This is a genomic window from Trueperella sp. LYQ141 (assembly GCF_046599555.1).
Taxonomy (GTDB): Bacteria; Actinomycetota; Actinomycetes; order Actinomycetales; family Actinomycetaceae; genus Trueperella.
Map to the genome: position 1 here is coordinate 115,343 of NZ_JBKIWQ010000002.1, position 57,671 is coordinate 173,013.

Sequence of the window (57,671 nt, forward strand, 5' to 3'; positions counted from 1 at the left end):
ATGGTTGCTTCTGGCGGTCAACCGGCTTACACCTTGCCCTCGTATCCCAACGAGATAGGCAATCCAGAGCAGTATTTCTATACACTGCCGATGGATTACGAATATCCGACGATCACGTCCGATACGGAACTCACCGTTCCCCTCGAACTGACTCGGGTTATTGAGCCGCGTTTCTCCGCTAAAACGCTCGTCGATGGTGTATCGGCTGTTGCGGCAGAGTCAGGGTCACAGCCGCAGGCTGAAATATCCGTTGCCGGTGGAACGCATCAGATCGACGCTGACCTGAGCTACTACGATCTCGCTGCGGGTGAGAAGTATCGCGTTGTCACCCGTCTTGAACGGATTAATCCTGATGGCTCGACCACCGCAGCTACCCGAGTAGATACCGATGGTCAATCACGGGAAATCGTCATCACGGCCTGCTATATCGCCGGTACCGCCGACGCTACAGCCTCGACTCCAAACACCGCCGTCCCCTGCGATACTGATAACAGTGCCGGCTCTGGTAGTCGCGAGGATGATCCTGGAGTGATCGCCCATAACACGGTTGCCGGCTCCTGGAAAGTCACTCTTGGCAGCCTTAACATTGAACCAGGTCGCTACCTGTTAGCTCATCACATCATCACGGATATTGACGCTGACGTGACACCGCGTGAGCAGTGGATGAGCGTGGCAGATACGAAGAATCGCTGGCTGACGTTCAACGTCACTCCGGCAACGGCACCGGCAGTTATTCCGGCGACGCCGCAACCAGTTACACCGCCAGCTACTCCCGCTACTCTTCCAGCCGCGGTACATCGTGGGGCTGCTGCGTTGCCGTTAACCGGCGCTCAGCTACCGATCGGTTTAGCCGTAATGCTCACGCTCAGCGGCATTGCGCTGGCTATCCTTAGCCGCCGGCACCGTTCATAGCCGCATTTCCGCTAAGTGGGGTGTGAGGAACGGATTATCTGTTTCTCACACCCCACTCTTATCCTCACTGGAAAATACAACGGGTAGCAAACTCTTCTGATACCGCGTATCATGCGAGCATCCCCACGATTAAAGCTAATAAGTCAGTGCTGCTATAACAGAGCCGTTATAGGAGCTGTTATAGCAGCCGGACGATTCCCCTGTTAACGCAGGCAGCTCCCGCAAAAACTCCCGCAATTACGCAATGGCACGGCAGGTTGCCAAGCACCCGCGCCGTAGATCACTCAACAAAAGCATTCAGCAGTAAGCAAATAACGGGGAACCAATATTATTAACGCAGATCAACAAGGAGCGGAATCTCCATCTCCGCCGGAGTCAGTGAACCATGTACGCCAATCAAGGACATCGCCGACGGACTTTGCACCCGAGAATCCACAACCACGTAGTCCTCACGCGCAAAAACCAGGACGTCACCGATGACCTGCCGCAGTTGCGGCGTCACCTCGCCGAATAGACCGCATGAGATCGCTTCATCCGCAGTATAAATCCACGCTCGATCTTCTAATACATCTCGGTAGTGTTGCGCCACTTCGTCGGGGCACGCACTGTACAGATGCACCGCACGGGATTCCCCCGCCACCACATCCACGTCAGCTTTCAACTCACGGTATTGCGCAATATTGATTGCCTCACGCGCATCGATCATGCCGTGATCGGCTGTCACGATCAGTAACGTCTGCGCAGGCAACATGCGCCGCAACCGCCGTAATTCCGCGTCAAAATGTTCTAGCTGCGCAGTCCACGATTCGGATTGCCATCCATGCTTATGACCCGTGGAATCTAAATCTCCCCAATACAGATAGACGATATCTGCTCCCCCGCGTAACTGGGCGAGCGCGGCGTCAACTCGTTGCGATAAATCCTGCGCCACAACTGTCTGACCCCCGCGTAATGCCGCATTCGTCAAACCAGAGTTCACATACTTCTTCGGCTGGATCTTCACTAAACTAATTGGTTTGCCGTCATCAACCCGACGCAGATCCCCCGCCTCGCAGCGCTCAAAGAAACTTGGCACAGGCTGCCACGCCACCGGATCGACCTGCGGATGATTCCATGCAATCAGATTGAAAATATCATTCGTCTGTGGCACCCGTAAGGCATAGCCAGCCATGTGGGTACGCCCCGGCAGGCACCCCGTACCAAAGGCACTGATCCCCGCCACTGTCGTTGAGGGAACCACGGTGACGATAGGATCGCCTAAACCAATACTCCGAATCGTTGGCGCATGCCCTAACCGTTGCGCTAACTGGTGATACCCCAACCCGTCAACCAGAACAACGCAGGCCCGCCGCGCTTGTGGGAATTCAAAATGGCCAGAGCGGGATGGCTCCGTCGAAGTATCGTCAATACCAATCGCCCGGAAGATACTCGGAATAACCTCAGCTAGTTCACCGATTCGGCTGATCGTCAGCGGTCGTTTAGTCATTGCGGGCTATCGCCGCCTCTAACGCAGCGACAAAATGTAGGCCGCGGGCAAATTGTTCTTCATCTGCTTCACGATCAATAAATACGCCCATATCCTCGTTGGTCACCACTGCGACGTAACCGTGCTCATTGACGCACGCCGGATCATCACAGCTCGCTGGATGGATCTCTTGAGTCCACGTCAACCCCCAGCGCAGCCGCAAGAACACCGAATTCAGCTCCCCGATACCGCCATCGGTAAAACCACGCCGTCGGCAAATAATGTGTTCTTTAATCTGGGCAATACGGATGGTATGAATTGTTGTTGCCCATTCACCACGCTCATCCAGATCATGGATGGTGTCTGTGCTGATCGTCAGTAGGCGCGCGGGCGTCAGGATATACACCATGAGATGCTCATAGACGGAATCAATATCGAATACAGTTTCCGGGCGAATATAAAATGAGCAGATTGGCTCTGCTCCCACCGCCTGCTCGATATCCTCCCATAGCGGAGATTGACCCGCTGGATTTTGGATGATTACGGCTTTTAGTTCATCGTGCAAATCTTGATCCACGTCGCTATTGTCCCAAATCTCATCCTGTTACCGCACGACTCGTCAGCAACATCACGCCGACACAGCGCCCGATATCGCCAGGTCATAGCGCGAACCGCCCGATAATGGGCAAATGGCGAAGACTACAGAGCACATCGTCGATATTGACGTCTCCCAGGAGATGCGCACATCTTTCCTTGAGTATTCCTACTCGGTGATCTATGCGCGCGCTTTACCGGATGCACGCGACGGGCTGAAACCAGTTCAACGCCGAATTCTCTACCAGATGGACCGCATGGGATTGCGTCCCGATCGCGCACACGTCAAGTCCTCGCGCGTGGTCGGCGAGGTTATGGGGCGCCTCCACCCTCACGGCGATGTGGCAATCTATGACGCTATGGTTCGATTAGCTCAACCCTTCACGATGCGTCTTCCCTTGGTTGACGGGCATGGCAACTTCGGCTCACTTGATGATGGTCCGGCTGCACCCCGATACACCGAAGCTCGGCTCGCCCCCGCAGCCATCGCTATGACTGCCTCACTGGACGAAGACGTCGTCACTATGTTGCCAAACTATGACGGCTCCGATACCCAGCCGGAGGTTTTGCCAGCAGCGATCCCGAATCTGCTGGTCAATGGCACATCTGGCATCGCCGTTGGAATGGCGACGAATATGGCGCCACATAATCTCAATGAAGTAATCGCCGGCGCCCAACATCTGCTTATGCACCCAGAGGCGAGCTTAGATGAGTTAATGCGTTTCATTCCAGGGCCGGACCTGCCAGAAGGCGGAAAGATCGTCGGGCTAGATGGCGTGCGGCAAGCCTACGAGACTGGTCGCGGGATCTTCCGTACCCGAGCAACTGCCCATATTGAAAATATTTCTGCCCGCAAAAAGGGAATCATCTTCACCGAATTGCCCTACCTCGTCGGGGTAGAAAAGGTTATTGAAAAGATCAAAGACGGCGTCCAATCCAAGAAGCTGCAAGGTATCTCTGGGGTACAGAACCTCACTGATCGCAAGCATGGCACCCGCTTGGTCGTGGAAGTGAAGAATTCTTTTAATCCAGAAGCCGTTCTTGCCGCGCTGTATCAAAACACCCCCTTGGAAGAGTCTTTTGGAATTAACAACGTCGCCCTCGTTGACGGTCAGCCACGTACTCTAGGATTAAAACAACTCCTTGAAGTATTCCTTCACCACCGCGTTGACGTCACTCGCCGACGCACACAATTCCGCCTAGCGAAAGCCAAAGATCGACTCCACTTAGTCGATGGCTTGCTCATGATCTTGGTTGATATTGACGAAGCCATCGCGGTCATTCGCTCGTCGGATGATTCGGCCATGGCCTGCGATCGCCTGATGAAAGTCTTTGATCTGAGTGAGGTACAGGCCGAATATATCCTGCAGTTACGTTTGCGCCGGCTGACGAAGTTCTCTCAGCTAGAGCTAGAAGCAGAACGTGACCAACTGCGCGATACTATCGCTGAATTGACGGAAATCCTTGAATCTGAGCGGGCTTTACATCAGCTCGTCTCCGATGAACTTGGGCAGGTCGCACAAGAATTTGGCACTCCCCGTCGCACTGTCTTACTTGAAGCTGAAGCGGCTGCCCCAACTGGCGCAGAAAAGCCCCTTCGAGTCGCTGATGACCCGTGCTGGGTCATTCTCTCAGCCGATGGGCGTATCGCGCGAATCGTCGGAGAAAATCCTCCGAGCCGCAGCGGGCCACGCTCCACTCATGACACGGTTGCTGGGCTTGTTTACACCACTAATCGTTCCCATGTGGGTCTGCTGTGTTCTGATGGCTCGCTACAGCGGCTCTCTGTTTTGGATATTCCCGCTATTCCAGATACCGAGGCTGCCCCGAGTTTGAGCGCGGGGGCGCAGGCAAATGAGCTTATCCTCATGGGTAAGGGCACTCGCATTATTTCCCTCGTAGATTTAACCTCGGATGCCTCTCCCCTAGCCATTGCAACGGCACAGGGCAAGATCAAACGAGTCAAGCCCGATTATCCTGATAAGGGAAGCATAGATCTTATTACCCTGCTTGACGATGACGTCGTTATCGGCGCTCACCCTGCCACGGATAACGATCAGATTGTTCTGGTAACGTCCAATGCTCAGCTCTTACGTTTTGATGCCGACGCTGTTCGCCCCCAAGGGCGTAGCGGGCAGGGAATCGTCGGCATCCGCCTTTCCCCTGACGCACAGGTTATCGCAATGGGTGTTGTTCCTCGCGATGATCTTGCCGCGCACGGCGTTGTTACTATCGCCGGAACGTCTACGTCCTTGCCTGGCACAATGCCCGGATCAGCTAAAGTCACTCCCCTGGATCGCTACCCCGCAAAAGGGCGCGGCACCGGCGGGGTTCGCACGCAACGATTCGTGCGTGGCGAAGATATCCTGCAACGGGCCTGGGTTGGGCCGCTCCCGCCTCGGGCAAGTGGCCCACACGGTAAGCCGGTGCCACTGCCCGAGATTGACGAACGCCGCGATGCCTCCGGCAGTGTGCTGACGCATGTGGTTAGCGCTATCGGATAATCATCGTCGATAGCTTACGCGCAGAAAACCGAGCGAGCAGGGCGGCTATAGGCGTTTTGCTCGCTCGGTTTTCTGCGCGTTACCGCCGTCATCTACTACCCCTAAGCCATATCCTGTGCTATTCACCCTCGCTAGCTACTTACCGCTACCTTTCGCGAGCGCCGTATGCCTTGTAGCGACCAGCTCATTACGTCCTGCGTCCTCGCCATATCTCGATATGTATGCTAGCTAGTAAACATAAGCACGCCGATACCGCACAGTGGCACAAATCGCCGAATATTAACTATGACGTTGTGCCTTTCGGTTTCAGAACGTCTATGCGGCTACCTGGCGTATGCGTCACCCGCAGTCGAATCGTCACCCAGTCGCATTATCGCCACTCGAATTGCGTCGGAAAATCGGCTGCGTGTATTCCGTTTTCTCTGACCATCCCTGCGTTACGGCGATACCGTATTAACGCGCTATTTTGTTATCGCGCTCAGCTAGACGTCAATGGTGAGAATATTCGTCTGGGCTACCCGCTGGAAACCAAAATGCTCAAAGACCGTCACTAATTGTTCCCCGTTATTCCCTGAAACAATATCGACGTCAATCCCAATAAAAGATAATCCGGCTGAACGGAAACGATCCATTGCAGTCATAATGAGCGAGGTTGCCACATGCTTTCCCCGCCAATCAGGTAAGACGACAATCTCTTCAACGTAACCTTCATCAATGACGTCATGACCTTGCGGGCTTACCGCAGAAGCAAATCCAGAGGCGAGCAGATAACCTGCCAAACGTGGCCGATCACCAAACATATCCACAGCAGCGAGGCACCATTCGCCGCGCATTGAATCCAGCCGCGCCGACCACATCGCCTTATTATGCTTCGACCACGCTGGAGTTCGCGCCAATACGCGGTTATGAGCTTTGCGCGCGTCATTAACCCATTCGGAGGACAACGGCACAATATGCATATACGGCGAAAGCTCCACGACCTCATGCATCTGCGCTAAATCGCGCCGCATTTGCACGAATCTCGATTCCTCCTGGAAACCTAATTCTTGAGCGAGGGAAAGCAGCACCCGATGTTCGGCATCCACGTACATACGCGCACGTGCCGATTCAATCCCCGCGCGTTGTGCCACAATCCGGGCAGCTCCCAACTGGCGCTCAAGGAGCTGCGTCCCTAAGCCGTGTTCCCGCCAATAGGAAACGACTCCACCAGAAATGGTAATAGGTTGTTGCCCGTTATTGACCACTGGCGTACGAGCCAGACCGAAAGCAATGAGCTCAGAATTAACCCATGCGCCTTGTGCGCTCCACACGTGCGACGGGCGAAAGTAGGATTCCACCTCCGCTAGCGTCGTCCGAATTGGCGAGGAATCAGCAGTTTCAATATCAGTAATCAGCCTGAGAACATCGGTGACGTGCTCGGCGTGTAACGCAGTCCAATTCCACGGGGTATTAGCCATCAGATATCAATTGAATAGAGAATTTGTGACGATCCTTCGATAAATCCGTAGGTCGTCAAGAATTGGGTTGATGGCGTCGTCTCTGATACGACAGGAACATTAATCTGCATCAAACCCGCATCTATTGCCGGTTCAATAAGTGCCAAAATGAGATCGGTTCCGTTGCCTTGATGCCGATACCCACGGTCAATGCCATAGAAACCGACCCGTAGCTCGCCATCCGATTCCCGAGAACACAGGGAATATCCCACAAGCTGTGAATCATCAATTAGCAACAGTGAGAGATCGTGATCCATCGCCGAAATGCGCTCACACCAGTCTTTTTCTGATAGGGGCTGACGACGGTCCATCACCATTGATACGCGATTGTGCAAGCGGAGAACTTCTGTGCGGTGAACCTCATCAAAGGTGACGATATGTAAACCGCGCTCTTGTAACCGCTGACGTGCCTGTGCGCTCTGGCGACAATGTGAAGAGCTTAAAGGTAAGACCATGTACGTCCAACGAGACTGCGGAGAAAAACCACCCGCAGCAAGCAAGCGTCGGCGCTCCATATTCGCTAAACTCACCCGAGAGCGAATCGAGGCAGGCAGATCGTGACCTGCCTGCAACATCATTTGGCGGGCCCGACCATCTTGCCATTCCAGTAACGCCCGACCAATTCCTCGCCCTCGCCACTGTGGGCGAATAGCGCCAAATACATCGGCTTGTGCTTCCGTCAGCGGGTGAGGGTGGACGGATACTAAACCGACCGCTTGAACAACTCCGGCAAAATCACGGCCAATGATGGCGTCAACATGGGAATGTTTTGTGATGTCATCAAGCCACCAGGTTAACGTCATCACCAGGCGCGTCTCATCAAAGATCTCAGGATCAATCGACTCATCTAGCATCTGCCGCAACTCTGGCAGATCTGCCGAATCAAGCTGCGACCACGTCAATCCCAGATGGCGTGACGGGAGAGGAAGCTCCTCCGGCGCAGCCAGACGCTGCGCTAATGATCGTCCTGTGAGTATTCCCGTCATATAGCCCAGTGTACCGAAAGTCCCGGATGAACACTGCCTAACGCAAAGATGTGGGCACTGTTGTGGGAATACCCGCAGTTTATATTTCCGCATTAGCCGACGGACGTATCGCCGCGGTATATGCGGATATGCCAGTTTTTACTCGACGCTGGCACCGTTTTCTTGCCGGCATCGTTTTGACGCGCGAGCTGACACTATCGGGGACGGTAAAAGAAACGGGGAGATCATCTCTGTACAGGTAGTGCCATTTAGTGAGCGTGTTGTAGACGATCCTGGACTTCCTGCCGGTATCTCAGTTGACGTATCCCCTGGTATAAACGGGAGTCTCAGCACATATAGGGAAACGTTAGAAACACGCACCGGCGAGGTGGCTATCATATCCTCAGAAGTTACCTCTTTGTCTGTTGATAAAGTGATCCGGCGTGGCACAAACACCGATATATAAACCGATATATAAGCTGTCAGGCACTACATATCTAAGGGCTAAATATCGATCTGTTCCCGAGAAATATCATCGGCACCAGCAACAATAAATTCCTTACGTGGCGCCACTTCTGATCCCATTAACAGTTCAAAGGTTTCCTCCGCATAGCGCAGGGCTTCCTCGTCAGCTAGGGAAATGCGGCGTAGGGTGCGGCGCAGCGGATCCATCGTCGTCTCGGCAAGCTGATCGGCGTCCATCTCCCCCAATCCTTTATATCGCTGGATGGGTTCTTTATAATTCCGACCCTGCTTACGTAGCCGATCAAGAACGCTATGTAGTTCCGCGTCTGAATAGGTATAAATGTATTCACGCCCTTTTGCCCCGCGCCCGGAAACCTCAATGCGATGCAACGGCGGTACTGCCGCATAGACGCGACCAGCTTCCACCAATGGGCGCATATAGCGGAAAAACAGCGTCAACAAAAGGGTGCGGATATGGGCGCCGTCCACATCAGCATCCGTCATGAAAATAATTTTTCCGTACCGCGCCGAATCGACGTCGAAGGTACGCCCGGAGCCAGCGCCAACAACCTGGATAATGGAGGAGACTTCCTGGTTCTTGAGAATATCCGTTGGCGAGGCCTTCTGGACATTCAAGATTTTCCCTCGGATTGGTAGCAATGCCTGGAACTCCGAATTGCGAGCCAGTTTCGCAGTGCCAAGTGCCGAATCACCCTCAACGATAAACAATTCCGTGTGGTCAATATCTTCTGAGCGGCAATCGGCAAGTTTTGCTGGCAGGCTAGAAGTCTCTAAGGCATTCTTACGGCGAGAGATCTCCTTTTGCGTGCGTGCGGCCACCCGCGCCCGCATCTCGGAGACGATCTTCTCCAAGAGCCGCATATTCTCCATTTTTGCATCGCGCTTTGTTGAGTTAAGGCATGCCGTCAACTCAGTTTCCACCACACGTGCGACAATTTGGCGAATAGGCGCCGTTCCAAGCACCTCTTTCGTCTGCCCTTCAAACTGCGGCTCGGGGAAACGCACGGCAACCACGGCAGTTAGCCCAGCCAGAATATCGTCTTTCTCGATTCGTGGATCGCGGGCAGTAACTTTCAATTGCCGAGATTTTGATTCAATCTGTGCCCGCAAGACTTTCGTCACGCCTTGTTCAAAGCCGGTTAAATGGGTGCCGCCCTTGGGGGTGGCGATGATATTGACGAAAGACTCTTCCCGAGTGTCGTATCCGTTACCCCAGCGCAGTGCGATTTGCACCTCACATGTGCGTTCAACGTCGTGCGGGCGCAGATGATGCGACTTCTTATCAAGGATCTGCACTGTCTCCATGAACGTGCCCGTACCGCGGAGCAGCATTGTGCGCGTCAATGCCGGATCAGTTGCAATATGATCGACGAAATCAACGACGCCTCCGTCATATTGGAATACTTCCTCAACAATATGACCTGCTTTATCAACCGTCGCCGTACGCATATCCCGGACCGTGATTTGTAACCCAGGGACGAGAAATGCTTTCTCCCGAACTCGCTCAATGAGGTGTTCGTAATTGAATTCAGTATTTGACGGGAAGATCTCCGGATCAGCCCAGTAACGGACCCGCGTGCCTGTTACTTTCTTAGCGACTTTACCCGTCACCCGCAATTGTGAGGTTTCGGTAAAAGGAGTAAAGGGCGCATCGGGACGCGGCTCTTTACCATCACGATATATCCCTGGCTCGCCGCGCTTAAAGGACATCTCCCATACTTTGCCGTCTCGCTGCACAGCCACATCCAGGCGCTCTGATAACGCATTAACGACGGAGGCACCTACACCGTGCAGACCACCGGCTGAGCCATACATTGACGAATCAAATTTTCCTCCAGCGTGGAGCTTGGTATAAACCACTTCCACACCAGAAGCTCCCGTCCCCGGAACCTCATCTACTGGGATACCTCGACCATCATCACTGACTTCGACTGAACCATCGGCATATAACACGACGCCGATATGCCGTGCGTACCCCTCTGTTGCCTCATCAACACTGTTATCGATAATCTCCCACAAGCAATGCATAAGGCCACGCGAGTCAGTTGAGCCGATATACATACCAGGACGCTTGCGTACCGCTTCTAGACCTTCAAGAACAGAAAGATGCCGAGCGGTGTATTGCTGATTATCTACTGATGACACGAGCACATCTTAATCGGGGAGTTTTCTTCCCAATGAGAAGCCACTCGTGGTGTGGACAAATATCACACGTTGCCCCTGGCTATATCACCTATTAACCGCCGCTTTACCGCAGGTAAACAAATCAGATACGCAACGCATATCGCGGCACGTATCGCAGGCGTCGGGCTGGCTCGCGAGCAAGCATGCGGCACTGGGATAGCTCGCGTCAGTTTAGTAATGCGATCCGAGTTCACCGACTTCGATACCTGATTCCGATGTAGCTATTTCAGCTACTGGATATGGATTGATGTCGCGTCGCGGCTAAAACTGGGCTAAAACTATCTCGTGCTTTCTCGTGCTCCCTTGGGGCAAGACGCCTGATTGAGCGTCAGTACGGGCGTCAATATCACCGAATCTCAGCAGAGCAATATGCCTGAAACTGGCGGCAACAATACAATTACTTATCGCCAATAAACACCAATAGTGCCCTATTCAGCGTCAATACGCCCAGTTTCATCAATAATGCGAATGGCGACCTTTTCCAGCGATGCTCGGTGCTCGCGCGCATGGTGGGCGCAGAAAAATAGTTCGCCACTAGCCAGTTCGACGCGCACATACGCTTGGGCATGGCAGGCGTCGCATCGATCTGTTGCTGTCAACTGTGGAGTCTCTACTACTGCATTCACATAGTAGATATAAGCATGAATATCGATTCTCGTCTGCTTCATCTCACTATCTTTCGCGTGGGGCAAAATGATTGCAATGTGAGAGAGTAAGGATATGTGTTCTTACGGGTTTGCTGTTGTCGATGTTGAGACGACCGGGCTATCCCCACAACAGGACCGAATCATCGAAATCGCCATTCTTCAATTGGACTCACAGTTACGGGAAACCGCCCAATTTCACAGCCTTATTAACCCGCAGATCCCAATACAGGCCAGCCACATTCACGGTTTATCCGACGCTGACGTTGCACAAGCCCCCACCTTCGGCGATATTGCCGAGGAAGTCTGCCAGGCATTGGACGGGCGTCGTTTTGTTGCGCACAATGCGCGCTTCGACCGGGAATTTATTAATGCCGAATTACGCCGCACTGAACGTGGTGAACGGATTGAGGCTGCACATAGCGTATGTACTCTCGATCAATCACGGATATACTGCCCGCCAGGATCACATTCCCTTGCCGGTTTGGCTCAACGTTTAGGGTTGCAAGTACAGCCGACACATCGAGCTATCCATGACGCTGCCGTCTGCGCTGAATTACTCCGGCTCTTCATTACTCGCGAATCGCATGATATGCGTTTTTGCACAGAAGCCCGTAGCCATGACGGTAGCCGCGTATTACCGAATCAGTGGAGTAGCGCAAAACCCTGGCAGTACTAGAAGCCACAGCGATAGCGAACATGCCCCACAGTGCCTGCTATGTTCCCTTTTTCGCTGGTCACATTGCCTATTAGCTAGCCAGAATCGTTCTTTTATTTGAGGGGCAAGCTCATCTCGCTACCGAATAATCCGCCTGCCTAAACAGCATTATTCGTCTATCGCATAGCGCTGTGACCGTGGAATACCATATCGAGTCTATTCCCTAACTTCCCTAGCTGGTTTCCATTAGCGGGTTTCTCACGGCTTTCTCCCTCTCTTCCCCGCCGCCTAAGGCTTCCACAAGGCAGGATCTCATTGGCGTTCCCGTCGGGAGGGGAAATATTCATTAGTGCGCGATCACCGATGTTTTTTACCGATTCATCAGCCGCTGGCTTAGTTAGCTCTCATCGGCGTATAAAAACTCTCTCATTTATTTTTTCTCTGCTAGAGGGCCGCTCAGGAGCTCTTGCTTCCCTTATCTTTGCTGCTTTCGCGATCTTTTACCCTTTCCCTTCTCTTCTTTTGCCCCAATCAAACTTTGACCAACAGTTCCACCGAGCATAGGATGTGGTGTATGGCACAAATATCTAATGTGAATGAATCACCAGCGTCACGACGCTTCCAACACAAAATATCCGTGCTTGCCGGTGCCGGCATGTTCATTGACGGATTTGACGTCTCTGTCATCGCCGTTGCACTACCCGGCCTCAAAAAATCATGGGATATTACTAGCCCACTTATCTCTGGAATTATTGCTTCCTCCGTCGTCATCGGCATGTTCTTCGGCATGATGTGCGGTGGAATGTTGGTCGATAAATTTGGCCGACGTAAAATGTACATGTTTGATCTCGTCGGCTTTGTAGTATTCGCACTGCTAGCCGCACTCACCCAAAACGTCTGGCAGCTTATCTTCACTCGTTTCGCCCTCGGAATCTTCATCGGCGCAGATTACCCCATCAGTTCCTCAATGACGGCGGAATTTACTGCGCCATTCCGCCGCGGGCGCATGATTATCTTTATGTCCCTGCTGTGGCAATTAGGCTCCTTCACAGCATATCTGGCTGGTATCGCGCTCTTTAACGTCGGCGATCAGGCCTGGCGCTGGATGCTTTTCCTTGGTGCTGTTATTGCTGCCGTCGTCATCGTCTTACGCCATTCTGTTCCCGAATCTCCACGCTGGTTGCGCGCCCAAGGACGCGCGGCAGAAGCAAAACGTATCGAACGCGAAGTCAAACGCGAACACGATTTCACCATGTCCACCGCTGACACTGTTGCCCAGGCTAAAGGCCGGTGGGTTGATCTGTTTAGCCCGCAATCCCTGCGCGCAACTATTTTCTGTTCAAGTTTCTGGTTCGCTTTCGGCGTGTCTTTCTACGGGATTCAAATGTACACGCCCACTATCTTGACGCCCTTCACTGAAGGCCGACCGCACCTTGCCTTCCTCGGAGCGGCATTAATTGCGTTCCTCGGAGTTGTCGGCGCTGGTCTTGGCATGTTTACCGTTGAGCGTTTTGGCCGACGCAAGCAGATCCTCTCTTGCTTCGCCCTGATGATTATCGCGCTCGTCACCCTCGCCTTGTGGACGAAACCGCCATTGGTTCCCCTTATCATCATGCTTTCCGTGACGATTCTGGCTGCAAACCTTGGTCCGGGAGTGTTGAACATGGTCTACCCCAATGAAATGTTCCCCACGCGATTGCGCGGTACTGGAGTTGGCTTCGCCGGATCGGTTTCCCGCATCGGATCTATCCTTGGCGTGCTGGTATTCCCACTCCTCGTCACCAATTGGGGAATGAATAAGGCCACCTGGCTATTTGCTGGCGTCGCCATTATCGGAATGATTATTTCCTTCTTCCTCGCTCCGGAAACGAAAGGGCGCTCAATTGCTGAGGTCGATCAGTTAGCGGATAACGGCTGGCGTGATCGCTTTGGCAACCGCGTGTTCTATGGCACGTATGACAACCCGAATGCTCGCGTGTAGGTCAGGTCAGAGAACAATGGAAGATTTCTTTGCAACAACGACGGATGACGAGCTTGTGGCGGCTGGGCAGCTCCACGCATATCTCATCCCAGAGCCGACCAGCCGCCGCGAGATATTCAAGTACCGCGATGCTTTTGTCGACCTCGATTATCTCGCCCCGCAACCCGAGGAGGCCCTCCACCTCACGGTTGCTCGGTTCAAACAGGCCGACGACGCGAGCTTGCGCGAGCTGCTCCCTGAACTGGCCAATAATTCTCATATTCGGGCACTGCCAGTTCTCTCTGGGCGCTGGCACGATCCTATATGTGCTAACCGTTCAGCCATCATGCACTGTGATATTCCTAGATGGGATGAGCTCATCGCAGCGACGAATGCCTGTGCTCACGAGGTCCTAGGAAGCGATGCCGTCTGTTATCCGGCCCCTTTTGCTTCCCACCTCACCCTCGCATACGGAATTGGGCAAGGCGCAGATGACTGTGTGGTATCTGCAATGTCTGAGTGCCGACGTACCCGAAATATCACCCTGCCAACGCAAGAGGTTTTCTCCTGTCTGGCTTGGTGTATGGTGCGCCAACATCGAGATCAGGGCATCTACACCTTTGAGGTCCTGACTACGACTCCGTTTACCCAATAAGGATCGAGAGCGGCCCTAGCTCAGATATAGCGATGAGCTAGGGCCGCTCTGTGCGTATGCATGAAAGGTGATCTGCGCGCAGATATATAGGTCTTCCGGTTGCAGGTGTGAATCCGCGCGCAGATCGTATAGATCCCGCTCAAGATGTATATATCCCGGTCACAGACGTATAGATTCCACGAGTAAACGTATAAATCCCGCTCACAGATGTACAGATCTTCCGGTGGGAATCGTTTTCCCGATGGTATGCGGAAAGTAATGGGAGGCATAAGAGGGAATACGCCCCCTCAGTTCCTGATCTCCCCTATCATCCTGCGTGAGCTATCAGGGGTGTGGGCTCGGGCACGAGCCCACACCCCTATTCGCGCTATAAAACACCAGAAAAGAAAAACTGGGCGTATTCCCTCTGCCTGCATGAATATCACAAAACAACACAAAGATATTCATGCAGGTCACGCCACATTGAGAAACGAAACAGCGGGAACCGCCCGAGCTGCATACCATCGGGAAAACCGCCGTGGCGGCTTGGATATAATGAGAAATCCAAGCCGCCACGGCTATTACGACAACCTCGCTAGTGCATTTACTCCAGATAGTCCCGCAACACTTGGGAACGTGAGGGGTGGCGCAGCTTCGACATCGTCTTTGACTCAATCTGGCGAATACGCTCGCGCGTCACGCCATAGACCTTGCCGATTTCATCGAGAGTCTTTGGTTGCCCGTCTGTTAAGCCAAAGCGCATGGCAACAACACCAGCTTCACGCTCTGACAGCGTATCCAATACTTGGTTGAGCTGATCTTGCAATAGCGTAAAGCCCACCGCGTCATCGGGAACAACCGCTTCAGAATCTTCGATCAAATCACCAAATTCTGAATCTCCGTCCTCGCCAAGCGGGGTATGCAAAGAAATCGGCTCTCGCCCATACTTCTGGACCTCAATAACCTTTTCTTCGGTCATATCCAGTTCAACAGCAAGCTCTTCAGTGGTGGGTTCACGGCCTAAATCTTGCAACATCTGGCGCTGAACGCGTGCCAGCTTGTTGATAACTTCAACCATATGAACTGGAATACGGATGGTGCGTGCCTGATCTGCCATCGCCCGCGTAATTGCCTGACGAATCCACCAGGTAGCATACGTCGAAAACTTGAAGCCCTTAGCGTAGTCAAACTTTTCTACCGCTCGCACCAAGCCCAAGTTACCTTCCTGGATAAGATCCAAGAACAACATGCCTCGACCCGTGTAACGCTTCGCCAGAGAGACAACCAGACGCAGATTTGCCTCTAATAGGTGTTTCTTTGCATTAGCACCATCACGCGAAATCAGTTCCAGTTCTCGACGATATTTACGATCCTCAATCTCGGTGGTATTCAGAATATGCTGCGCATATAAACCAGCCTCGATGCGCTGCGCCAGCTCAACTTCTTCAGCCGCATTCAGCAACGGAACCTTACCGATTTGTTTGAGGTAATCCTTAACCGGATCGGCTGTCGCTCCGGCAACCAGAACCCGTTGCGCCGGCTCGTCGGTATCGTCCGAATCCTTGACCACGAAGGCGCCCTTGGAATCCCGCGCCGCCGTAATAACAACAGACTTCTCTTCGTCAGCGTTTTCTTCGCCGCTATCTTCCTCGTCCTCATCTTCGGAGTCATCGAGATCATCATCGTCAATATCGCCGTCAAGATCGTCGTCATCGAGATCATCATCTAGATCTTCATCGAGAACGTCATCATCAAGGTCAATATCGCCGTCAAGATCGTCAGGCTCATCAGGAGTAGGAGCTGATTCTTCGCTAACCTCAGCTAATTCTTCACCAGCGGCTACATTTTCTGCTGTTAGCTCCTCATCGGCGGCTATCTCATCCACCGCTTTCTTGGCAGAACGCCGCGAAGCACGAGATGCTGATTCCGCTTTATCCGGCGCTGACTGTGCTTGTGCTACTTCTTCTGCCTGCTCGCCAGCGGCTTTAGCGCTTTTCTTTGCCCGCCCCTTGGCCGACTGTGACGCTGGAAGTTCTTTAGCGGAATCAGCCGCCGCAGAATCCGTCGATGCTTTCTTGCTCGCACGGGAAGCCTTAGCTGTTTCTGACTGTGCTGGCGTATGCGCCGCTTCAGATTCACCTGCCGCAATAATAGCCGCAACAAGATCAGTCTTACGCAGTTTCGAGGCTTTGGCGACACCACGAGAAGAAGCCAAAGTGCGCAACTCACTGACCTTCATCGCATCGAGATCGCTGGGGCTGTATCCCACCGTAGCTGACGAATCTCGCCCTAGAGCAGGCTGCTCAGCCACAGCCTGCGCTGCTGCTTCATCATTCGAATCCAGCTCCGCGCCCGAATCCGCTGCTGCCGTTGCAGCCGATGCGGAAGCAGCCTTAGCTTTAGTAGCGCCGTTGGCAGCCGTCTTCTTGCCCGTAGCCTTCGAGGATTTCGTTTTTGCCGTCTGCGATTCCGCCTCTATCTGCACCTGAGTTTGTGAATCATCATTACTGGCGCCATATGCCTCTGGGAGATCCGATGACGGCGCATTTGCCGCCTGAGTAATCATCTCCACCAAGGTGGCTTTGACCATGCGAGTACGCACCTGAAGTCCTAGCGAACGGGCGATGGTCTGGAGTTCATTTACTGTCTTTTCCGGCAATGCTGCGATATCGATGACATCTCGATTCGCCGATGAGGATGATTTGCGTGTGGAAGTCGACGTGCTCACATGCACCCTTTCGGATTGGAAGTCGAATACAGCTTTCCTATTATACCGATCCCCTTGACTTTTGTCTGCCTATGTGAGTTAATCAGCTAATTTCAATAGCTCCCTAGGAGATATATCTGCGCCAGAATATCTTATATCACTCACTGACTTACCAAAGCCCTGGTTCCTATGCCCATATTAGCCCCATTGAGTGCGGGCATACCTGCGGCGCACCACGGCCGAACTATTTCGCCACATCCAATGCGTCTCGAACCACAAGGACCGCACAATCAACATCAGTTAACAGCCGTTGGATCTGTGAACCGAGCACTATCTTGCCGTTGGCAGGCCGACGAGCTAGGCCAACGACGACAAGCTCAGCTTGGCGTTCTTCAACCAGTTGAGAGATATGTTCGGATAATTCACCGTCAGCAAAACGCACCTCTACACTGAATGCAATATCGGCTTCCTCTAATACATCAGTTAACGCATCGACTTCCTGATCGACGTCTATTGCGTCATAGTCCTTAGCAGGTCGATATAACAGAGCAATCAAAGTCGAGTCGTATTTCCGGCAGACCTCAATGGCCTTTTCCAGCGTTACCTGTTGCCCTGGAACAATTGGAACGATGACGGGCATCTGCCTCACCTACCTCTCGCTTACCACAACGCAATATACCTGGCTGGCGTATCCCTGTCATCGACTTTTCGAGCACCTCTTTTATTTCCGCTGGTCATTACCCACTTTATTATTTTTACGATTTCTGCCCACTGCCGCCATATCAAGAAATGTACTCATAACTCACACACCCGTATTCCACCGCCAGGTATATCAGCTTGCAACGCTTGTTCTACCAACCGAGCTAGCCGATAGGACCCATCAGATGCACAAGCCAGACGCACACAATCCGCTGCTTTTCTCCTCTGCCCTATCCACCAGCACAGGTACCCGCTAACAGCATACGCAGCCGGATCAATATCTGCGCTCCAGGTTGCCACATAATCCAGCAGTTCAATTGCCGGAGCAAGGTGACGGGAAGGATGCTTGCGACGATCAAAAACCGCATCAAATTGCGAAGCCATATCGCCGTGATTCATGTGCTCGTGAGAATCAGAAATCGCGTACAAGATAACGTAATCACGGATTTCTGGCTCGCTCAATCCGGCATTGAGATAGCCGATCGCTTGAGTATCTAAAGATCCTAGATCGCCACCAGGCATGGCCACGTACCGATGTAAGGCGCTTTTCCACATATTCCACAGCAACGAGCGGCATGCTCCGGCATTATCTCCGCCATGTAACAGATGCCGCATTGTTTCTTGCCAGGTTGCAACCGCAGGTGCTCGAACGTCATATTCCCGACGCGGGAGAGCCGCGATAGGCTCATCCTCTCGTGGTGCTCGTCCCTGGAATACACACTGAACAACCGCCGAACTACTAGCAAGCTGACGATATGACGCCACCACCCCTGAAGCCCTCAGATCTGTTAACCCATTAGTTCCCTGAACGCATGCGTCACGAACTGCGATCCAATCGCTGTAGTCAGTCAACGCCGCGTTCACATATCCCGATTGTGAATAGCGCTCGTGGGCGTCAAACATGCGCTGTGCAGCCAAAGCGGCCGTATCAAGCACATCCAAGGAATCGCGATCTGCCACCATGTCAGCCAGTGAATTCCCAAACCAGCCCAGGTAGAGATTTGCTGGAGAGAACTCATCAATAAATTCGAGCGTCGCGTCAATAATCACTGCGGGGACACGTGCGCAAACACCAATTTTCATTATTGGGTAATACGCATTATCCCTCGCCGTCGGATCCAGAGCGCACAGCACAACAGCGTTACGCGGGTAATAGCCCAAAAGGTATGGAATAAGCGCTAGCGCGTCATGATGAGTATCTAATGTGAAAGTCATAGCTATAAGTTCACCCCTTCGCTGAGGCAAAGCCGCACTGCGCAATCGACACTGTGGATAGCTAGTACGCAATAGCAATCTGTGTAGGGAAAATATTTCCCACTGGGCTCAGGTAGTCTTATCCCTATGGCATTGGATCGCAGCATGTTAACGGCGCAACTCAACCATATCCTCACCGTTCCGCCGCACTTCTTAGACGGCATATCAGAACATACGGACTGGAAACAGCTCTGCGCACCAGCACGCGATTTAGCGCAATCCGGAAAACACGTTCGCGCTCAATTCGTTGCCGCTGGCTATCACGGCTATCACGGCCCACAACGTTGCGGTCACGACGAAGCACTCAACGCATATCTCGCCGTTGAGCTATACCAACTCTCCGCTCTGGTTCATGACGACATCATCGACGAAGCAGCAACTCGCCGCGGTCATCCCGCTGCACATATCGCTTTCCGCGATGCACACACCCCGCAGACAACACCACAAAATGCCGCAGACTACGGCAGGAAAGCCGGAATCCTTCTCGGAGATCTCCTACTATCACTTGCTGCAATTGCCATGACCCAGGCGCCAGGAGCAGATATTGAGGCAGAACGCCGCGCTCAGCAACTATTCCACGAGATGACCGCAGAAACCGCATTCGGGCAATTCATTGATACGCGAGCGCAGTTCCTCCCTCTTCATACCGATCTCCAGCAGGCCTATCAGCACGCGATGAACGTCGTCATCCATAAATCAGCACGATACTCTGTGGAATTACCACTGCTCATCGGGGCTGCGCTAGCCGGAGCCAGCGAAGAAGAACGCAATACTTTGAGCCACGTAGGGCGCCCACTAGGTATCGCTTTCCAGCTCCGCGACGACGAACTAGGAATCTTTGGCGACTCACAAAAAACCGGAAAACCTGCCGGCGGAGACATTATCGAGGGGAAACAAACCGTCCTGTTAGCCCTTGCCCGCGAGCGAGCCAGCAGCCAAGACCGCAAACGATTAGAAGATATGCTAGGCCAGCCGCTCACACACACAGAAGTTGCCGAATTCAGCGCAATCGTGCGCGAATGTGGCGCATGGCAAGCTCATGAAGATCTCATTGCCCAATACGAACTCCACGCCTATCAGGCAGCCCAAAAGCTCCCCCCGAATCCACTTCTCCAAGAACTGATCGAACAATTACGCCACCGGCGCGCTTAATCCTCAGATTATCTCCCTGACCTTGCCTATCCCACGCTTCTCCACCTGCCTGCGGCATCTCAACGTCTTTTCTCCCCCCCCCTGCCCGTACAGCACTCCACGGCATCGCGATACCTCTCTACCGTGATCCAGCTTGCCTCACAGTCCTTCTCACGCCGGACAGTCGCCACCGAGTTTTGGCATATTGCGCGCTATTGTAGGAAACGTGAAAGCACCAGATTCGCTCCTCGGCACCGTAATCGACGACCGCTACGTCATTACTGCCCGCATATCACGCGGCGGAATGGCAACGGTCTACCGTGCTACCGATCAACGTCTGGAACGCTCCGTCGCCGTTAAAGTTATCCATGCCCATCTGGCAAAACAGCCAGATTTCGTGCGCCGGTTTATCCTCGAAGCACGCTCCGCAGCCGGATTATCCAATCCTCATATTGTGGCCGTCCACGATCAGGGGGTCCTCCATACTGTAGACGGCGAACGCCCCTATCTGGTCATGGAACTCGTCCACGGTCCAGATCTGCGATCCGAGCTGAATAAAAACGGTTCTTTACCGCTGGGCATCAGTCTCACTCTCATCGAACACGTCCTGCGCGGAATCAGCGCCGCCCACCACGCTGGCATTATCCACCGCGACCTCAAACCCGAAAATGTGCTCCTGAGCAGCAGCATTGACCCTGCCGCCTTACATCCAACGATCAGCGCCAAAGTAACAGATTTCGGGTTAGCTCGGGCAGCCTCCGACGCAACCTCCACCCAGACAAGCACCCTGATGGGAACCGTCGGCTATGTCGCCCCAGAACTCATCTCCGACGGCAACACTGGGAAATCTGCCGATATTTACTCCGTCGGTATCATGCTCTACGAACTCATTGCAGGGCGGCAACCTTTTACCGGCGAATCCCCTATCGCAGTTGCCTTCAAACACGTCAACGAACCCACTCCCCGATTAGCCGATCAAGCCGATTGGATTCCTCCGGCCCTCGATTCCCTTATCGGGCTCTTCACTGCAAAATCCCCCGATAAGCGCCCCCAAGATGGCAGCGCAGCGCTTATCGCAATGGAAGACATCATCGCCACTATTCCTGAAGATCTTGCCATCCGCCGAATTCCTGTATTCCCCAATACATCACGCAATACCAGTGACATAGGAGCAGTAACGCCAATTCCCTCCGGTATCACTGACGTTATCGCGCATGGTGATTACCCGTCAGCTCATCTGGACTCCCCAGAAACGGCGGAAAAATCACTAACTAAAACCGACGTTCTCCCACACACCACGGATAACAGGGCACAGAGCAAAAAAGCCAGTAGCCTCCACGCCTCACCAAAACAACGCAAAGGCGCTCGATTCTGGCGCCGCTCATCATCACAATCACCTGCCACCACGCCGGTAGCTAACGTGAACGCCACTACACGATCCACCGTTACAAGCGACATACGCACCAGCGGCACAAACCGGCACGATACCCCTATTGCTGCCCCTCCTCGTCGTTCCCGTAAACGCTGGATAGGCACATTCGTATTCCTTATCCTACTGGCCGCAATATGCACGGGCGCATGGTGGTATTTTGCCCAAGGTCCCGGGCACCGTGTCGCTATTCCGAATGTAGCCAATCAAAACCAGCAAACCGCCCTGACATCCCTCCAGGACGCTGGACTTACAGCCAAAGTGACCCAGGCATACTCCGACACCGTGCCGCAAGGCAACGCCATTAGCACTGATCCAGTTGCCGGCACGGATATCCACCCCCGTAATCCCGTCACGCTCATTATCTCAGCCGGAATAGAACACGTCACCATTCCCGACGTTACCGGCCAAGATAAGGCACATGCAGAAAAAACCATGACGGATAACCGCTTGACCCCGCAATTCACCGAAGCCTATTCCGAAACTGTGGCAGCAGGTCTTGTGATTTCTCAAAATCCTGCGGCTGGTCAACGGGTTCCCCATTCATCAGCCGTCGTCATGACCCTTTCTAAAGGACGCGAACCCATATCAGTTCCCGATCTGCGCAATGCGACCCTCAGCGACGCCACCGCCAAACTTTCCTCAATCGGATTGACCGCAAACGGCCAAGAAGAATTCTCCGACACGGTTCCAGCAGGAATCGTTATCTCCCAAGAACCCGCCGCAGGCGAGACTCGATACCGCGGCGATCAAATCACGCTCCACGTCTCGAAAGGCCCAGAATTATTCGAAGTTCCCGACGTCTTTGGCAAACAGGAAAACGAAGCGACGCGGATCTTAGAGCAGGCAGGGTTCACCGTGAAAACTGAACGAGTCCTTGGCGGATTATTCGGTACTGTGCGCTCGCAATCGCCAGCCGCAGGCCAAATGCGCCCACGTGGAACAGTGATAACACTGACGATCGTCTGATGCGATTCCCGCCCTGCTAGGTATCACGGCTAATCACTATGCCAGACCTAGCACACTAGGCGCTTTGATCCTGCCCAGGCGACACTATCTCAATAGTTTTATACTCTCTTTTTATCCTCGGCACCTGCTGCCTTACCTAGCTTTGCAGAATCTCCGAAACTAAGAACGCGAGCTCCAAAGACTGCTGATGATTCAGCCGCGGATCGACAAGGGTTTCATATCTATCCCCGAGAGTCTCTTCCACGATTTCTTCTGAGCCGCCTAACACTTCAGTAACATCATCGCCCGTTAACTCCACATGCAAACCACCAGGAACTGACCCTAGATCTCGGTGCACCTCAAAAAAGCGGCGCACTTCGTTGAGAACATCACCCAAACGTCGGGTTTTGAATTTGCCAGCCGAAATCGTATTGCCGTGCATGGGATCAGAAATCCACGTTACCGGACGCCCATCACTGCGCACTGTCTCAATAAATGTTGGCAGCACATCCACTACCCGCTGCGCTCCGAGGCGAGTAATGAAGGTCAATCGACCGGGAATCCCCTCAGGATTCAATTTATCCATCAAAGCCCGAATATCATCGGGTTTCGTTTCAGGCCCCAGCTTAACCCCAATCGGATTGCGCACATGCGAGAGCATCTCAACATGCGCACCACGCGGATCACGAGTACGTTCCCCAATCCACACAAAATGCGCCCCCGTGTTATATGGCAAGCCAGATCGAGAATCTATCCGAGTCATTGCATCCTCATAATCGAGCAACAATGCTTCGTGAGAAGAGAAGAACTCCACCGTGCGCAACGAATCAGTATATGCGCCCGCTGCTTTCATGAAGCGCATTGCCCGATCGATGTCACTAGCAAGTGAGTTATACCGACGATAAGCCGGATTAGAAGAAAATCCCTTATTCCACTCATGGACTTTAGCTAAATCAGCAAACCCTCCGGCAACAAAGGCCCGAATGAGATTCAAGGTTGCTGCGGAATGTTGATATGCCTCAATAAGGCGCTGCGGATTTGGAATACGCTCATCTGCAGTAAACCCATGTGCATTAACCGCATCCCCCATGTATGACGGGAGAGTCACCTCACCGTGGGTTTCCGTCGGGCAGGATCGCGGCTTTGCAAACTGCCCAGCCATCCGCCCTAATTTAATCACCGGCACAGAGGCTCCATAGGTTAACACCACAGACATTTGCAGAATCGTCCGGATATTCGCCCGAATCCGATCAGCAGTAGCACCCGCAAAAGATTCGGCACAATCTCCGCCTTGCAGCACAAAGGCATGACCTTGCGCCGCCCGCGCCAAATAATCCGTCAACGAATCAGCCTCGCCAGCAAAGATCAGCGGCGGTAAGGTTCGCAAATATGCCACCGTCTGCGCGAGATGCTGCACATCTGGATAATCCGGCTGATGTAATGCCGGTAGCTTTCGCCAGCGGGAAGTTGCGGGAATATCGTTGAGCTCATCTGACATGCTACCGATTCTATTCATTCTCGTCTGAGAACCTCACTGCCGTCCACAGCATGAAAGGGGCGGAAATCCGCCCCTTTCGATACCACAACTAAGATATAAACTGAGAATTATTCCTCAACATCTTCTGGCTGCGGCTCCCATTCCTGGCCGATCTGGCTCATCAGATCATGGAACCACGGCTGGCTCACATCGAAAGCCTTATGCCCAGCAATCCGCTCAAAGCTGATCGTTGAGAGCACATCGCCATTTTCCTCGTCGTTACCTACCACACCAGGGGTCCCAGCGATTGCCGACTCAACAGCAAGATCAGCCATCTTACCGATAAGTTCCAAATCAAAATCATTTGAGCGAGCCGAGCGAGAGAAATACCCGGACTTTTGCACCAGCACTTTCTCCGCGCCAATGATCTTCGAGAACTTATTTGCGAACCATTCTCCCGGATTGATGGTATCGAGCTTGACATGGCCGAAGGGATCGCGTTCCACTTCGCCGCCGTCTTCCAAAATTTCCTCGATGATCTCTTTTACGCCAGCACCCTCAGATAAGAAGATATTGACGTTCCCCTGCTCATCCATAATCCGACGCAGACGCGAACCTTCCACATCGAGATCGAAAGTAATCTCCGGCAGATACAGGGCGTGAATATCCCAGCGTTCCTTAGAAAGCCCAGCCGAAGGCACCCACTCTTGAGATTCAATCCACTCGCGGTAGTAGTGGGAAGCGCGAGCTGCCAAGTATCCGCAGGCCCGCCCCATGATCTCGTGAATAATCAAGGTACGCGGGTTAACTCGATGTTCTGCAACCACGTTCTGTGCAAACAACGCCGCCTGCTGTGCCGCCGTATCAGCCCCGAGAGACTGGCGAATCGGCACAATATCGTTGTCAATCGTCTTCGGCAAGCCCACAACCGTCAGTTCGTAATCATGCTCGTGCAAATACCGAGCCAGATCCGCTGCCGTCGTATTGGTATCGTCACCGCCAATAGTGTGCAGCACATCCACACCATCTTTACGCAACTGCTCTGCGGCGACTTCCAGCGCGTTCTGCCCCGGCTTAATCAGACCACGCTCAATCAGGTTCTTCGAATTCGTCAACTTGACGCGAGAATTTCCAATCGGAGAACCGCCAAAGCGCGTTAATACCGCAGCATTCTTGCGGGCCTCCTCATCAAAAACGACATAATTGCCGGTCAACAGACCGTGGTATCCGTGCTGGTACCCGATGATCTCTGCCTGCGGCAATTGCTCGGTGTAACGCTCAATGAGCATGCCAACAGCAGTTGATAAACAGGGGGCGTAACCACCAGCAGTCAACAGAGCAACGCGACGAATCGTCATTATGATCTTCCTTCTAGCATTTTGGACGACGCAGCGTCCGGAAATACGAACTCTCTCATTGTACCGAGCACATCACCAACATCGACATCCGAAAGACCTACCCGCAGTAAACCTAAATCTCACAGACGAAGCACAATATATTACAGTGATACGTATGTCCCACTCTGATGACGATATCGATGCCCGCTTTGCCGAAATCACTCGCGGGCTTCCCGATCCGCAGGCATACGGTTTCCGCACCTGGCGCCCACCTAGCGAAGACGAAATCGCTGATGAGATGGACGAAGCAGAGGAATTTCACCCGGATTTACTTCCTCCGGCTCAACCCAGTGCTCCCCCAGCCCAGCCTTTCCTCGCCCGATTCTTATTCGGCGTTGTGGCACTCATCATCGCCGTATATTGTGCCCAGCTTTTTCATCTCATTGAGCTATCACAAACCTGGCGGATGATCTTACCGCTAGGCGGAGCCCTTGCCTTTGCCGCTGGCGTCTTCGTTAGCTCCCCCTGGCGGCATAACGAAGATGATGACGGCACGCGCCTGTGATAGAGCTCCAGCCTTGAGGGATTTTCGCAATAGCCAGCGTCAACAAGATTTCGCCTTTACTGAGTAATTCTTCGATCTCCCGTTTTAGCGAGCGGCTATATCGTCTTTTCTTTTTCGTCTTTCCTGTTCGCTACACCGACATAACATTTCTTTTCCAGCTCATAGCTCCCCTTTGCCATATTCACGTCGTAGAATGAGGGTGCGCAAGGGATGCCATTTAGCCATGTAGCCTAAGAAACCACTGCATATCTGCATCTCTACTCTTCTACACAGCACAGGAGCATTTATGATCTCTGCAATTGTTATGATCGACGTTGACGTCCATCACATCCCCGAGGTAGCCCAAGCAGTAGCAAGTATCGAGCATGTTCAACAGGTGTATTCCGTCACGGGCGATGTTGATTTAATTGCTGTTGTCAGTGCCGACCACCACGAGGATCTCGCGCGAATCATTCCTGACGGTATCGCTAAGGTAGGTGGCGTTCGTAACGTCCGGACCTACCTTGCTTTCCAGGAATTTTCTCGCGCCGACCTTGACGCCGCCTACGACATTGGCCTTGACTGATCGTATTCAGGCATTTACCTGAGCGAGGGCGACTGCCAACATGCCTGGCACTTCACGCCGACTCATATAACGTGCGGGAAACTCCGAGCTACTCGCCTCCTTGTGACACAGTATCAGCGATCCATATTCTTTCCTTGGGTGAGAGTACAAAGTGAACACGCGATAGCGGAGGATGCCATAGCGAACAAGATCCCTTGGCAGAGTTTGCACACAGACGGCAGGGCTCGCGGCCACACTCACAATGAGCACTTTGAAAGGCACGGCGCCTATTTACTGCCAATACGCTAGCGTTGATATTAGATCATTAACCGTGCCGAGTAATCAGGCTTAACGTTTAAGATTTTAGGCTTAATTCACTAAGTTAAACGCAATACCAGTCGAAACGTTGACGCGGCAGGGTAGCAACGAAATCACGCCATTACCCTGCACACTAAGTACGATCTGCCTGCGCCGAACAGGCGCGTAACTGGCAGCTAGTTACTATCGGCCGCCAGCTCTTGCGATAGCTGTACCCAACGTTCCAAGAGATCATTGGCCGCACCACAATCAATCGTCTGTTCTGCCAATGCAAATCCGCGCTGCATTCGCTGCGCAAACGACCCAGAATGCGGTTCCAGCCCGGGAAGACGACCATCCGCAACAAAAGCGGCCGCTGCATTCAGACTTACTGCCTCACGCACCTTACTCCGCTCACCCCGCACCACATTGCGTGTTACTGCCGCGTTATACTCGGCATCCTGACCGCGAAGATCATCCACACTAGCTTGCGCAATCCCCAGCTCAGCTACCGCGTCGAAACGATGCTCAGTGACGGCACCCTCACGTACTTCCCACACATGGTTTGGGCAAATCGCAGACATCTCATCCATGCCGTTTTCTCCACGAAAAACTAGCGCACGATTGCCACGACGGGCCAACACCCCGGCAACCAATGGCGCATGTGCTGGATTCGATACCCCAATAGCCGAGCTCTCCGGTTTAGCTGGATTCGTCAGCGGCCCTAAGACGTTAAAAGCCGTCGGCACAGCGAGTTCACGCCGTGCCTGCGCCGCATATTTCATCGAAGGATGGAACTTGGTTGCGAATAAAAAGGTAATGCCTAGCTGGCGAAAAACCTCTTCTACCGCGTCAATCGGTAGATCGAGATCGACTCCGAGAGCTTCGAGGCAGTCTGCCGAACCAGACTTTGACGAAGAAGCGCGGTTACCATGCTTTACTACCCGCACACCAGCTGCAGCAATAACCAAGGACGCCGTCGTTGAGATATTGACTGTGCGCAACCGATCGCCGCCGGTTCCGACAATATCCAAGGAATCCGACGAAAGATCCACCCTCGCCGCGTGCGCTTGCATAGAGTTCGCTAAACCGAGCAACTCCTCAGTCGTTTCACCTTTGGTTGCCAATGCCGTCAGAAAACCGGCGAGAACCACCGGAGAGGTTTGCCCGGTCATCACTTGATCCATTGCCCATGCCGTCTCATCAGAGCTGAGATCATGACGGGACATCAGCCGAGTAGTAATATCCGGCCAGGTCAGAGAGCTCATGCGCGGGAACCCCGAGAACGTAAGATTGCCGCAACTGCAGAATTCAACTCGCTCGATTCAATCGGGAAGCTCACAATCGCATTGGGGCGCGAAACACGAGCCAACCACTCATCTTGCGGGCGGCCAATCAGCACAATGAACGGCATATCGGCAACTAACTCATCACGGACCATCTTGCCAAAGCCAATTCCACCTAGTTTTGCCGTCTCGCCGTCCAAGATCAGCAAGTCAAAATGATTTTCCTCCACGAGCAAATAGGCAGCTTCCCACGTCGCCGCTTCCGTCCATTCAATAGCCGGAAGATCCTTAGCAACTCGGCGACCAACCGTATGCATCACATCGTGTCGGGTGGTGCGATTATCCGAGTACACCATAACCTTGACGACGTTTTCCTCAGATGCCGAAACCTCGTGGGACATGACTACCTCCATCAGGGATTGAACACACCTATACTACCGACTTTTATGCCTTCTCATCATCTCCATGCTTCACGGGTCGTTCCCAAAATCCCATAGGCCGCCCAAATACGTCATCTTTCGCGGAAATATCCCCAGAAATAGCACCTCGTTACCCGTATGACACATCCCTTTGACTGATCAGCGAGCATTTTCGCTATACGCCAAGTTCTGCGGAACACCCTTGCGTCCAGGTCAAAGTCCGTAATACTGGATAGATACGTGTGATTACCGTGATTGCACACCGTAAAACTAAAAGGAGCCGCTATGGTTTACACGCTTCCGGAACTCGATTACAGCTACGACGCCTTGGAGCCACACATCTCGGCCAAGATCATGGAGCTACATCATTCAAAGCATCATCAGGCCTACGTTGACGGGGCAAATAAAGCCCTTGACAATCTAGCAAAAGCCCGAGAGGCGAATGACTTTGCTGCGGTCAACCAATACGAAAAAGATCTTGCGTTCAACGTCGGTGGTCACACAAACCACACGGTTTTTTGGAAGAATCTTAGCCCGAACGGCGGCGGCGCCCCGACAGGTGAACTATTAGAAGCGATTGAGGATGCGTTCGGATCTTTCGACGCTTTCCAAAAGCAGTTCACCGCTGTGGCAACTGGTATCCAGGGATCTGGCTGGGCAGTGCTTGCTTATGACACAATCTCCCAGTCTTTGACGACCTACCAGTTATTCGATCAGCAGAGCAACGTACCCGTGGGTTCTATCCCCGTATTCATGCTTGATATGTGGGAGCACGCTTTCTATCTCGATTACCTCAATGTCAAGGCAGACTATGTCAAGGCAGTGTGGAATGTTGTCAATTGGGAGGACGTCAGCGCTCGGTTTACCCATGCTCGTGGCACCGAACTGGTCTGAGGTTAAGCCGCGTTCTACCGCGTAGTCCGCTAATCGGCTATGCGTGCACAATCGCTGTGTGGCCACCCATATACCACGGCGGAAGTTGAACGCGCAGCGCAAATATTGGCACGTATATAGTTGTGGGGTTGTGTGAGCTATCTGCTCGCACAACCCCACTTTTGGTGTTGGTCAAAGGGCATATCGCTACTGCGACTACCTAATATTTTGGTCGATCCTCACCTATTTTAGTGGCTCGCTCCCGCTCCATTCGGAATCTGACCGAGAATATCGACCACTACGGCATAGGCTGGTGCTGCCTTCTTATCGCCGCCTTCTGAAGCTGGAACTTCAATCAAGACACGCGAGCCAACTGGGATGTTCTCAAGGGCATCAAAGATAAGACCTGAACCGATCTTAATGGGCTTTGGCCCCGAAGAACCATACGTCGCCTCATTAAGGGCGTTATCCCACAACGACATTGCATACTGGATATACATCTCCGTGCCATGACCGCCAACCGGCTGACCAGAACCCCGAGAAATGACACGAACCACCGGCTCGCCACTAGGCTGTGCCGCACCGCTCTTGACCGAAACCGTAATCGGCTCGCCAAGGTTTCCGTTGATCTGTACTGGCAAATCTGCCGGATTAACCTGCAAGGTCGCGTCAGCATCACCGGCTTGATTCATCCCGTAGGCATCAAGTAGCTCAACGTAGAAAGCAATCGTATCTTTTTCGCCGATTCCTGCGGCAGGTTGCCCTCCGCTTGGGCCATACCCCAGCTCTGGTGGAATAGAGAGAATGACTTTCGAGCCAACTTTTTGCCCGGATAACCCCTGAGTCCACCCAGCAATCACCTGCTGTAAAGAAAATGACGTCGGCGCACCCCGCGAGAACGAGGAATCAAAAGGAGTCTTTTCGCCCCATACTTGCCCGACGTAATGCGCCACAACGACGTCGCCGCTCTCAATCTCGCGACCGCTTCCGCTCTCCAGAACAGAAACCTGCAATCCCGCCGGAGCAGGAGTTTTAGGGAAATCCAACACTGGAGTACTGCCAGAGGTATCAAGCTTCGGCATCTGCTCAGGAGACGCCTGCGTCGTTGACGTATTCGATGATGCTCCCGCAGGTTCTTGCGATTCGGACGGTTGCGAATCCCCACAAGCGGCTAGCCCAAAGACCGCGCACACGGCCAAAACACTGGCAAATTTACGCATAAGATAACTCCTCATTGACCATCACGAACCTAGCGTGATTCGTTCATTATCTCAGTGGAATGATTCGCCACACGCACAGGTACCAGCAGCCTGCGGATTATCAATCGTGAAGCCATAACGCTCAATCGAATCCGCGAAATCAATGGTTGCCCCATCAAGATACGGAGCCGACATCCGATCAACGATAACCTCAACCCCATCAAAATCTCGGATGAGATCCCCGTCTAGCATGCGCTCATCAAAATACAACTGATACATCAGGCCTGAGCATCCACCCGGTTGAACCGCCACGCGCAACCGCAGATCGTCACGCCCTTCCTGTTCCAACAGCGATTTCACTTTCTGAGCAGCACCTTCAGTCAGCATGACTCCGTGCGTCGTCGGATCGACCGTTTCGCTCATTTCTACCTCCAAATCGTGTGTACTACCCCAGCCTACCGGCAAGAATTAGCTATGCGAAATATCTGAGCTCTGAGCGCATTGAAGATCACTGAGATGCTCTGACGATCCGCCAGCGCGGGCGCTCTTTCTTCCAGATTTACGCACGTTACCGCGGATTACTGGATTACTGGATTACTGGATTACTAACACCGTGCGCACCACAATCACCACCCCCATGTTCGGGCAACGCGGCCTATTGCCTGCTGGAGGCGCATGACCATCTGCCTATGTTCTAATTGCAGGGAATCTGTATGCGATACCCCCTGAAACGCAAGAGCACCCTCACCAGGCAACTCGTACATTCCACACAGCCCTAACCGCGGCAGCTCACCTCGGCGTACATCGGCATGTTCGAATACCCCAACTAGCGGATTCCCCTCATCTTCGCATCGCTGCGCGAGAGCCGTTAAAGTGCTGGGAACCTTTAATCCCAGACGATACCCCACGTATATAACAAGATCCGCATTTACAGGAGAATCCGAGATGGACCATGCCCCAATCGGACGAGCGAAAGCCCCCAAGGCCAATAAGCTCATCGCTAGACCGCCAGCCACCCCGGAATACGCCACTCGATCATCCAAGCCGACTCCGAGTATGTGACGAGAGGATTCGGCCTGCTGCAAATGATGAAACCAGCGACCAATATGACGTTCACATTCTTGAGCTAGCTTCCCAGGGTATCCACCCTGATGCCAGGTGCGGGCCATTCCGGTTAATCCGCGTAAGGATAGTTCATCCGGATATGTAAAACCTATTCGAGTATCCCCTAAGCGACGCCGTGCCTGAGCATACAACTCTCGCAACTGTTGTGCGGGAATACTCGCATAGCGGTCACACTGCTGCACGAGCAAGGATGGTTCACACCCCTCCCCGTTTACCGGCAGGATACTGCCCATATCTTCATCATCCACACCGGCTAAGGCACAGACCATCCCCATTCCAAGATCGCTGGTAGAGATCACACGCGGCAAATGGATAGTTATCCCTGTCGTCCCGCTATCGATGAGTTCGTTGCAGAGTTGACCAAGGAAATGAGTAGAGCCAGCGAGCCTCCCTGGATCGCCATCCCACGCGTATCTCTCGCTCAGATCAATACTGGCTTCATCATCCCACTGCCATACTGGAACACCTCCCGCGTCACCACCATCAGCTAAAAGACGTCGGTGTGCGTGGGGATGACGGGTGCGGATAACATCTTCTACACCCGATCCCAGCTCAGCGAGATATAGTCCATCACTGACGGGAAAAGCACTAACCTCATCCGTCGGGCGGGCTGCTAGCCAGGCAGCCCGTGCCTGGTTAGCAACGTCTCGCGCAGAAATTCCGGGTAATGCGGCGCCAGCAAGGGCAACCCACATTTATTCCCCTAGACGAGTTAACAGCAATGCTTCGGCAACAATTGCATGACGCCAATCTCCAAGATGGAGCGATTCATTGGCCGAATGTGCCCGCGAATCTGGATCTTCAATCCCTGTGACAAGGATTTGTGCCTGTGGGAATACCTCACATAGATCTGCAACAAAAGGAATAGAGCCGCCAACTCCAATATCCACACTGTCACATCCCCAGGCTTCCCGCAACGCCCAGCGCATAGCCTCTGCCGCCGGCGTTGAATCCGGCGCTTCAAAAGCAGGACCGCACTCGTTAATCGTGATATTCAACTGCGCACCGAACGGAACGTGTGCCTCCAAATGACGGCACAGTGCCTGTGCGGCTTCTGCTGAATCCTGCCCTGGGCATACCCGCAGGGAGAGAATAAAACGAGTGGCGGGGATAATAGTGTTCGATACCAGATCCACTGGAGTAACGTCCATCGCGGTGACTGCAAGAGCAGGCTTCGTCCACAAACGTGAGGTCAACGATCCAGTACCGGCAAGTTCTACGCCGTCCAGAACTCCCGCATCGGCTCGCAATTGTGCCTCCGGGTAGTCAACATCCGTCTCATCTCGCGCTAAGAGCCCGTCAATTGCAACATCGCCGTTGTCATCGTGCAAAGTGGCGATGAGGCGGGAGGCGAGAGTCACCGCATCGAGAATCGGGCCACCGTACATCCCGGAATGTAAGGCGTGGTCTAATACGCGCAATTCAACCTCTACTTGCGTCACTCCCCGCAAAGAGGTGGTCAGTGCAGGCGTTCCTACCGCCCAATTGTTCGAATCAGCAACGATAATGACGTCGGCGGCTAATTCCTCCTGGTATTGCCGCAGAAAATCACGGAATGTCGGGGATCCAATTTCTTCTTCCCCTTCAATAAACAGAGTAATTCCAACTCCAGGCTTTGCTGCAGCAATTGCCGCCAAATGTGCAATAACGCCAGCCTTATCGTCGGCAGCACCCCGCCCGTATAGGCGTCCATCACGTTCAGTTGCGGTAAAAGGATCCGTATTCCACAGCAATTCATCACCTTGCGGCTGTACATCGTGATGAGCGTAGAGCATAATCGTCGGTTTACCAGGTGCTGCTGGACGTCGAGCCAAAATAGCTGGCCGCCCAGTTAACCCCGACGGAGTATTCAATTCGATAATCTGCGTATCTAGGCCCAGCGCCTGCGCACGTTGAGCAATCCACTGTGCCGAGGTCTTCAAATGCGCCTGATCGAAGGAATCAGCAGATACCGACGGAATCGCAACGAGTTCAGTCAAATCTGCAATATTTTGCGGCATGGATTGGTCTACTGCGTTTTTCACATCCTGATAATTCATGCCTCCACGATACCGCGATAGCGCTTCGTGGTGCGTTTAACCGCGCTACGAGACGCGTTTCATGACTAAGCCGACTACACTGGACACGATAACTGAGTGAAATATCTCGAGGCATATAAGGATAAGCGTGTTCGGATTCAAGAAGCAGACACAGTCGCAGCAGCCCCATGATTCCCAGCAAGAAGCTCCGCTTCCCAAGGGATACACCCCCGCAAAAGGCGCCCCCACCCCGCGCCGTAAGGATGTTCAAGCTGCCCGACGCCGCCCCCTCATTGCTGATACCAGCTCAATGTCCCGCAGCGAAAAACGCGCGGTACGAGCCGAGCAACGCGCCCGATCCAATGAGCTGTACCACAAACAGCAAGAAGCAATGCGCACTGGTGATGAGCGCAATATGCCACCGCAGCATCAAGGGCGCGAGCGGGCGTGGGCGCGAAATTATATCGACGCGACAGGCCCTTACTCATCCATGTTCATGCCGCTCGCTCTGCTGCTTATTCCGGTCATGTTTTTGCAGTACCGCTGGCCACGGGTATTTATTCCCGTCATCTGGGTCATCTACGCCTTGTTCATTGCCATGATGGTCTACGCCGTTTATTTGGCGCGTAAGACGAAAATGCTCGCGGAATATCACTTTGGCAGCCTCCCCCGAGGATTCTTCATGCAAATGCTCGGGCGTTGTTTCTATGTCCGACGCTGGCGGCTCCCGGTTCCGCAGGTCAAGCGGGGAGAGTTCCCTAAAGGCTCATCGCGTCAGGACGTTAAAGCCGCGCGGCAGGCTCGCCGCAATGGTCGGCGCGGTTTGGGATTCTTCAAGCGCCGCTAAAGATACCGAGATATATCTGAGGAGTTATCAGAATTATTTGGGGTTTAGCTGCTGAAAGCTAAAGAGCTAGGGCTAATAGCTCCCTGCCCCTCGTACCTATGTAACCTGTTGATCGCGCAATGCTGAAATATACAGCCTGCGCGATCAGTTCTTTTCCCGCGTTATCCGGCATTTGGGCGCCAGCGACGTACAGCCGTACCTCCCGTTTCTATGCGGGAGCACCACCATCCCTAACAGGTATTTCGCCGCTGCGAGGGCAACGGCTTCACGCCCTTTCACCTCAGCTTCTCCACTTGCTCCTCACCTGGTTGCGGTAAGAAGAGAAAAGATACAGATATCTTCGCGCCGCGTGCGATAGCCGAGCCGCTAATCGCAAAAAGCAACTTAAGAGCCAGCGCTAGCACCTAGTTACTGACAGCAAAATGCCGGCTTAGCGTCGGCGCAATCCGCGGGCGAGACTACGAACAAGCCACGGCCCGTAATAAATGAAACTGGTATAGATCTGCACAAGATCCGCTCCCGCATCGAGCACCCGTCGGGCGTCGGCAACACTAGAAATACCGCCTACCCCAATGATGAGCGCTTGCTGACCCAATTCGGCGCGAACTATCTCCACAATATCAACGGTGCGGTCCAACAGAATCGGGCCAGAGAGCCCGCCCTCACCGCGATCATGCCCGATCGTGGTGTTAGCAGCCACCACCCCTGCAATCTTCTCCCGACGAACTAACTCACATATCTCACGAATGTCTTCGTCAGCTAAATCTGGGGCGATCTTAACAAGAACTGGCGTTGTGCCAGCATGGTCACGCACAGCGCGGATAATCTCCGTCAACGAACTAACCGCCTGCAAATCCCGTAAGCCTGGCGTATTTGGCGAGGAGACGTTAATCACCAGATAGTCAGCATAGGGAGCAAGTTTATGGGCGCAAATCGCATAATCTTGAGGGGCTTGTTCGGGCGTCACCCATTTGTTTTTCCCGATATTGACCCCGACCACCACGTCTTTACCGCGTCGGTGCTCTCGCAGCGCACGCAATTGGATAACTGCAGCGTCTACCCCATCGTTATTGAATCCCATGCGGTTTCGGATTGTGCGGTCTTCCAGATGACGCCACAACCGTGGCTTATCGTTACCAGGTTGCGGGCGCGGAGTAATCGTCCCCACCTCGATAAAACCAAAACCTAGTGCATCTAGCCCGAGCACAGCCTCCGCGTTTTTATCTAATCCGGCAGCAATACCGACAATATTGGGAACGACGCGACCAATATGGCAGACGTGATACGGCAAGACTCGACCGGCAGAAAATACCACACGCCGAGCAAGGCCAGGAAGAATCGGGGTCTTTCCAAAGGCAGAAATCGCCCGCATCGCTATGTGATGGGCCTGTTCGGGATCAATACGAGTAATAACACGATCAAAAACAAGACGATACAGACCCATAATTATTTACCTCCGACGTTGCGATTCCTCGCTTTGCCGAGCTGCCATTGCCGCCGGCTGCGACCAGATATGCCATATCAACACTAGGACAATGGCACAGGTAGGAAGAAAAACATAACTCTTTCCGGCTATATACGCCGGATTAGACGGATCGAACACCTGTGGAATTGCAAGACCAAGGATCGCTAGCAACAAGTTGGCAACCCAACACGCAAAAGCACATATCCGCATTCTGCGACCATTGTGCAAAGTCCCCATACAACCGCCGATCCAGGCGAGAGCAACAACGCATGATGTTGCGGCAATCGCGTAATGACCAAGGTGTACCTGAGTTGTTATGGCGATAATGGCGCGCCAAGCAAATACCACTGCGGCAAAACACAAAAGCACAATAAAAATCCAGGGCCATCCGCGAGAGCGGCTGCGGTCATCAGTCAGCCGTCGTTGCTCGTGTGCCACCTTTGCTCCTTGTGTCGTCCCAATCCTTACTGCGTTCTGCGTTACTCGCTCTCACAGCCTAGACCCGCTAGAGCTGAGAAGCCAGCGCCAATACCTGCCGGTGAGGTATTTTCTGACGGAATACCCCGCAATTGGCCATCGGCTCTCAGCCTACGTAGATATTATCGCGACTGCGATATGGGAATACCTCATGGAGATCTCAATAGTGCTCGATACCGCAATCGCCGCTCAATATCGTAGCTACATGCGCGATAGCACATCCTTAAGCACGCGATAGCATACCTCGATGTACCTGCTGGTGACTGCGCACTGAGCAGTCACATACCGAGCAGCCCTATACTGGGAGGATGGTCAATATTATTCGTGAATCATTTTCCCAGGATCTCAATACTCATCTTCTTATCTGTGCGCAACGCCAAGATGAAGAAATCACCCTCGACACTAAAATCACCGATGAGACGTTTTGTTCTCAGCTCCTTACCGCATTGCATACGCTGAATGCTCGCAGTGTCACGACACTAGCTAACCCTGCTAATCCGAGCTACCGCGTTATTGTCGCAATTGCCGCTGCTGATGACGCCACAGATGGTGAAGATCCAACGCGAAGCCTCTTTGGCAGTGTTGCGCGTGCCGCACGAGGTTTAGATCGACTGGTTCTGGCTTCTGATATTGCCGATCTTCCTGCTGCTATTGAGGGAATCCTGCTCGGCTCCTACGTCTTTACCGAATACAAGGAGGTCAAAGAGACCCCACTAGGCACGCTCGTTATCGACAGTACCGATGAAGACGCGCTGCGCCGTGCGGAGATCGTCAGCGAGGCAACCAATCGGGTTCGTGATCTGGTCAATATGGCTCCGAATCATCTGGTACCCGAGACGCTGGCACAAATCGCTGACGAGGAAGCCAGTGCTGCTGGCTGTGACGTCCGTATCTACCAGGGCAAAGATCTCGCTGAGATCGGTGCAGCAGGCATTATCCACGTGGGGCGAGGATCAAAGAATCGCCCGTGTTTAGTGCGGGTTGAGTATCGCCATCCTGACGCCCAGTCAACGACTGCCTTAGTTGGTAAGGGAATCACGTTCGATACTGGCGGATATTCTCTCAAACCCGCACAGGCAATGGTTGAAATGAAAACTGATATGGCCGGTGCAGCCACCGTCCTCCAAACGGTCATCGTGGCAGCCCGCTTGGAGCTGCCAGTTCACGTCGTCGGATGGATGTGTTGTGCGGAGAATATGATCTCCGGAATCGCTGGGCACCCCGATGACGTCATCATTTACCGCAACGGAACCTCCGTTGAGATTAATAACACCGACGCAGAAGGTCGCCTTGTTCTGGCCGACGGTCTACTGATGGCCAGTGCCGAGAAGCCTGATCGGATTATTGATATTGCAACGTTAACGGGTGCTCAGATGGTCGCATTGGGCGAGCGCGTCACCGGCATTATGGGGACGGATGATCTCCCTCAACGCCTGTGTACATTGGCGGCAGAAGCTGGCGAATCGGCATGGCATATGCCCCTGCCAACACATCTGCGTAAGAACTTGGATTCCGATGTTGCTGATATTCGCAATGCGGGTTCCCGTTACGGCGGTATGCTTGCCGCGGGATTGTTCCTCAAAGAATTCGTCGATTGCCCGGCGTGGGCGCATGTCGATATAGCTGGTCCGTCCTTTAATCGTGGCTGCGCGTATGGATCGACGCCGAAGGGAGCAACTGGCGTCATGCTTCGCACCCTTCTTCGGGCGGTGGAGAGCCGGTAACGCTCGTTCGTTTGCCGTGGTGCGGGTTGAGGAGGGGGGGCATGCTCCCCCGCCCGCAGGAATCGAGCAGCATTATCTGCTGAATTATCTATCTGGCACTGACGATTTAGTAGCTCCTGTGGGGTGTGGTTGATATACCACACCCCATACGGCTATCAACGCTTAATTCACTACCAATCAAGCGGCTGATGAACAAACGAGGATCCGCTCCAAGCTTTCGATACTTTTCTGAGTTTTATACGGCTTTTCTGCGGGCGCGGGCGCTGCCATTTTCTAGCCCTAACCCTAAGTGCCTGAAACACGGTATGAACTTTCCACAGTCCAATACTCACTCGTTTCCTACAGCTAAACTGCGACTCTCTATCTACGGTTTGCCTCGGTTTATCGCCGCGATATGCCATCGTAACGCGCGTTCTCACTCGCTTCTCAGTGCTGCGCTCTTCGTCTTTCCGCAAATCTATACGCGCTGGTTTTAGTAAATGCTTTACTAAGTAGCTCTATTGTTTGGTTTTTACTAGCCATTTACTCGACTTACTACCTACTAAAGTGGCGTGCCACGCAGCCACGAAACTAAATTGTCAGAGCACTAACTAAATCGCTAGTAAAATCCGCCCGCAAATATTCAGAAGTGGCGCAGAGGTATAACTCCCCCCCACTTACCATTGCGCTAACACTAGCCGCGATTAGCCTGCTGACGCGCCGACCACTGCCGCATCGACTGCGGATAGCCAGTCCGTGCCACATCAAAGAGTGGGATTCCTAAACGATTCGTCAATTTCACCGCCTGATCGAGATTAGGGACTTTACGGCGTGTCCACTCCCCGTCAGTGGCAACAAACACAACCGTCGCTGGTTCTCGTGAGGTCTGCGCCTCAAAATATGCTTCTACCCCAGTGCGCGAGGCGGCAAACTGCTCAAGATGAGCATACGTCTCATTTTTGGCGCGCCGTTGCGACATACCGCCACTGCTAGACCCATTACGCGAAAAGATACCCACACGGCGATCATACGCGATCAATAGGCAACCAGGTTCACGCTCCCAGAGTACTCATTGCACATTCTCGATCATGAAGTGGAATAATTACAGGGAAGACACTGGCAATGCCAGCACCGACGATTCTCAAGGGAGAGGTAAGTGACTGAAACCAAGGAATACGATGTCGTGATCCTCGGCGCCGGCTCAGGCGGCTACGCCTGTGCTATGCGAGGTGCACAATTAGGCCTATCTGTGGCCCTCATCGAAGGTGACAAGGTCGGCGGCACATGTTTACACCGTGGCTGTATCCCGACGAAAGCTCTCCTGCACGCCGCAGAGGTTGCCGATGAAATGCGCGAGTCTGCGTCAATCGGAGTCAAGGGCAGCTTCGACGGCATTGATATGACCGCGTTAAATTCCTACAAGAATTCCGTCATCGACAAGATGTATAAGGGGCTCACTGGGCTCATTGACGGCCGCGGAATTGACACTATTACCGGCTGGGGTCGCCTGGTTGGGCCGAATACTGTCGAGGTCGGCGGTCAGCACATCACTGGAAAGAATATCGTCCTAGCAACCGGATCGTATTCCAAGACGATTGGCCAGCGGATCACTAATCGGGTCATCACCTCAGAAAAAGCGCTATCTATGGATGTCGTCCCCAATTCAGTGGTCGTCCTGGGCGGCGGCGTTATCGGATGTGAGTTTGCTTCCGTATGGGCTTCCTATGGCGCGCAGGTCACCATTATCGAAGGTCTGGATCGCCTCGTTCCCAATGAAGACGCCGCGATCTCGAAGATGCTTGAGCGCCAGTTCCGTAAGCGCAAGATCGCATTCAAGACCAAGACCATGTTCGATCGGGTCGAGGAAGACGAATCAGGCGTCCACGTATTCACCCAAGATGGCAAACAGTATGACGCAGAATATCTCCTCATCGCTATCGGGCGTGGTCCGTCTACGGCAAACCTGGGATACGAAGAACAGGGCATCACGATTGATCGCGGTTTCGTTATCACCAACGAACGGCTACACACCGGCGTCGGTAATATCTATGCCGTAGGAGATATTGTTCCCAGCGTTCAGCTCGCTCACCGTGGCTTCCTACAAGGTCTGTTTGTGGCAGAAGAAATTGCTGGGCTTAACCCGAAGGTTATCGACGAAAATCTCATTCCGAAAGTCACCTTCTGCAATCCAGAGATCGCTTCCGTCGGGCTGACGCAAGAAAAAGCTGAGGAAAAGTACGGGAAAGAGAACGTCGAAACCGCCGAATTCAACCTGGCGGGTAACGGCAAATCCCAAATGCTTGGCACGCAAGGTTTCGTTAAAATCGTTCGAGAGAAAGACGGGCCAATTGTTGGTTTCCATGCTATTGGCGCGCGCATGGGTGAGCACGTCGGTGAAGGCATGCTTATGACCGCCTGGGAAGCATTCCCCGAGGATTTCGACGGTCTAATCCACGCTCACCCCACTCAAAATGAATCTATCGGAGAAGCACTCCTCGCCCTCGCTGGCAAGCCGCTTCACACCCACAACTAACACAGGAGTAATGCGTTAATGTCTGAAGCAATCAAGATGCCCGCACTGGGCGAGTCTGTCAACGAAGGCACGGTAACGACGTGGCTCAAGCAGGTCGGCGATCACGTCGAGGTTGACGAGCCTATTTTGGAAGTATCGACGGACAAAGTCGATACCGAAGTTCCTGCGCCGATTTCTGGGGTGCTGGAGAGCATTGAAGTCCAAGAAGATGAAACCGTTGCAGTGGGCACGGTCCTGGGTTATATCGGAGATGGCTCCTCCGCTGGCTCGGATACCACATCTGAAGCCGCACCTGCCGCTGAGTCACAACCTGCTCCAGCTCCCGAGGCACCAGCACCAGCCAATGATCCTGCCCCCGCGTCAGCACCTGAGGAAAGCGGCACGGGCGTCGAAGTCACCATGCCGGCTCTGGGTGAGTCTGTCAACGAAGGCACGGTAACGACGTGGCTCAAGCAGGTCGGCGATCACGTCGAGGTTGACGAGCCTATTTTGGAAGTATCGACGGACAAAGTCGATACCGAAGTTCCTGCGCCAGCTTCCGGCGTTCTCAGCGAAATTCGCGTTCAGGAAGATGAAACTGTCAGCGTTGGCTCGGTACTCGCCATTATTGGCGGCAAGGTATCTGCCAGCGCCGATGATCCGGCCGCGAGTGCACCAGCAGTCGATCAGGTCGAACCTCAGCCGGTACCAGCCGAGCCAGCACCGGCTCCTGCGCACACCGCTCCTGCTCCTGCCCCTGTTTCGCCTGCGCCGATCCCACCAGCTCCTGCTGCTCCTGCTGCGCCGGTTCCTGTACCCCCAGCATCTGCACCAGATGGTAAGTCTGCTTACGTCACGCCTATCGTGCGCAAGCTCGCTAAAGAGCGCGGTGTTGACTTGGCAACGGTGACTGGCACGGGCGTCGGTGGGCGTATCCGCCGCGAGGATGTAGAAGCCGCTGCACAGGCTGCCCAGGCTCTCGCTGCCCAGCCAAGCGTTCCGGCTGCTAGCCCCGCCACTCCGGCAGGTGCACCCGCCCAGGCTCCCGTGCCCTCAACGGCTGGCGTTTCCGCCGCCACCGCAAAGTCGCAAATTGCCCAGAAGGCTGAAGCCTCTGCACAATTGCGTGGCACTCGCCAAAAGATGACCGGCGTGCGTAAGGCAATCGCCGCGCACATGGTCAATTCTTTGGCGGTTTCCGCTCAATTGACCACCATCATGGAAGTTGATGTCACCCGACTCGTTGCTTTGCGCGCGAAAGCCAAGGATTCCTTCCAGGCGCGCGAAGGCGTCAAACTGACGTATCTGCCGTTCTTCGTGCAAGCAGCGACGGAAGCTCTCAAGGCTCATCCCATTATTAACTCCTCCGTCGAAGATAATGGGATCGTCTACCACGATGTCGAGCATGTCGGCATTGCGGTTGATACCGAGCGTGGCTTATTCGTCCCGGTTATCAAGAACTGTGGGGATTTGAATATTGCTGGTATTGCCAAGCAGATTTCTGATCTTGCTGGCCGCACCCGCGATGGAAAGATCAAGCCTGATGAGTTAACCGGATCAACCTTTACCATCACCAATACGGGTTCGGCCGGAGCCATCATGGATACCCCGATTATTAATCAGCCGAATGTCGCCATTCTCGGCACGGGTGCTATTTTCACTGCCCCTGGTGTCGTAAAGGACGCAGACGGAAACGACGTCATCTCTATCCGTTCTAAATGCTACCTGTGTATCTCCTACGATCACCGGATCATTGATGGAGCTGCGGCTTCTCGCTATCTGCGTGACGTGAAGTTGCGGCTAGAAGAGGGAGATTTCGCAAGCGACGTTCTCTAGCGAATAACTCGTTAAACGGGTACTTCTCTGACGGTGGGGCGGTAGTTTTGCTACCGCCCCACACAGTTTCTTTAGGTATCGTTTTATTTTGTTTTGCGCTTTTCTTTCTTGATGTTTCTTTCCGTCTTTTTCCTTCTCTCTCCCCCCACTCCGACTCTGTGTTCTCCTCGTATCGCCACCTACACGTCTTGCTAGCGCTCGGCGTATCTCTTCTCTCTCTCCCCCCCCCAGGCTTTCACATTGCTCGCCTGTCTTTTTCCCCTCCCCTGCGGATTCTTCGTCATTCCTTTTCTGCATTCCTTTTCTCCCATCATTTCTTTCGCGCTTTTATCTCGCTCAACACATTTCAGCTTCGGGATATTTCGATATGCACACTTCAGACCCCACAGCCAATCAGCAGGATTTTCGCCATCAACACGATCAATACTCGCGAAAAACAACACCCTGTGGGAGCAGGCATTGCCGACACCACACCACTCATCTAACCGTTTTGCTTGCGTTTAGGTAGCTATCGGCTCATACTTGCTTAGGCATAAATACGGAATGTGAGTATGCAGCCTCTGGTCACCACCCCATCCGGGTATAGGGAGAGTCCACTTTCTTCATCGGAGCGTCTTGAGAATTCAACGTCTCTTCCTATGTGCAGGTTGGCAACCGCTTACCTGCGAGTAGTGCCGTGCCACAGTGAACACAACATATGGTCGCACCCCGAGGTCTTACTCATACCGGAGATCTCGTCGGGACACACCACGCCAGCCAGACGGCTCCGTCTCTCCCGAAAGGATGAACTGCATGAGCAACAGCGTAATGGCTGGTTACCGTGAGTTACCCCGCCTGGTTGGAATATGGCATATGGTGATCTCGTTCTTCGGTCGTCTCCCCATTTCCATGATTATCATTGGGGTTTTGACGCTTATCGTCAACGCTACCGACTCCGTTGAAATCGCAGCCTACTGTTCCGCCGCGCTAGCGATTTCTAATGCCGTGGGGAATGTATTAATTGGCCGCCTCACAGATCGTTATGGGCAGCGGCGCCCCCTGTTGGCTATTGCTCCCATCAATGTTATTGCGTTACTTTCCCTCGTTATGGCAACGCGCGCCAATGCTCCTAGCGCCGTTCTCGTAGGATTATCCGCTCTTATTGGGGTATCGACGTGCCCAATCGGCCCGCTTACCCGCGTTCGCTGGTATCCCCTGGCCAGCTCTCATCAGTTACCTGCCGCCATGTCATGGGAAACAGTTAACGACGAACTGGTTTTCGTTCTCGGCCCAGCAGCCGTCGGCATTCTAGCTGCCGCGATCCATCCTGCAGCTCCCCTGGTTATTTCGGCACTTCTCGTCGCAACATGTGTAATTCCTTTTGCGTTATCACGTTTTGCACTACCACCAGCTATTTCGGCTACACATACGCCATCCTTTGCGCGCATTATGCGCCGGATCCGCACTCCCTTTATCACCATGTGGTGCATGGGCATGTTTTTCGGAGCAATGCAGACCTCCGTCACCGCCTTTGCTAAAGATCATGGGATCGCCGTTATGGGCGGTCTTATCTATTCAGCAATGGGGCTCTCGGCTGCGATCACTGCACTGCTCGCCGTTGGGCTACCTGCCCGCATGAGTCATGTGACTCGCATCTGGATGGGAGGAATCGGCCTCGCCGGTGGCGCACTCTTATGCGTATGCGCACATCATGTAGCACTGCTCGCTGTCTTCTTATTCATTGCTGGATTATTTATTGGGCCGGTCGGCGTTGCTATTTTCACCCTCGCTGGGCAATGGGCACCGCGTGGCGGCGACGGCGTAGCTAATACTGCGATCGTCTCTGCCAATGTTTTAGGAGTAGCTACAGCGAATACGTTAATTGGCAAGGCTTTAGAGAGTCATCTTTCCTTGGGTTTCATGATGGCCGCTGGCTTTGGTCTGGCTATGATGCTGGTTGCTCTCAGCTTTGGTCGATACGATGAGCACCATCTGCGTGCTGTCGCCGTTGAGAGCGGGCGGTAGATCCACTAAACTCTAAGCGTCCCCTAAACGAGGAAGTACAGGAAATGGCGAAAGATAAGAAAAATAAGCCCAAGAAGAAGCGGTGGTATTCCTATCTCGGTGATGCCTACCGAATCTCAAAAAAGACCTTCTCATGGACTCCTTGGGCTCTCCTAGGGGCATTTGCTCTCGGCATCATTGTGCTGCTCCCCGCTGGTTTCGCTACCGGTCGGTGGATTATTTGGAGCATCCTTGGAATCATCCTCGGTGTTACTTTCACCTTATCCGTGCTCATCCAGCTCGTTAAGCGTGCCTCATTCCGGCAAATTGACGGAGTACCTGGCGCCTCAGGAGCAGTCTTGTCAAATATTAAGCGCGGTTGGGTAGTCGAAGAACAGCCGGTTCGTTTCAATGTCCGGACTCAAGACATGATCTTCCGTGCAATTGGGCGCCCCGGTATTGTCCTTATTTCTGAAGGTCCCTCCGCCCGCGTCAATCGTCTTATCAACGAAGAACGCCAAGCAATCAAACGTGTTGCACCTTCAGCTCCGGTTGTCGTCGTCAAAACCGGCAATGAGGAAGACCAAGTTCCGCTCATTAAATTGGAACGGCATCTGCGCAAACTACCTAAGCAGATTACCCATCAGGAAGTTGCCGCAGTGACTGCCCGGATGAAGGCGATTCCAACGAATTCACTGCCGATTCCCAAGGGCGTTGATCCATATAACGCCCGTCCAGATCGTAGGGCGCTGCGCGGTCGCTAGAACTGACGGCGCATCAGCGTAAATGTGGGCGCAACCAATGCAGATATGTGCATGGTTGCGCCCATGTACATTTCCACCACCCGATGAACAAAAATAGCCAGACGCCTTCCCGTTACAGGTATTACGTGTAGGTCTTTTTATCAGTTGGGGTGTATTGGCGCAGGGGTTTTGCAAGATGTTTCGTCATTCCCTTTTGCTATCGATGCCGCTATCTGTGGTTATTTTTCTTTTCCTCGTCCTCCCGTCCCGAAGCAGAATGACGGGAGAATCAGCTAGTAGCTCGCCAGAATGACGATGACTAACGCTTGCAACACAAATCACCCACTGCCCAAAGATAGCTACCAATTGGCATTACGCATATAGCCGCCCAGTGGAAACTTCTCGGCGAGCTATTCTTACTCCTGGCTTCCCTTTCCTCTCTTCCCTCCCCGAGAAGCTATACCTTGTTTTTTTTGGGGGGGGGATATAGGACTATGCCATAGCTGACGCCTATTGGCCCGAATGTTCCGTATATTTAATAACGCGCCACCGCGGAACAATGCACACTCATATTAGATAACAGGCGGCATGCCGAAAAACCACCATCCACATGCGCCTATTTTCCCAACGGATATTCGCCTATGTTAGACGGGCTATCTCTACTTTTCGGCGTATTATGCCTCTGACCTACCCGCAATGTGCTGGCCCATCCACGACACTGCCTGATAGCCGCTGTCCAGATCGCCCTCAGCAACAATTATTCCCGTGTTTTTCATTGGTTCCCCCCAATGCCGGCGATCTACGCCAGCACATCGAGCACCAGCCCAGGTCTTCATCATCGTTCCGTGAGTAAAAATGACTGCGCACTCTTCTGCGCGCTCCTCAATTTCCCGCACAACCACATCGAACCGCCCCAAGGTACGCAGCCCATCTACCTCAGGATTATCTCCCATCACCTGATCGAGTCTGCCGGCAATCCATGAGTGCGTCACCGCCGTATATGCGTCATAACCGGATTGGGTGTGTGCCCCTTCTAAGGTGCCCGCTTCAACCTCGCGCAATCCGGCACGGACGTTAATCTCCATCCCCAATCGTGTTGCCAACGGGGTTGCCGTCTGCTGGGTACGAGTCAAGGTCGATGCCCAAATGGACTGCGGAGCTAATGCCACCAGATCGTTGACCACGTCATTGGCTTGTTGCCAGCCCTCTTCCGTCAATACCGACCCTGGATGCACCGTATCAATCGTCTTGGCAACATTCTGATAGGTCTGGCCGTGGCGAACCAAAATCAGACGCACAATACTCCCCTTTCTATCTTGTTCTTGCCTCGTATCGGTTTCTTACCAGTTGCGTTCCCACCGACGTTGTTCTCTATCAAATTCATCATCGTCCCGATGCTGCCATTCCTCTTCGGCATAATCGGCACACATATTGCGTGCTGTGGAAATCAGATAGGCGTCTCGGGCCGCAACAGCGCTCGGATATGGCCCCATGCATTCAAGAGCTGACCACAGTGGCGTATCAGAACTAGCAACCTCTCCGGTACGGATATTAAACCAATACCGCGATGACGAAGATGATTGTGCTGTCATACCAGCCTCCGTCCGCACATACCATACCTCGCACAGTTGCCTGCTCCTTCCAATATTCCATCATAAACGTGGCGGCAGACGTATTCCTAGGACGCTGGATCTGCACACATTCCACAGTAGCCATGCGTATGCTACTTTCTGTTTTGCTGCTATCAAGATTACTCGACACGCGAAAAGACCAGCAGCACTACACCGAAGCTAGCTGCTTCGTATGACGAGGGGCTATGTTGGTCTGTTCCACAGCGCCGACTACACTGAATCCTATGCAAGGAACACGTGCACCCCGCGGGACGCTTCGCCCTGGTCAAATATCCGCTATTCGTTCAGTTCCCGGAGATATTGCTCGCCCTGAATATCTCTTCCACGACGGGCCAGAGATCGTTACTGCTCGCGAGATCAAATCTGAGCAAACTATTGAAAAGATCCGACGGGCCAGTCGCATTGCCGCTGACGCCCTCTATCATGCTGGCGCAGCCGTTCGCCCGGGAATTACCACGGACGAACTTGACGCTATCGCCCATGAATACCTCATCGCACAGGGCGCATATCCGTCCTGCTTGGGATACATGGGATTCCCCAAATCCATTTGTACCTCTATTAATGAAGTTATCTGCCACGGTATTCCCGATAATCGCCCCTTAGTGGAAGGTGACATCGTGAACCTTGACGTCACCGCATACGTAGATGGCGTGCACGGTGATACAAATGCCATGTTTTACGTCGGGCACGTCGATGAAGAATCTCGCCTGCTTTGCGAGCGCACCTATACCGCAATGATGCGCGGAATTGCGGCTGTTAAGCCAGGGCGGGCATTGAATGTTATCGGTCGAGTTATTCAGTCCTACGCCCACCGTTTTGGATACGGCGTAGTAGAAGATTTCACTGGTCACGGGGTTGGAGAGGCATTCCACTCCGGTTTAATCGTTCCCCATTATGACGCTGCGCCTCGATACGATGACGTCATCACAGAGGGCATGGTATTCACTATAGAACCCATGCTCACTCTCGGAGGTATCGCCTGGGAACAATGGGATGACGATTGGACCGTCGTCACTGCCGACCGGACTCGTAGCGCTCAATGGGAGCACACTATTGTGGTTCGGGAGAACGGCGCGGAAATCCTCACGTTGCCTAGCCACGGGCAACGTTCGCCGGCATTGCCCTCAGATGCCTAACATCTGTTATTCAGCGCTGGTAAAGTGTGCCCCAGTTGCTGCCCAGCGTCCTTAAAAGCAGCCCGTCTCCTGGAGGAAATATGACGAAATCACACCCTTGCGCAATCGGTATTGACGTTGGCGGATCAGGGATTAAAGGCGCACTGGTCGATGTTAAACGCGGAAAGTTCATTACTGAGCGCTACCGTATTCCCACTCCAGAAAACGGTTCTCCGCTCCAGATTGCCGGAGTTATCCGAGAAATTATTGATCTGCTAGAAGCTCCGGCAGATTTGCCCGTCGGCATTTCCTTTCCTGCGCCTATTGTGGCAGGAGTCGTTCCTTTCATGGCAAACCTATCCCAAGAATGGCGCGGTCAGCATGTGGCTTCTATTATCCGTCAAAAGGTAGATCGCCCCATTTTCGTCCTCAACGATGCCGACGCTGCCGGTTACGCCGAGGTACGCTATGGCGCGGCACATGGGCATCGGGGCACCGTCATTATGCTGACCTTAGGCACCGGCATTGGCTCGGCTCTGGTACGCCAACGGCGGCTTATTCCTAACACTGAGCTCGGGCATCTCATCTTGGATAACGGCATCACCGCAGAGCGTTTTGCTTCCTCCGCGGTCTACACCCAGGAGGGATTGAGTTTTGAGCAGTGGGCCGAGCGGTTAACTCAGGTGTTTTCTCATATCAATATGTTGTTCTCCCCCGATTTATTCATCGTTGGCGGCGGAATATCGAAACATCATAAGAAGTTTCTTCCTCTGATTCCGTTGGATACCCCAATCGTGCCCGCAAAATTACGCAATGCTGCAGGTATTATCGGGGCTGCTCGCGTCGCCTATGAAGAGGCACGCAGATAACACAATACGACGGGCGCTGCCACGATAGATCAAAGTGAATACGCCTGTGGCCCGCAACGCGGGCCACAGGGAGTTGATCTATACGCCGGGTTCTGTACTGAAACGCAGATTACGCCTCCAGTGGTGGCCATCCATCTCGACCTAATGTTGCCATTAGGCTCTAGCAACCAACCCGCACGCGAACGGAACTTTCATAGCGCGCTACTTGGTCTTGCTCCCGGTGGGGTTTACCGTGCCATATCGGTCACCCGATACGCGGTGAGCTCTTACCTCACCCTTTCACCCTTACCTTGCGGCGGTTTACTTTCTGTGGCACTTTCCTGCGGATCACTCCGAGTGGGCGTTACCCACCACCGTGTTCCGTGGAGCCCGGACGTTCCTCAGCACCGTAGTGCCGCGACCACCCAACCAACTGTATTTCAGTATAACGCCGCGTACTGTGCTACGCCTCCAGCAAGATAACGATGCACTCGTAATCTTCTGAGAAGTAAATCTCCTCTGGATCTGCAGATTTAATCTTCTCCATCTCAATGGGCGATAGCTGAATCCCACCAGAAGTATCCCCATTCGGATGCACTGCAATCACAGCCAAGCCACCGCGGGCTACCGCTTGGGCATATGCTTCTTGCAATGCAGGATCTAGCTCAGCGAGGTGACGATCCCGTTTGCTACGAATATCGTCCAGCTCATCCGTTAACTGCGCAACCTCATCTTCCAAGCGACTCCGCCCTCGCAATAGCACATCCTGGAATCTTGCCATCTCTTGCTGCATCTGCGCGATCTCAGCTTCGATCTGTTCGACGCGCTCCCAGGCAGTAAACTCTGCTTCATTTGCCTCATCAAGGAGCGCCTGGTTCGTTGCTATTTCCGCCTGTAAGGCTAACAGCTCACGCGAATCCATCCCGATACCGGCATCTAACTGTGAGTTCTTTTTCGCAAGGGTCTGTGCCCGACGAGCAGTGTGCTCACTGGCGGCAGCTAAATCGGATTGAGCTGCCGCTAATTCTTCTTGAGCGCTTTGGATATTGCGCGCGCTTCGAGCAATCTCATTCATCGTCTGACCAAGCTCAGCACGCAACGGATGTTTTTCAATGCGTGAGGTCAGGTGGTTTATTTCTCGATCTTCCTCAACGATTGTCAACAATTGCAATTGATCTGCTCGGGGTGCTCGAACCACGATCATCCTCCTGTGCTAGCACGTCCTTTATAGATAGCAACGTTCATTAGTCTCTAGGGCTAATGTCACGTACGCCAGTAACCGTCATCGTTCAGCTATGAATTAGCAGCGCTCTTCCCACGGATCAGTAACAATCGTGGAGATATACGTTCGCACATCCAATTCGCTTTCCACAGCAGCTCTCATGCGAGGCAGCACCGGCCACTCTGAGGCAAAATGCGTCAGCCCAATAAGCGGGCAGCCACCATCCCATAAATGATCCGTCGCTGGATGATGCCGTAAATCGGCAGTGATATACACATCTGCCCCTGCCGCCTGAGCAGTAGCTAAGAAGGAATCTCCGGATCCTGGAGATAACGCCACCCGAGAAACAATTTTCTGTGGGTCACCGCCAATCAGAATGCCAGCCGGAGTAGTGGGAATCAGTGCTTTCAAGCGCAGTGCCAATTCACGGACTGTCATCGTCACTGGCAATCGACCAACTCGCCCCAAACCAAGATCGGAATGTTCATTAAGGGGTTCAAGCGGGACGGTATCGCGTAAACCAAGCAGCTCTGCCAATGCCACCGCTGATCCAGTAGCGGCACTATCAGCGTTCGTATGAGCAGCAAATAATGCCACCTGATTGCGTATCATCTGGTGAACCCACACGCCCTTGGCATGGTCCGTCGCAATCGAGGAAACTCCTCGTAAAAATAGCGGATGATGGGTAATAATCATCTGAGCACCGCGATAAATTGCTTCATCTACCACTGCTTGGCATGGATCAACAGCAAAACCAATCAGCTCAACAGGATCGCTGCGATCGCCGACAACTAGCCCGACCCGATCCCAATCCTGCGCAAACGACGGTGGATAGGTTCGCTCCATGACTTCAATAACGTCACCCACAGTAATCATGGCAATAGCCTAAACGACGAGAGGCGAGGAACGAAGAGCAAAAGCCACAAAACCATGTTTGAGCAGATATAAAAATCCCGTATCCCCTGATTATCACGGAAGACACGGGCATATCGTGGACCCTACCGGACTCGAACCGATGACACACGCGGTGTAAACGCGTTGCTCTACCAACTGAGCTAAGGGTCCGCGGATAATCTTAACGTCCTTACCGGCAGATGAAAAATAAAACCGTGCGATATTCCCCACTCACTCATCACGGTGAGAAACTGAGAAACCCAGAAGCCCAGAAAGGGATTGCTGCGGCTGCCTGAATGCAAAGAACTGAATTCACCCAGGACGCCTGCGCTCCCGCAATATCATTTTCACGCCTATTGCTGGCAAAGACGGGTATTGCTTACTCACGCGCGCCATCGCTCAGTTCATCCCGTCTCCCAGCCCAACAACCGAACGAATGCACCAGCACGATAGCGACAGCTACACGATACTGATAGCTAGACCTAATCCGTCGCATAACAGTAAAGCTCTCACTGCGCACCGAGCATTATCCAAAGTAGCCGAGGGGCGCGGCGAGGTATTAGCCGAGTTATTAATTACGGGATGTAATTGAGTGGATTCACTGCGTTATCACACAGAATTATCGGCGATATTACGCGCTATCACTATGATTTAGCGCTATTAATATGATCGCCCGTGGGTGACGACGCGAAATGCCGTCCATCCGCTCGGCAAGGATCGTGTTGAGGTCACTGATAGACCTGCCGTATCAGCAGCTTCGTTGACATCTTCCATTGGAACAGCGTGTGCCTGATGGCGAGCCGGAACGAATAGCCAGATCACCGAGTTTTCGTCTGCTAGACCAGATGAGCAGTCCACAAGATAATCCGTGAGATCATCGGTGTCACCATCGTCAGCGCGCCACCATGCGATAACCCCGTCGATTGCAGCATCGAAATCTTCATCAACGAGCGGCTCCCCTAGCACGTGTTCGATAGCTTCACGCACATCGAAGTCCACATCGTCGTCATAACCAAACTCTTGGACAATCTGCCCAGATTGAAACCCAAATTCCTTACCGGAAACCCCGGACACTGTGTTCTGCCTTTCGCGTGCGGTATGCCAACGATTCACATTCTAAAGCCCTACAGCCCAAGATGCAGGATGATACACGGATCATAACGATTGAATTTTGCTCTATCTATACGTCTTTACCGTTGATCCGGTGAGCCTGGGAACGAGCTCATAGCCGGTAGCACCTGCCGAAAGCCCAGCACACCAGACCCACAGTTTTTAACATGCGAGGTCAGAAGCCCATGTCTAACACGCCCACCGACCATCCGCAATTATTTTAACGTAGAGAAAAATCGTGAGAGTTCTCCCATTGTAAATCCAGTGACTCGGTAGGGATAGCCAAAGAGAAACGGTACATTAGAACTAGCGTTAAAGGGCGTCTACCCGCTACCACATCGCGCAGCAGGCAGATGTACCCACACAGCCGCGCATCAAGTAGAGGAGTTACACGTGAGTCAACAGCCTATCCGCCCGCTCATCAACGGTCTGCTGAGCCAGGTCCCAGATATTGACCCGGAAGAGACTCAAGAATGGATTGATTCCGTTGAAGCATTAATCGAGAACCAAGGCGGCCCGCGCACCCGATACCTGCTGACCGCAATGCAAAACCATGCCCGTCGGCGCGGTATCTCCATTCCCCCGAATATCGTCACCCCCTTCGTCAACACTATTGGCGTGGATGACGAGCCGTTCTATCCTGGTGATGAAAAACTAGAACGCGAATTCCGCCGCTGGACTCGCTGGAACGCAGCCGTTATGGTTACCCGTCAGCAAAATCCAGATGTTGCCGTTGGCGGTCACATTTCGTCATACGCCGCTCAAGCAACCCTGTACGAAGTGGGCTTTAATCATTTCTTCCGCGGCAAGAATTCCCCTGGAGGCGGCGATCAAGTCCTCTTCCAAGGTCACTCCTCCCCTGGTAACTACGCTCGCGCATTCCTCGAAGGGCGCCTGACGGAAGACGATCTCGATTCCTTCCGGCAGCAGGCTTCCCGCCGCTCCGGTGGGCGCGGTCTGCCATCGTATCCGCACCCTCGGCAAATGCAAGATTTTTGGGAGTTCCCGACGGTTTCGCTTGGTCTTGGGCCGATCTCAGCCATCTACCAAGCCTGGTACAACCGCTATCTCAACGAACGCGGCCTGAAAGATACCACCCAGCAGCACGTGTGGGCCTTCATGGGTGACGGCGAGATGGATGAAGTTGAATCTCGCGGTTTGCTCCACTTCGCTGCCAGCCAGAACCTCGACAACCTCACCTTTGTTGTGAATTGTAACCTGCAGCGCCTTGATGGTCCGGTGCGCGGCAACGGCAAGATCATTCAGGAACTCGAAGCCTCCTTTAAGGGCGCTGGCTGGAACGTCATCAAGGTAATCTGGGGGCGCGAGTGGGATGAACTGCTCGCAGCCGATAAGGATCGTGCCCTCGTCAATATCATGAACGAGACGCTCGATGGCGACTACCAGACCTTCAAAGCAAATGATGGTGCCTACGTTCGCGAGCATTTCTTCGGGCGCGATCCACGCACTAAGGCATTGGTCGCTGATTGGTCCGACGAAAAGATTTGGAGCCTCAAGCGCGGCGGTCACGATTACCGCAAGGTCTATGCCGCCTACAAGGCCGCAGTTGAACACAAGGATCAACCAACCGTTGTGCTAGCGCACACGATCAAGGGCTACGCACTCGGCTCAAACTTCGCTGGGCGCAATTCGACGCACCAGATGAAGAAGCTCAACGCCGACGATCTGAAGTTGTTGCGCGATACCCTGCATCTAGATATCGACGATAGCCAGCTTGACGATCCCTACCATGCACCATATTTCAAGCCCGCTCCTGACCATCCGGCATTGGAATACATGCATGAGCGCCGTCGCAAGCTGGGCGGCTACCTGCCAGAACGCCGCGTCGTCGTCAATGGCGTCGATATGCCAGATGAGAAACATTGGGATGTGCTCAAAGGCGGCTCCGGAAAGCAGAAGGTGGCCACCACGATGGCTTTCGTCCGTCTGCTTAAGGATCTCATCCGAGATAAGAACTTCGGGTATCGTATCGTGCCCATCATCCCCGATGAAGCCCGAACCTTCGGCCTGGACGCAATCTTCCCCACGGCAAAAATCTTCAATGTGCATGGCCAGCACTACACGGCCGTGGATTCGGATCTCCTACTGAGCTACAAGGAATCCGAAAAGGGGCAGATCATGCACACCGGCATCACCGAAGCAGGCTCTAATGCAGCCTTTACTGCGGTTGGCACATCCTACGCCACCCACGGTTTGCCAATGGTTCCGGTGTATATTTTCTACTCTATGTTCGGCTTCCAGCGCACTGGCGATCAGTTCTGGCATGCTGCCGATCAGATGGCCCGCGGATTCATTATGGGCGCTACTGCAGGGCGCACGACGCTAACCGGCGAGGGTCTGCAGCACATGGATGGGCATAGCCATGTGATTGCTTCAACCAATCCCGCTGTTGTCCAATACGATCCAGCGTATGCCTACGAGATTCGCCATATTGTGCGCGACGGTATCGTGCGGATGTACGGCGACGGTTCAGATGGTCGCGATCAGAACGTCATGTACTACATCACCGTCTACAATGAGCCGATCCATCAGCCAGCCGAGCCGGAGAACGTCGATGTTGAGGGAATTCTCAAGGGTATCTACCGCGTCGAATCCCCAGAAGGCGAGGGGCCGACGGTTCAGCTTTTGGCTTCGGGCGTAGGCGTGCCGTGGGCGCGTGAGGCTCGCCAGATGCTGCGTGAGGATTGGGGCGTTGCCGCTGGCGTATGGTCTGTGACCTCATGGTACGAGCTGCGCCGCGACGGGATGGAAGTAGATGAATACAACTTCCTCAATCCGGAAGCTGCACCGCGCGAAGCCTACGTGACAGCAAAGCTAAAGAATGAAGCTGGTCCGATTATCGCCACCTCTGATTTTGAAAAGCAGGTGCAAGATTCGATCCGCCCGTGGATTCCCTCGGATTATTACGTGCTTGGAGCTAACGGTTTCGGCATTGCTGATACTCGTGCAGCCGCCCGCCGCCATTTCCGCATTGACGCTGCCTCTATGGTGGTTCGCGCTTTGCAGGCACTCGCTGATCGAGGCGAGATTGGTCGGCATGTGGTTGCCGAAGCCATCCGACGCTACGAGCTGCTCAACCCAGAAGCTGGGGAATCCGGCACGGCCAACCCGAACGAGCCAGCCGTCTAAGCTCACGTTACCGTGTTATAACGCGGTTATGACAGTGCGCTAACTGCATAGTAATGGTCTGTGGGGCTGAGAATCCTGATGATTCTCAGCCCCACAGACCATATTTGGCTTACGTCTCTTGATCCCTATTTTTTCTTCGGCGAACTCTCTTCACTATCTATTGCCCAGACAATAGCCGCCGTCTTATTGAATTCAGACGTGAACCCTATAGCTCTTTCCTTTGCTTACTATAGGCTTTGCCCTGACGCACCATGAGAAGCATCGAGCAGTAACACAGCACAATCAGCGCCCAGAGTTTTACCCACCCAGCAGCACTTAGCGATTCGTGGGCGGAGATTGCGCGAAGCTGAGGATTCTGAGCATAGAGGCAGAGGATAAAACCCAATGCTGCGATGAGAAGCACGAGATGATTAGTTTTCTTCGCAACTCCAGAACATACGTAAAGCACAATCAGCGCTGGGATCAGGAGCAGGAATCGGAAATCAGACTGGCGAATTCCGTCGAGAATATGGGTGGAGTACCAGGCCGCGATCATCGCGACCGTCCATATTACAGCGAGTATGAGGCCGAACCCCCAACGCAGATTAGACATCACTCCTCCTCTTCACAATTTTGTAGGCACGCGGTTACCCATCGCTATAGGCGCAATATCTATTATTAATTAGAGAATTGTACAGTCTGAATACGTAGCGTATATCAGCCGTGGGAAATCTAACCCGCTCCACCTTTGACTTGCTGACCCAAGAGGCGAATAGTGGATCTAGTGCCCTACAGCAGATGCGTCGCAGTGCAGGCTCACAACTCATCTTTTCCCGTTCGAGCCAAGCTCTCCTCGTCACCGGCAATATCACGGGCACGCAGAAGATAAAGGAGCACTGTGCATCTATTTCGAATCGGCTGGGATTACCTTAAACGCCACAAGGCGGCATTCTTTGCGATTATGGCCCTACAAGCATTCCAGGTTCTACTTTCCCTGGTGCTTCCGGCACTCAATGCAAAAATTATCGATCAAGGTATTCTCGGCAACGATATTCCGCTGATTTGGCGCTATGGCAGCATCATGTTGGTCTTTGCGTGCCTCCAGATCGCAGCCATGGCTGGAGCAATCTATCTCGGTTCAAAAACAGCCATGCGGCTTGGTAGGGAGCTACGCGCTCGGACGTTCCGCCATGTTCAGTCCTTCTCCGCAACCGATCAGCACACTTTTGGCGCACCGACGCTAATTACTCGCACCACAAATGACGTCAGCCAAGTACAAATGGTGATTCTTTTGACGTTCACCGTCATGGTGATGTCGCCGCTGATGGGATTTGGCGGAGTGTTTATGGCTATTCAACAAGATGCAGTACTTTCCTTACTTCTTGTTGTCATCGTGCCAGTATTAGGGCTTCTTATTTTCTTCGTCATGCGGGCCCTATCCCCTCGTTACAAGACTCAGCAAACCCGTATCGACCGAATCAACACCTTACTCCGCGAACAACTCACCGGCGTTCGCGTGATCCGCGCTTTCGTCCGGCAGAAAACTGAAGAAGATAAGTTCACCGACGCCAACCATCGGCTACGCTCAATCTGGCTTCAGATCGGTTTCCTGTGGGCATTTCTTATGCCAGCGGCTTTCCTCGTTATCGGAATCTCCTCGGCTGCCGTCGTCTGGTTTGGCGGGGTGCGCATCGATTCTGGTCACATGCAGGTGGGCACCCTGACGGCATATATCAGCTATCTAATGATGATTATGATGTCGGTGATGATGTCGGGCATGATGGTTATGCTCTTCCCCCGCGGCGAGGTTTCCGCAACGCGAATCGACGAAATCCTCAACACCCGCCCTTCAATTAAAGGGCCAGATTCTCCCCGCATGTTGCCTGCTGAACCGCTGAGCTTCACCTTAGATGACGTAGGGCTACAATACCCAGGAGCTGAACGCCCGGTACTCTCCCACATCTCAATGACCCTAAGCCCGAGAAAAGTCTGCGCGATCATTGGTTCAACTGGATCCGGAAAATCCTCGATTGTACGCCTCTTTCCTCGCCTTATTGATGCCACCAGTGGTCAGGTACGCGCTGGGGATATTCCCGTCACTGACTGTGATCTCACCGAACTTCGCCGCCGTATCGCCGTCGTGCCCCAAAAAGCATTCCTCTTTTCTGGGACGGTAGCGTCTAATGTTGCCGGCGTCGTCTCCCCCGATACCCCAGTGGATCGCGAACGCGTTGAAACCGCATTGAAAGCAGCCCAAGCGTGGGATTTCGTCTCCGATCATGCCGAAGGTATTGACACTCGCGTTGAATCCGGAGGTAAAAACTTCTCTGGTGGTCAGCGTCAACG

48 protein-coding genes, 1 tRNA gene and 1 other RNA gene (2 of these 50 running past the window's edge) are annotated in these 57,671 nt (G+C 53.3%); 22 read left to right on the top strand and 28 right to left on the bottom strand.

All coding sequences use genetic code 11. From position 1 onward, the window contains the following. On the top strand, positions 1 to 912 hold the final stretch of the coding sequence (locus ACLHIJ_RS02695) for a hypothetical protein (RefSeq protein ID WP_411298421.1). Its footprint begins 2,853 nt before the window's first position; 912 of the gene's 3,765 nt are visible here — the last part of the coding sequence; the start codon falls outside the window, past its left edge; its stop codon occupies positions 910 to 912. 331 nt (positions 913 to 1,243) lie between these two features. Here ACLHIJ_RS02695 and ACLHIJ_RS02700 read toward each other — a convergent pair whose 3' ends face one another. Further along, the gene (locus tag ACLHIJ_RS02700) at positions 1,244 to 2,398 is read right to left on the bottom strand and encodes an alkaline phosphatase family protein (protein ID WP_411298422.1); all 1,155 of its coding nucleotides are present in this window, start codon (positions 2,396 to 2,398) and stop codon (positions 1,244 to 1,246) included. Next, a complete protein-coding gene (locus tag ACLHIJ_RS02705) occupies positions 2,391 to 2,954 on the bottom strand; it encodes a DUF5998 family protein (protein WP_411298423.1) in 564 nt (187 codons plus the stop codon). Before ACLHIJ_RS02705 ends, ACLHIJ_RS02700 begins: the two co-directional genes overlap by 8 nt. 112 nt (positions 2,955 to 3,066) lie before the next feature. On the opposite strand from ACLHIJ_RS02705, the gene ACLHIJ_RS02710 reads away from it, so the two are divergent. Continuing rightward, positions 3,067 to 5,475 (top strand): DNA topoisomerase (ATP-hydrolyzing) subunit A, encoded by a 2,409-nt coding sequence (locus tag ACLHIJ_RS02710; RefSeq protein WP_411298424.1) that lies wholly within the window; start codon positions 3,067 to 3,069, stop codon positions 5,473 to 5,475. Between the two features lie 221 nt (positions 5,476 to 5,696). After that, positions 5,697 to 6,029, top strand: a complete 333-nt coding sequence (locus ACLHIJ_RS02715; RefSeq protein WP_411298425.1) for a hypothetical protein — start codon at positions 5,697 to 5,699, stop codon at positions 6,027 to 6,029. Here ACLHIJ_RS02715 and ACLHIJ_RS02720 read toward each other — a convergent pair. Together ACLHIJ_RS02720 and ACLHIJ_RS02725 are read right to left on the bottom strand one after the other, a co-directional pair. Then, the gene (locus ACLHIJ_RS02720) at positions 5,958 to 6,932 is read right to left on the bottom strand and encodes a GNAT family N-acetyltransferase (RefSeq protein WP_411297372.1); all 975 of its coding nucleotides are present in this window, start codon (positions 6,930 to 6,932) and stop codon (positions 5,958 to 5,960) included. The genes ACLHIJ_RS02715 and ACLHIJ_RS02720 overlap by 72 nt on opposite strands. Continuing rightward, complete coding sequence (locus tag ACLHIJ_RS02725; protein ID WP_411297371.1) at positions 6,932 to 7,957, bottom strand: GNAT family N-acetyltransferase; 1,026 nt, start codon at positions 7,955 to 7,957, stop codon at positions 6,932 to 6,934. The genes ACLHIJ_RS02720 and ACLHIJ_RS02725 overlap by 1 nt, the downstream gene beginning before the upstream one ends. A 241-nt stretch (positions 7,958 to 8,198) precedes the next feature. On the opposite strand from ACLHIJ_RS02725, the gene ACLHIJ_RS02730 reads away from it, so the two are divergent. Continuing rightward, positions 8,199 to 8,402 (top strand): G5 domain-containing protein, encoded by a 204-nt coding sequence (locus ACLHIJ_RS02730; protein WP_411297370.1) that lies wholly within the window; start codon positions 8,199 to 8,201, stop codon positions 8,400 to 8,402. 38 nt (positions 8,403 to 8,440) lie between these two features. Here ACLHIJ_RS02730 and ACLHIJ_RS02735 read toward each other — a convergent pair whose 3' ends face one another. Together ACLHIJ_RS02735 and ACLHIJ_RS02740 are read right to left on the bottom strand one after the other, a co-directional pair. Further along, positions 8,441 to 10,567, bottom strand: coding sequence for a type IIA DNA topoisomerase subunit B (locus ACLHIJ_RS02735; RefSeq protein WP_411297369.1), 2,127 nt, complete (start codon positions 10,565 to 10,567; stop codon positions 8,441 to 8,443). Between the two features lie 467 nt (positions 10,568 to 11,034). Continuing rightward, entirely contained in the window at positions 11,035 to 11,274 is a 240-nt protein-coding gene (locus tag ACLHIJ_RS02740) for a hypothetical protein (RefSeq protein WP_411297368.1), read from the bottom strand. A gap of 52 nt (positions 11,275 to 11,326) precedes the next feature. Between ACLHIJ_RS02740 and ACLHIJ_RS02745 the strand changes: the two genes are divergently transcribed. The 3 genes from ACLHIJ_RS02745 to ACLHIJ_RS02755 all read left to right on the top strand — a co-directional run bounded on the left by ACLHIJ_RS02745 (position 11,327) and on the right by ACLHIJ_RS02755 (position 14,523). Then, positions 11,327 to 11,929 carry a PolC-type DNA polymerase III gene (locus ACLHIJ_RS02745; RefSeq protein ID WP_411298426.1) on the top strand — a complete coding sequence of 201 codons (603 nt, stop codon included), beginning with the start codon at positions 11,327 to 11,329 and terminating at the stop codon, positions 11,927 to 11,929. Between the two features lie 553 nt (positions 11,930 to 12,482). Continuing rightward, entirely contained in the window at positions 12,483 to 13,889 is a 1,407-nt protein-coding gene (locus tag ACLHIJ_RS02750; RefSeq protein WP_411298427.1) for an MFS transporter, read from the top strand. 16 nt (positions 13,890 to 13,905) lie between these two features. Then, the gene (locus tag ACLHIJ_RS02755) at positions 13,906 to 14,523 is read left to right on the top strand and encodes a hypothetical protein (protein WP_411298428.1); all 618 of its coding nucleotides are present in this window, start codon (positions 13,906 to 13,908) and stop codon (positions 14,521 to 14,523) included. A 583-nt stretch (positions 14,524 to 15,106) separates the two neighbouring features. Here the strand turns inward: ACLHIJ_RS02755 and ACLHIJ_RS02760 are convergent. The 3 genes from ACLHIJ_RS02760 to ACLHIJ_RS02770 all read right to left on the bottom strand — a co-directional run bounded on the left by ACLHIJ_RS02760 (position 15,107) and on the right by ACLHIJ_RS02770 (position 19,123). Continuing rightward, positions 15,107 to 16,846 carry an RNA polymerase sigma factor gene (locus ACLHIJ_RS02760; RefSeq protein ID WP_411298451.1) on the bottom strand — a complete coding sequence of 580 codons (1,740 nt, stop codon included), beginning with the start codon at positions 16,844 to 16,846 and terminating at the stop codon, positions 15,107 to 15,109. Between the two features lie 607 nt (positions 16,847 to 17,453). Continuing rightward, positions 17,454 to 17,849, bottom strand: a complete 396-nt coding sequence (locus ACLHIJ_RS02765) for a universal stress protein (protein WP_411296259.1) — start codon at positions 17,847 to 17,849, stop codon at positions 17,454 to 17,456. A gap of 155 nt (positions 17,850 to 18,004) precedes the next feature. After that, positions 18,005 to 19,123 (bottom strand): DUF4192 family protein, encoded by a 1,119-nt coding sequence (locus ACLHIJ_RS02770; protein WP_411298429.1) that lies wholly within the window; start codon positions 19,121 to 19,123, stop codon positions 18,005 to 18,007. A 126-nt stretch (positions 19,124 to 19,249) separates the two neighbouring features. Here ACLHIJ_RS02770 and ACLHIJ_RS02775 point away from each other — a divergent pair, with 126 nt between their 5' ends. Next, positions 19,250 to 20,314, top strand: coding sequence for a polyprenyl synthetase family protein (locus ACLHIJ_RS02775; protein WP_411296256.1), 1,065 nt, complete (start codon positions 19,250 to 19,252; stop codon positions 20,312 to 20,314). A gap of 205 nt (positions 20,315 to 20,519) precedes the next feature. After that, positions 20,520 to 22,691 (top strand): PASTA domain-containing protein, encoded by a 2,172-nt coding sequence (locus ACLHIJ_RS02780; protein WP_411298430.1) that lies wholly within the window; start codon positions 20,520 to 20,522, stop codon positions 22,689 to 22,691. Between the two features lie 136 nt (positions 22,692 to 22,827). On the opposite strand, the gene ACLHIJ_RS02785 is transcribed toward ACLHIJ_RS02780, so the two are convergent. Continuing rightward, positions 22,828 to 24,168 (bottom strand): class II 3-deoxy-7-phosphoheptulonate synthase, encoded by a 1,341-nt coding sequence (locus ACLHIJ_RS02785; protein WP_411296254.1) that lies wholly within the window; start codon positions 24,166 to 24,168, stop codon positions 22,828 to 22,830. Positions 24,169 to 24,275: 107 nt separating this feature from the next. Continuing rightward, on the bottom strand, positions 24,276 to 25,505 hold the full coding sequence (locus tag ACLHIJ_RS02790; RefSeq protein WP_411296253.1) for a pyrophosphate--fructose-6-phosphate 1-phosphotransferase: 1,230 nt from the start codon (positions 25,503 to 25,505) through the stop codon (positions 24,276 to 24,278). Between the two features lie 154 nt (positions 25,506 to 25,659). Between ACLHIJ_RS02790 and ACLHIJ_RS02795 the strand changes: the two genes are divergently transcribed. Beyond that, positions 25,660 to 26,049 (top strand): hypothetical protein, encoded by a 390-nt coding sequence (locus ACLHIJ_RS02795; protein WP_411296252.1) that lies wholly within the window; start codon positions 25,660 to 25,662, stop codon positions 26,047 to 26,049. A gap of 286 nt (positions 26,050 to 26,335) precedes the next feature. After that, positions 26,336 to 26,614 (top strand): Lrp/AsnC family transcriptional regulator, encoded by a 279-nt coding sequence (locus ACLHIJ_RS02800; RefSeq protein ID WP_411296251.1) that lies wholly within the window; start codon positions 26,336 to 26,338, stop codon positions 26,612 to 26,614. Between the two features lie 473 nt (positions 26,615 to 27,087). On the opposite strand, the gene trpD is transcribed toward ACLHIJ_RS02800, so the two are convergent. Next, the gene (gene trpD, locus ACLHIJ_RS02805; RefSeq protein WP_411298431.1) at positions 27,088 to 28,158 is read right to left on the bottom strand and encodes an anthranilate phosphoribosyltransferase; all 1,071 of its coding nucleotides are present in this window, start codon (positions 28,156 to 28,158) and stop codon (positions 27,088 to 27,090) included. Beyond that, entirely contained in the window at positions 28,155 to 28,577 is a 423-nt protein-coding gene (locus tag ACLHIJ_RS02810; RefSeq protein WP_411296249.1) for a two-component system response regulator, read from the bottom strand. Before ACLHIJ_RS02810 ends, trpD begins: the two co-directional genes overlap by 4 nt. A gap of 303 nt (positions 28,578 to 28,880) precedes the next feature. Between ACLHIJ_RS02810 and ACLHIJ_RS02815 the strand changes: the two genes are divergently transcribed. Beyond that, positions 28,881 to 29,489 (top strand): superoxide dismutase, encoded by a 609-nt coding sequence (locus ACLHIJ_RS02815; RefSeq protein WP_411296247.1) that lies wholly within the window; start codon positions 28,881 to 28,883, stop codon positions 29,487 to 29,489. Positions 29,490 to 29,716: 227 nt separating this feature from the next. Here the strand turns inward: ACLHIJ_RS02815 and ACLHIJ_RS02820 are convergent, their stop codons facing one another. The 4 genes from ACLHIJ_RS02820 to ACLHIJ_RS02835 all read right to left on the bottom strand — a co-directional run bounded on the left by ACLHIJ_RS02820 (position 29,717) and on the right by ACLHIJ_RS02835 (position 33,831). Then, positions 29,717 to 30,688, bottom strand: a complete 972-nt coding sequence (locus ACLHIJ_RS02820) for an FKBP-type peptidyl-prolyl cis-trans isomerase (RefSeq protein WP_411296246.1) — start codon at positions 30,686 to 30,688, stop codon at positions 29,717 to 29,719. A 51-nt stretch (positions 30,689 to 30,739) separates the two neighbouring features. Beyond that, the gene (locus tag ACLHIJ_RS02825) at positions 30,740 to 31,090 is read right to left on the bottom strand and encodes a HesB/IscA family protein (RefSeq protein ID WP_411296245.1); all 351 of its coding nucleotides are present in this window, start codon (positions 31,088 to 31,090) and stop codon (positions 30,740 to 30,742) included. 203 nt (positions 31,091 to 31,293) lie between these two features. Beyond that, positions 31,294 to 32,487 carry a hypothetical protein gene (locus ACLHIJ_RS02830; RefSeq protein ID WP_411298432.1) on the bottom strand — a complete coding sequence of 398 codons (1,194 nt, stop codon included), beginning with the start codon at positions 32,485 to 32,487 and terminating at the stop codon, positions 31,294 to 31,296. After that, positions 32,488 to 33,831 carry a dipeptidase gene (locus tag ACLHIJ_RS02835; RefSeq protein ID WP_411298433.1) on the bottom strand — a complete coding sequence of 448 codons (1,344 nt, stop codon included), beginning with the start codon at positions 33,829 to 33,831 and terminating at the stop codon, positions 32,488 to 32,490. Positions 33,832 to 33,958: 127 nt separating this feature from the next. On the opposite strand from ACLHIJ_RS02835, the gene ACLHIJ_RS02840 reads away from it, so the two are divergent. Continuing rightward, positions 33,959 to 34,657 (top strand): DUF3043 domain-containing protein, encoded by a 699-nt coding sequence (locus ACLHIJ_RS02840; protein WP_411296241.1) that lies wholly within the window; start codon positions 33,959 to 33,961, stop codon positions 34,655 to 34,657. A gap of 430 nt (positions 34,658 to 35,087) precedes the next feature. On the opposite strand, the gene ACLHIJ_RS02845 is transcribed toward ACLHIJ_RS02840, so the two are convergent. Together ACLHIJ_RS02845 and ACLHIJ_RS02850 are read right to left on the bottom strand one after the other, a co-directional pair. Then, complete coding sequence (locus ACLHIJ_RS02845; protein ID WP_411296240.1) at positions 35,088 to 36,101, bottom strand: quinone-dependent dihydroorotate dehydrogenase; 1,014 nt, start codon at positions 36,099 to 36,101, stop codon at positions 35,088 to 35,090. 6 nt (positions 36,102 to 36,107) lie between these two features. Beyond that, positions 36,108 to 36,560, bottom strand: coding sequence for a hypothetical protein (locus tag ACLHIJ_RS02850; protein ID WP_411298434.1), 453 nt, complete (start codon positions 36,558 to 36,560; stop codon positions 36,108 to 36,110). A 347-nt stretch (positions 36,561 to 36,907) separates the two neighbouring features. On the opposite strand from ACLHIJ_RS02850, the gene ACLHIJ_RS02855 reads away from it, so the two are divergent. Continuing rightward, complete coding sequence (locus ACLHIJ_RS02855; RefSeq protein ID WP_411298435.1) at positions 36,908 to 38,323, top strand: leucyl aminopeptidase; 1,416 nt, start codon at positions 36,908 to 36,910, stop codon at positions 38,321 to 38,323. A 673-nt stretch (positions 38,324 to 38,996) separates the two neighbouring features. Here ACLHIJ_RS02855 and ACLHIJ_RS02860 read toward each other — a convergent pair. After that, positions 38,997 to 39,320: an oxidoreductase gene (locus tag ACLHIJ_RS02860; protein ID WP_411296237.1), complete on the bottom strand. Its 324-nt coding sequence runs from the start codon at positions 39,318 to 39,320 to the stop codon at positions 38,997 to 38,999. 138 nt (positions 39,321 to 39,458) lie between these two features. Between ACLHIJ_RS02860 and lpdA the strand changes: the two genes are divergently transcribed. From lpdA to ACLHIJ_RS02880, 4 genes are all read left to right on the top strand, one after another. Beyond that, on the top strand, positions 39,459 to 40,835 hold the full coding sequence (gene lpdA, locus ACLHIJ_RS02865; protein ID WP_411298436.1) for a dihydrolipoyl dehydrogenase: 1,377 nt from the start codon (positions 39,459 to 39,461) through the stop codon (positions 40,833 to 40,835). Positions 40,836 to 40,853: 18 nt separating this feature from the next. After that, positions 40,854 to 42,650: a 2-oxoglutarate dehydrogenase, E2 component, dihydrolipoamide succinyltransferase gene (sucB, locus tag ACLHIJ_RS02870; RefSeq protein ID WP_411298437.1), complete on the top strand. Its 1,797-nt coding sequence runs from the start codon at positions 40,854 to 40,856 to the stop codon at positions 42,648 to 42,650. Between the two features lie 792 nt (positions 42,651 to 43,442). After that, positions 43,443 to 44,654 (top strand): MFS transporter, encoded by a 1,212-nt coding sequence (locus ACLHIJ_RS02875; RefSeq protein ID WP_411296231.1) that lies wholly within the window; start codon positions 43,443 to 43,445, stop codon positions 44,652 to 44,654. A 44-nt stretch (positions 44,655 to 44,698) separates the two neighbouring features. Beyond that, positions 44,699 to 45,397, top strand: a complete 699-nt coding sequence (locus ACLHIJ_RS02880) for a DUF4191 domain-containing protein (RefSeq protein ID WP_411298438.1) — start codon at positions 44,699 to 44,701, stop codon at positions 45,395 to 45,397. A gap of 653 nt (positions 45,398 to 46,050) precedes the next feature. Here the strand turns inward: ACLHIJ_RS02880 and ACLHIJ_RS02885 are convergent. After that, positions 46,051 to 46,674, bottom strand: a complete 624-nt coding sequence (locus ACLHIJ_RS02885; protein WP_411298439.1) for a histidine phosphatase family protein — start codon at positions 46,672 to 46,674, stop codon at positions 46,051 to 46,053. 42 nt (positions 46,675 to 46,716) lie between these two features. Continuing rightward, positions 46,717 to 46,968, bottom strand: a complete 252-nt coding sequence (locus ACLHIJ_RS02890) for a hypothetical protein (RefSeq protein ID WP_411298440.1) — start codon at positions 46,966 to 46,968, stop codon at positions 46,717 to 46,719. Between the two features lie 263 nt (positions 46,969 to 47,231). On the opposite strand from ACLHIJ_RS02890, the gene map reads away from it, so the two are divergent. Together map and ppgK are read left to right on the top strand one after the other, a co-directional pair. Further along, positions 47,232 to 48,143: a type I methionyl aminopeptidase gene (gene map, locus ACLHIJ_RS02895; protein WP_411296227.1), complete on the top strand. Its 912-nt coding sequence runs from the start codon at positions 47,232 to 47,234 to the stop codon at positions 48,141 to 48,143. A gap of 80 nt (positions 48,144 to 48,223) precedes the next feature. Continuing rightward, positions 48,224 to 48,991, top strand: a complete 768-nt coding sequence (ppgK, locus tag ACLHIJ_RS02900) for a polyphosphate--glucose phosphotransferase (RefSeq protein ID WP_411298441.1) — start codon at positions 48,224 to 48,226, stop codon at positions 48,989 to 48,991. 65 nt (positions 48,992 to 49,056) lie between these two features. Here the strand turns inward: ppgK and rnpB are convergent. The 5 genes from rnpB to ACLHIJ_RS02925 all read right to left on the bottom strand — a co-directional run bounded on the left by rnpB (position 49,057) and on the right by ACLHIJ_RS02925 (position 52,160). Continuing rightward, an RNA gene (gene rnpB / locus ACLHIJ_RS02905) (RNase P RNA component class A) lies at positions 49,057 to 49,407 on the bottom strand. A 26-nt stretch (positions 49,408 to 49,433) separates the two neighbouring features. Continuing rightward, complete coding sequence (locus tag ACLHIJ_RS02910) at positions 49,434 to 50,168, bottom strand: zinc ribbon domain-containing protein (RefSeq protein ID WP_411296225.1); 735 nt, start codon at positions 50,166 to 50,168, stop codon at positions 49,434 to 49,436. A gap of 102 nt (positions 50,169 to 50,270) precedes the next feature. Then, positions 50,271 to 51,068 (bottom strand): Nif3-like dinuclear metal center hexameric protein, encoded by a 798-nt coding sequence (locus ACLHIJ_RS02915; protein ID WP_411298442.1) that lies wholly within the window; start codon positions 51,066 to 51,068, stop codon positions 50,271 to 50,273. A 116-nt stretch (positions 51,069 to 51,184) separates the two neighbouring features. Continuing rightward, positions 51,185 to 51,257: transfer RNA gene (locus ACLHIJ_RS02920), tRNA-Val, on the bottom strand. Between the two features lie 489 nt (positions 51,258 to 51,746). Beyond that, positions 51,747 to 52,160: a DUF3052 family protein gene (locus ACLHIJ_RS02925; protein ID WP_411296223.1), complete on the bottom strand. Its 414-nt coding sequence runs from the start codon at positions 52,158 to 52,160 to the stop codon at positions 51,747 to 51,749. 429 nt (positions 52,161 to 52,589) lie between these two features. Here ACLHIJ_RS02925 and aceE point away from each other — a divergent pair, with 429 nt between their 5' ends. Further along, complete coding sequence (aceE, locus tag ACLHIJ_RS02930; RefSeq protein ID WP_411296222.1) at positions 52,590 to 55,346, top strand: pyruvate dehydrogenase (acetyl-transferring), homodimeric type; 2,757 nt, start codon at positions 52,590 to 52,592, stop codon at positions 55,344 to 55,346. A gap of 205 nt (positions 55,347 to 55,551) precedes the next feature. Here the strand turns inward: aceE and ACLHIJ_RS02935 are convergent, their stop codons facing one another. Then, entirely contained in the window at positions 55,552 to 55,938 is a 387-nt protein-coding gene (locus ACLHIJ_RS02935) for a hypothetical protein (RefSeq protein WP_411296221.1), read from the bottom strand. Positions 55,939 to 56,223: 285 nt separating this feature from the next. Between ACLHIJ_RS02935 and ACLHIJ_RS02940 the strand changes: the two genes are divergently transcribed. Then, positions 56,224 to 57,671, top strand: the 5' portion of a protein-coding gene (locus ACLHIJ_RS02940) for an ABC transporter ATP-binding protein (RefSeq protein WP_411298443.1). It continues 325 nt past the right edge of the window; only the first 1,448 of its 1,773 coding nucleotides appear in the window; its start codon is at positions 56,224 to 56,226; its stop codon lies off the right edge, out of view.

Excerpts from the sequence above, each read along its gene's own strand:
- ACLHIJ_RS02700 (WP_411298422.1), bottom strand. The coding sequence starts at position 2,398 with ATGACTAAACGACCGCTGACGATCAGCCGAATCGGTGAACTAGCTGAG.
- ACLHIJ_RS02710 (WP_411298424.1), top strand. The coding sequence starts at position 3,067 with ATGGCGAAGACTACAGAGCACATCGTCGATATTGACGTCTCCCAGGAG.
- ACLHIJ_RS02715 (WP_411298425.1), top strand. The coding sequence starts at position 5,697 with ATGCTAGCTAGTAAACATAAGCACGCCGATACCGCACAGTGGCACAAA.
- ACLHIJ_RS02720 (WP_411297372.1), bottom strand. The coding sequence starts at position 6,932 with ATGGCTAATACCCCGTGGAATTGGACTGCGTTACACGCCGAGCACGTC.
- ACLHIJ_RS02725 (WP_411297371.1), bottom strand. The coding sequence starts at position 7,957 with ATGACGGGAATACTCACAGGACGATCATTAGCGCAGCGTCTGGCTGCG.
- ACLHIJ_RS02740 (WP_411297368.1), bottom strand. The coding sequence starts at position 11,274 with ATGAAGCAGACGAGAATCGATATTCATGCTTATATCTACTATGTGAAT.
- ACLHIJ_RS02745 (WP_411298426.1), top strand. The coding sequence starts at position 11,327 with ATGTGTTCTTACGGGTTTGCTGTTGTCGATGTTGAGACGACCGGGCTA.
- ACLHIJ_RS02750 (WP_411298427.1), top strand. The coding sequence starts at position 12,483 with ATGGCACAAATATCTAATGTGAATGAATCACCAGCGTCACGACGCTTC.
- ACLHIJ_RS02755 (WP_411298428.1), top strand. The coding sequence starts at position 13,906 with ATGGAAGATTTCTTTGCAACAACGACGGATGACGAGCTTGTGGCGGCT.
- ACLHIJ_RS02765 (WP_411296259.1), bottom strand. The coding sequence starts at position 17,849 with ATGCCCGTCATCGTTCCAATTGTTCCAGGGCAACAGGTAACGCTGGAA.
- ACLHIJ_RS02770 (WP_411298429.1), bottom strand. The coding sequence starts at position 19,123 with ATGACTTTCACATTAGATACTCATCATGACGCGCTAGCGCTTATTCCA.
- ACLHIJ_RS02775 (WP_411296256.1), top strand. The coding sequence starts at position 19,250 with ATGGCATTGGATCGCAGCATGTTAACGGCGCAACTCAACCATATCCTC.
- ACLHIJ_RS02785 (WP_411296254.1), bottom strand. The coding sequence starts at position 24,168 with ATGTCAGATGAGCTCAACGATATTCCCGCAACTTCCCGCTGGCGAAAG.
- ACLHIJ_RS02790 (WP_411296253.1), bottom strand. The coding sequence starts at position 25,505 with ATGACGATTCGTCGCGTTGCTCTGTTGACTGCTGGTGGTTACGCCCCC.
- ACLHIJ_RS02795 (WP_411296252.1), top strand. The coding sequence starts at position 25,660 with ATGTCCCACTCTGATGACGATATCGATGCCCGCTTTGCCGAAATCACT.
- ACLHIJ_RS02800 (WP_411296251.1), top strand. The coding sequence starts at position 26,336 with ATGATCTCTGCAATTGTTATGATCGACGTTGACGTCCATCACATCCCC.
- trpD (WP_411298431.1), bottom strand. The coding sequence starts at position 28,158 with ATGAGCTCTCTGACCTGGCCGGATATTACTACTCGGCTGATGTCCCGT.
- ACLHIJ_RS02810 (WP_411296249.1), bottom strand. The coding sequence starts at position 28,577 with ATGTCCCACGAGGTTTCGGCATCTGAGGAAAACGTCGTCAAGGTTATG.
- ACLHIJ_RS02815 (WP_411296247.1), top strand. The coding sequence starts at position 28,881 with ATGGTTTACACGCTTCCGGAACTCGATTACAGCTACGACGCCTTGGAG.
- ACLHIJ_RS02820 (WP_411296246.1), bottom strand. The coding sequence starts at position 30,688 with ATGCGTAAATTTGCCAGTGTTTTGGCCGTGTGCGCGGTCTTTGGGCTA.
- ACLHIJ_RS02825 (WP_411296245.1), bottom strand. The coding sequence starts at position 31,090 with ATGAGCGAAACGGTCGATCCGACGACGCACGGAGTCATGCTGACTGAA.
- ACLHIJ_RS02830 (WP_411298432.1), bottom strand. The coding sequence starts at position 32,487 with ATGTGGGTTGCCCTTGCTGGCGCCGCATTACCCGGAATTTCTGCGCGA.
- ACLHIJ_RS02835 (WP_411298433.1), bottom strand. The coding sequence starts at position 33,831 with ATGAATTATCAGGATGTGAAAAACGCAGTAGACCAATCCATGCCGCAA.
- ACLHIJ_RS02845 (WP_411296240.1), bottom strand. The coding sequence starts at position 36,101 with ATGGGTCTGTATCGTCTTGTTTTTGATCGTGTTATTACTCGTATTGAT.
- ACLHIJ_RS02855 (WP_411298435.1), top strand. The coding sequence starts at position 36,908 with ATGGTCAATATTATTCGTGAATCATTTTCCCAGGATCTCAATACTCAT.
- sucB (WP_411298437.1), top strand. The coding sequence starts at position 40,854 with ATGTCTGAAGCAATCAAGATGCCCGCACTGGGCGAGTCTGTCAACGAA.
- ACLHIJ_RS02875 (WP_411296231.1), top strand. The coding sequence starts at position 43,443 with ATGAGCAACAGCGTAATGGCTGGTTACCGTGAGTTACCCCGCCTGGTT.
- ACLHIJ_RS02880 (WP_411298438.1), top strand. The coding sequence starts at position 44,699 with ATGGCGAAAGATAAGAAAAATAAGCCCAAGAAGAAGCGGTGGTATTCC.
- ACLHIJ_RS02890 (WP_411298440.1), bottom strand. The coding sequence starts at position 46,968 with ATGACAGCACAATCATCTTCGTCATCGCGGTATTGGTTTAATATCCGT.
- map (WP_411296227.1), top strand. The coding sequence starts at position 47,232 with ATGCAAGGAACACGTGCACCCCGCGGGACGCTTCGCCCTGGTCAAATA.
- ppgK (WP_411298441.1), top strand. The coding sequence starts at position 48,224 with ATGACGAAATCACACCCTTGCGCAATCGGTATTGACGTTGGCGGATCA.
- ACLHIJ_RS02915 (WP_411298442.1), bottom strand. The coding sequence starts at position 51,068 with ATGATTACTGTGGGTGACGTTATTGAAGTCATGGAGCGAACCTATCCA.
- ACLHIJ_RS02935 (WP_411296221.1), bottom strand. The coding sequence starts at position 55,938 with ATGTCTAATCTGCGTTGGGGGTTCGGCCTCATACTCGCTGTAATATGG.